Raw genomic sequence first — 57,671 nt, forward strand, 5'->3', positions numbered from 1 at the left:
GCGTGATGGCACCGAGGTTGGGCACCTGGGTCGAGACGAGGCTACCCGCGCCCACCACCGGAATCCGCGTGCCGGTGACCGAGGTGGAGATGATGTTGGTGTTCCAGTCCATGTTGATGGACGTGTCCTTGTACGGACTGAACAGCAACGTGCCCGCGCCCGGCGGCGGGTTGTTGGGCGGCGGGTTGTCCGGCGGGTTGCCCGGGTCGCTGCCGCCGCCAGAGCAGGCGCCCTGCGAGGTCCATGGCTGGCCGCTGCCGGAGGCGCCGCTGTGCGAGGACGGGTCGTCGCCCTGGGTCCACCAGTTGGCAACGTAGTTGTTGCCGTTCTGGCTGGCGACGTTGCCGCCGTTGTAGACCGTCGAAGCGCTCCAGGCCGCCGCGCACGCGGTGGCGGCGTGAGCCGCCTGCGTGGGGACCGTGAGCGACAGGGCCGCCGCGATGGCGAGACCGAGCGTGGCGGAACAGCCGCCGAGTACCTTCAGGGACATCTGACACCTCCCGTATCGAATGATGGAACCCGTACGGGGAATGGCCTGCCACTCCCCGTGACGAGCTGCCTGTGCTGTAGAGCGGGGAGGGGTTTAGTCCCTGAATGACAACGTTGTCTACATTGTCCATGACAATTTGTGACGCGTGCTGTGAACAGGAAATGCTGCCTTGCGGCGAAATTTGCCGTCCGACGTCCATTAGGCAGAAATCGACGTGCTGCTGCGTCGCGACGAGAACTCGATGTCCTGTCTTGATTGAAATGACAACGATGGTCAGGCCATGTCCCTGCCAAGAGAGAGCCACCCCGTCGTCTCTTGCCGAAAACGAGGTGGCTCCCGATGGGTCAGGCGTGGTCCGTGCTGGCGGTGACGCTTTCCCAGGCGTCGATTTCCGCGATCATCGCGTCCAACTTTTCACGGGCGCGGCGCAAGGCGTCGGGACCGAGCAGCAGATGCAGCGGCGGCTCGGCGGCATCGACGGCCTGCACGATCGCCTTCGCACCAAGCACCGGATCGCCGGCCTGGCGACCGGCCATCGCGGCGAGGGCGGCACCGCTGCGACCGGTGCTCTCCGCGTAGGCCTCGTCTTCCTTGTCGCTGCGGCGGATGGAGTGGTCGGAGAGGAAGTCGGTGCGGAATGCGCCCGGCGCGACCGCCATCATCGTGATGCCCACCGGTTCGAGTTCACGCGAGAGCGCGGCCGTCAGCCCTTCCAGGGCGTACTTCGCGGCGGCGTACAGCACGGAACCCGCACCCGGCGCGCGCCCGGCGATGGAGGTGATGTTGACGATCTGGCCGCTGCCCTGGGCCCGCAATCGCGGCAGCGCGGTGCGGATGATGCGCACCGGGGTGAACACGTCCACTTCGAACAGACGGGCCATCTCGGCGTCGGTGGATTGCTCCAGGGCGCCGAGCAGGCCGTAGCCGGCGTTGTTCACGATCACGTCGATGCGGCCGGCATGGTCGAAGGCTTCACGGGTGGCACGCTCGGCCTCGCCGGGGGTGGCGAAATCCGCATGAACGACGTGCAGGCGGCCGGTATCGGTGGGCAGGTCCGGGGTGCCGCTGCGGACGGTGCCGATGACGCGGTCGCCACGCTCCAGCAGGACGCGGGCGAGAGCCAGGCCGAGGCCGCGGGAGATGCCGGTAATGAACCAGGTTTGCATGGATGTCCTCCGGGTGGGTGATGGTGGAGAACGATAAGTCCGATAGTCGGGCTAATGAATATCCAAACTTCTAATCTGGCTTGTAAGAGGAATTGAATAATGCTTTGCTTGGCGGCATGGACTCGCCCCTTTCCAGCGCCGACTACAACCAGTTGCGGGCCTTTGTCGCCGTGGCCGAGGCCCTCAGCTTTTCCCGCGCGGCCGAAACCCTGGGCGTCACCCCGTCCGCTTTGAGCCAGACCCTGCGCGGCCTGGAGACCAGCGTCGGTCTGCGCCTGCTCCATCGCACCACACGCAGCGTGTCGCTCACTTCGGCCGGCGAACGACTGCTCCAGGAAGTCGCGCCGTCGATCCAGGGCCTGCGCGAGGCGATGGACGGCTTGCGCCGCAACGGCGGTCGCCCCTCGGGACGGCTGCGTATCCATACGTTCCGTTCCGCCGCCGAGAACTACATCGAACCCATGCTCGGCACCTTTGCCCGCGAGTGCCCGGACGTGGTGCTCGACATCACGCTGGACGATGAGGTGGTGGATGTCGTCGGCGGGGGATACGACGCGGCGCTACGCCTGGGCGAAGTCATCGAACGCGACATGGTTGCCGTGCCGTTGGGGCCCTCGATGCGGCAGCTCGCCGCCGCCTCGCCGGATTACCTGGCGCGGCATGGCGTGCCGATGCATCCGCGCGACCTGCTGCGACACCGTTGCATCCGCTGGCGCTGGCCGGGGCAGCCGCATCCGTATCCCTGGGAGTTCTTCGAGGACGGCGCCTGGTTCGAGGTCAACGCGGACGGTCCGCTGGTGGTCAGCGACAAGGCCATGGCGATCCGTGCGGCGGCGCAGGGCGTGGGTGTCTGCTTCACGGTGGAATACGCCTTGCTGCCGAGCTTCCGTAGCGGCGAGCTAGTGCCCTTGCTGGAGGACTGGGCGCAGCCCTTTCCGGGCATGTACCTGTGTTATCCGCAACAACGCCAGATGGCGCCCGCGCTGCGCGCCTTCATCGATGCGGTGCGCGAGGTGGCTAGTCGCGTAGATGTCCCAGCAGTTCGCTGACCTCTTCCTCGGTCAGCCCGACACCCTCGACCGAAAGCCACACCGGCAGGCCGGTACGCCGGTTGGTGAGCTGGCACGCGCCTTCGCGCGGCACGCCGCCGATCAGCACGTCTTCGAGCGCGATCGTGCCATCGTAAATGCTGGCGATCGCGAAGCCGTTTTCCTGTTCGAGCACCGCGAACTGCAACTCGGGATGCCACCACACCACGTTTGAAGCCATGCGCGTGCTTCAGTACGTGGTGGCCAGGGAGGCGAGGGCGTGCAGACGATTCGCGTAGTCGCTGAAGCCGAGGCCGCTGGCGGTGGGGTCGTCGCTTTCGTCGAACAAATAGATGCCCTCCATGGCGATGCGCGCTCCGAGCGCCTCCAGCTCGAGCAGCACGGCTTCGTCGAGCTGAAGATGGATGGGCACCGCGATGTCAGTGTCGATGCGGAGTTCGCCGTTCGGCTGGGGAAGGCCTACGGGGTGTCCATCCACATTAAGCACGACAAACCGGTCCTCTGCAATCTGTCTAAGGCAGTAGGGAAAAAAACGGCGGTAGAAAGGACGATGCACGGGGATTGCACTGTGGGGGAGAGCCGGCACCGGTATCGGGGCCGTGACCATCCACTGTAACAGTGGACGGCCATCGCGTGGCGATAACGGTGCCGGCAGGTTCATGCGGACCGACGCAGGCGCCGCCTCATGAGCCAGCGCCAGGCCACCGGCAACACGAACATCGACAATAGCGGCGCGGTGACCATGCCGCCGATCATCGGCGCGGCGATCCGTTGCATCACCTCCGAGCCCGCCCCATGACCGAGCAGGATGGGCAGCAGGCCGGCGAGGATCACCGCCACGGTCATCGCCTTGGGCCTCACGCGTTGCACGGCACCACGGATGATCGCCGCGTCGAGCGCGTGGTCGTCCGGATGCGCTTCGGTCGCCATCGTGTGTTCCCACGACTGGCGCAGGTAAAGCAGCATCACCACGCCGAACTCCGCCGCGACGCCGCCGAGTGCGACGAAGCCGATCACGGTCGCCACCGAGATCGCCTGGCCGAGCCAGAGCACGAGCCAGAGGCCGCCGACCAGGGCCAGCGGGATGCTCGTCATGATCAGCACGGCTTCGCCAATGCGGCGGAACAGTGCATAGATCAGGCCGAAGACGATCAACAGCGCAGCCGGCACCACCCATGCCAGACGGGCGGCGGCACGGGCGAGGTACTCATACTGCCCTGACCAGGCGAGCGTCACGCCGGCAGGCAACGCGATCTGCGTCGCCATCGTCCTTTGCAAGGCGGCTACCGTGCCGCCAAGGTCGCGGCCGTCGGTGTCGACGTACACATAGCTCGCGAGCTGGCCGCCCTCGCTCTTGAGCATCACGGGACCCGCGTGCAGCGCGATGTCCGCCACCTGCGACAGCGTCAGCTGCGCACCACCCGGGGCGACGATGGGCAGGCGGCGAAGTGCGGCGATGGAATCGCGATCGGGTCGCGGATAGCGCACCACGATCGGATAGCGTTCGCGCCCGTCCACCACCTGTCCGACCACGTCGCCACCGACCAGCGTCGCGATCGTCTCCTGTATGTCGCGCTGGGTGAGACCGTAGCGCGCGGCGTCGGCGCGACGGACATCCACATCCACGTAGCGCCCGCTCGCCGAGCGCTCGGCGATGGCCGAGGTGACACCCGGTACGGTGCGAGCGACCGCCTCGATGCGATCGGCCACGTCCTGGAGCGCCGCATTGTCGGTGCCCAGCACCTTGATGCCGATCGGGCTCTTGATGCCGGTCGCCAGCATGTCGATGCGGTTGCGGATCGGCGGGACGAACAGGTTGGTGAGACCGGGTACCTTCACTGCGCGATCCAGTTCGGCCTTGAGCTTCTCCATCGTCATGCCGGGACGCCACTGCGACTTCGGCTTGAATGTGATGGTCGTCTCGAACATCTCCAATGGCGCGGGGTCGGTCGCCGACTCGGCGCGACCGGCCTTGCCGAAGACATGTTCCACCTCGGGGACGGTGCGGATCATGCGATCGGTCAGCTGCAGCAGTTGCGTCGCCTTGCCGGCGGATAGCCCGGGCAGCGCGGTCGGCATATAAAGCAGCGTGCCTTCGTCGATGGGCGGCAGGAACTCGCCACCCAGGCGCGACAACGGCCACGCGGCGCCAAGCACCAGTAGCAACGCCACGCCGAGCGTGATGCCGGGTCGACGCAGTACGGCGTTCAGCGCCGGACGGTACGCCGCGGTGAGCCAGCGGTTGAGTGGGTTGGCCGCCTCGGGGCGGATGCGGCCGCGCACGAGGTAGCCCATCAGCACGGGCACGAGGGTTACCGACAAACCCGCCGCGGTCGCCATCGCGTAGGTCTTGGTAAACGCCAGCGGCTTGAACAGCCGGCCTTCCTGCGCCTCCAGTGCGAACACGGGCACGAAGGACAAGGCGATCACCAACAGGCTGACGAAGAGCGCCGGTCCCACTTCGATGGCCGCGTCGGCGATCAGTCGCCAGCGTTCCTCGCCCATCGGTTCGCGTCCCTCGCGTTCCGTCCAGTGTTCCAGGTGCTTGTGCGCGTTCTCGATCATCACCACCGCGGCGTCCACCATCGCGCCAATGGCGATGGCGATGCCTCCCAGCGACATGAGGTTGGCCGATACGCCCTGCGCGACCATCACCGCGAAGGCGGCCAGCACACCCAGCGGCAGGCTCACTACGGCGACCAGTGTCGAACGCAGGTGGCCCAGGAACAGCGCGCAGACCAGCGCGACGACCAGGAACTCCTCGATGAGCTTGTCGCGCAGGTTGTCCACGGCGGCGTCGATCAGGCCGGCACGGTCGTAGGTGGTGACGATCTCCACGCCAGGCGGCAGGCTGCGACGAAGCTGGTTCAATCGGTCGCGCACGCCTTCGATGGCCGCACGCGCGTTCTTGCCCGAGCGCAGCACCACTACGCCACCGACGACCTCGCCCTGGCCATCCAGCTCGGCGATACCCCGGCGGAACACCGGGCCGCGACGTACCGTGGCGACATCGGCAAGACGGATGGGCACGCCGCTGGCGTCGCGTCCGACCGGCAGTTCCTCGAAGTCCTTCGATTCGCGCAGGTAACCTTCGCTGCGCACCACCATCTCCGCCTCGCCCTGTTCGATCACGGAACCGCCGTTCGCGCCATTGGCGTCGCGCAACGCCACGAGCAGCGTGGCCGTGTCGATCCGGCGCGCGGCCATGCGGGCCGGATCGGGCACGACTTGCCACGCCCGTTCCATGCCGCCGAGGGTGGCGACTTCCGCCACGTCGGGCACGGTCTTCAGCTGGTAGCGCAGGAACCAGTCCTGCAAGGCGCGCAGCTGAGCGATGTCGTGGTGGCCGCTGCGATCGACCAGCGCGTACTCGTAGATCCAGCCCAATCCCGTGGCGTCGGGGCCGAGCGAGGGATTCACGCCCGGCGGCAGGCGGTCGCGTACCTGGCTGAGGTATTCCAGGACACGCGAGCGCGCCCAATACAGGTCCGTGTGTTCGTCGAACAGGATGTAGACGTACGAATCGCCGAAAAACGAATAGCCGCGCACGGTACGCGCGCCGGGCACCGACAGCATCGTGGTGACCAGCGGGTAGGTGACCTGGTCCTCCACCGTCTGCGCGGCCTGTCCGGCCCAGCTTGTGCGCACGATGACCTGGGTGTCGGAGAGGTCCGGCAACGCGTCGAGCGGTGTCCGGCCCACGGCGACGATGCCCGTGATGGCGAGCAGCGCGGCGATCAGCAGCACCGCCATGCGGTGGTCGATCGACCAGCGGATGAGCCGCGCGATCATGGTGTGGCCTCCGTGGTCGCGGCCGGCGTGGCGCCGAGCCGTCGCAGGCTGCCCGAAAGACTGGCTTCCGAATCGAGCAGGAACTGGCCCGACACGACCACGCGCTCGTCGCCCTGCAAGCCGTCGACGATTTCGGTGTAGCCACCCGAAGAGCGGCCCGTGCGGACTTCCTGCGGATGGAAGCGGCCGGCGCCATCGTCCACGATCACGCGCGACTGTTCGCCGGTTTCCACCAGGGCTTCGTCAGGCACGAGCGGAAGCGCTGCCGCGCCGGGGATGTCGATGGCGACGTGCGCGAACATGCCAGGCGCGAGCTGGCCTCCCGGATTGGGCAATACCACGCGAACGCGTCGCGTGCGGGTGTCCGTGTCCAGTTGCGCGATCACGGTGTCGATGCGGCCCTCGAACGTGTCGGCAATGCCATCCACATGGACCGTCACCGGCATGCCTGGCGCGACCTGCGCCGCGGAGGCCTGCGGCACCGAGGCTTCCACCCAGATCTGGTCGAGGCCGGTGAGCGTCATGAGCGTCTGCCCCGCCGATACACGCTGGCCTTCGCGTACGTCTACCGTGGCGAGCGTGCCGGCGCGGGGTGCGACCAGCACGACGCCACCAGCCGTGGTGCGCACGTCGGCATCGGTCAGACCAAGTGTCGCCAGTCGCTGGCGCGACGCGTCGGCGAGGGCATGCGCATCGCTCGATCGCGTATGGCGCAGTGCTTCGTGTTCGGCGAGCGCGGCATCCCAGACCGGAGCGATGAGCGTGGCGAGTGGCTGGCCCTTCACCACGGCGGTGGAAGGCGCTGGCGTGTAAAGCCTGCCGATGACGCCGTCGGCGCGGGCGCTGACGGTGACGCTTTCTGACAGGTCCCAGGCCAACGTCGCGGGCACGTCGATGCGCTCATCGAGACGTCGCCGGGTCACGGGTGCCGTGCGCAGGCCGAGGTTCTGGCGCACGGAGGGATCGATGCGCACGCCCGCTGCGCCACCGCCGTCGTCGGCGTAGCGCGGCACCATCTCCATGCCCATGGGCGACAGGCCGGCCTTGGGGAAGTGCTGGTCGGGGATCATCGGGTCGTACCAGTAGAGGACCTGTTTCGCCGGCGAGGCTGCGCTCATCGCCATGTCGGGCGCGGCGTGGTGGCGGCCGGCGAAGAAGCCTGCCGAAAGGGCGGCGAAGAGTGTCGCTCCCGCGACGAGGACGAGAGGCAGGCGGTTCATGGCGTGGTTCCTTGCGGCAACAGGAAGGCGAGGGAGGCCCAGGCGCGCGCCTGGTCGGCGCGTAGTCGTACATCGTCGAGGCGCGCGGCGAGCTCGTCGCGACGGGCCTGGAGCAGGGGCTGGATGTCGCCGCCGCCTCGCCAGCCCGCGAGTGCGACGGTGCCCCGATCCTCCGCGAGCGGCAGTACGTCGTCGTGTTGCCGGCGTACCTGCTCCCCCAGGGAACGCCAGTCCGCCAACGCGGCCTGGATCATGGCCTTCTGTTCTCGGCGCGCGTCCTCATGCGCGTCGTGGATCGCGTCCACCTCGGCAAGGCGTGCCGCCACGCCGCGGTCCTGGCGATTGCGCGTGAACAGCGGCAGGCTCACGCCGACCTGTAACGACACCATGTCGGACAGGCCGCGTACACGCGAGCCATAGCTGGCACCGATGCTCCAGTCCGGGTGGCGTTCGGCGCGCGCGCCAGCCAGCGCCGCATCGGCGAGTCGTTCGCGCGGCGCCCAGCCCAGCAACGCCGCCTGGTCGTCGAGACGGCCCAACAGCGTGTCGCCATCGATGAGCAGCCGCGTGTAGTCGGGCGCCTCGGCCAGATCGTCGCGAGCGTCGTCGCCCAGCCAGCGGGCCAGTTGGGCGCGCGCCTGCGCGAGTCGGCCGCGCGCAGCTTCCGTGCGGTTGTCGACATCGAGCACGCTCGCGCGTGCCGCCAGCACGTCGCCCGCGCTACCGCCGCCACGAAGCCGGGCGCGGGCCACGTCCACATCCGCCTCGAGCGAACGGTGCATGGCATTGAGCGCGGCGATCTCGTCTTGCGCGGTCGAGACGGCGATCCAGGCCTCCGCGGCCTGCCGACGTACAAGCAGCGCGGTGGCGACCGTATCGGCGTCGGCGACCTCGACGCGGGCGCGCGCCTCCTGGCGTTGTGCACCGCGCTTGGCTGAAGACGGTAGGACCTGGGTAACGCCGACCGTTCGCATGGTCATGTCGTCGCCACCGGCGGTGAAGGCACCCGGGCCCTGGACGGCCAGGTTGTCGATGCCGACGGTGAGCTGCGGATCGGGAAGGGCGCCCGCGCGCCGGACTTCCTGGCGGGCGGATTCCGCCTGTGCGCGACGGGCGTCGAGCAGAGGCGTGCGACGAACCGCGAGATTGGTCGCGGTATCGAGACTGAGCGTGCCTGCCGTGGCGAACGGCACGACAAGGCAGCCCAGCACCGCCGCGCACCATGCGCGACGGGGGGAGGGGGTGTTCATGGAAAACTCCGGTCGAAACGTGACGAAGCCGCGCGCAGGCGCGGCCAGCGGACGAAGACGACCGGTGGCTAGATCAGCAGGCTACAGAAGCGCAGCGTGGGTGGCGGATCGGGACGCAGGAAGGTCGGATCCGGAAGCGGCTGGTGTTCGGGCGCGAGTGCGATGGAGCCCTCCAATACCGGCGGCATCGCCAGGATGGAGGCGGGCAGGGACGGAACCTGCGCCGTGGACGACGACGCGGCGCGATCCGCGCAGTGCTCGGTGCAGCGAGGGTCTTTCGCATGACCCGGCGTGTCGTGCATCTGCGCGCAGTCGCCACGCGTCAGCATGCTGCCGCCCGCGTCAGCGGCACACGCATACGCGGCCATCGCCACCTGCTGGAACAGCAGGCAGAACAACGCCAGCCCGATGCACAGGAAGCGGTGACGGCGGATGAGGCGCAGGCGACGCATAGTGAGATGGTAATGATAGTGATGAAGGGGCGGCAATCCCCCAAAGAGGGGGGCATCCGATAGGGTGCTTATGCCAGGGGCGATATACCGCGTTATTTTTTCAGGACCAAGTGTTCTACAGGGAAGCGCAAGGCACGGGCTTCGTCTGTACCCTTCTCGAAAGCGACCCTCATGTCGATGTCCAGAGGGGCCCCATCGGACAAGCCTTTGAACACGTCGTGATCGATGGGCAGGACCAGGCCATGGGTGAGTTCGTCCTCGGTCACCGGGTGCGCGGTGAGCACGGGCAGCTCGACATCGCGACTGCGTAGCTGTAGCCAGACGGTCTGACCGGCGAGCATGCCGGGCCACGGAGCGACGCGGATTTCTAGCGCTTCATCGATGGTGGACAGAGACAGTACGCCGTCGATCGTGGCGGCGACGCCCTGGGCGTCGACACCGACCAGCCGCGGCAGCGGGCGGGTGGTCATTGGGCCCTCGGTGCCACGGACGGTGAAGCGGGTCACGGTGAAGGGCGTGGCTTTGTCTCGGCCACCCCCATGCGTATCGGCTGCGGCAAGCAGTTGCACGGTGCCGCCGTCGGGGAGCTGGCTCAGCCAGGCGCGAGGAAGCACGGCGTCGGCACCGGTGCGACGCAGGGCATCATCGACGATGACGCCGTCAAGCAACGGGATCGTGCGGGCCGTGCCATCGGGAGCATAGGCGACGACATCCAGCCAGAGTCGCTGGCCGTTGGCGATGGCTTCCCAGGGCGGCACATGCACATGGGGGTCGGTCGCCAGGTCGGGCAGGTAGAGCCAGCCGCCGAGCATGCCGTCGATGACGGGTCGGGGCAGGATGCCGACAGTGACCTCGGGCGAGGGCAAGGTGGTGCCAGCACGGGTGACGGTGTAGTGGATGCGTCCGGGCACGCCGTCGAACCAACTGCCGATGAGGGTGGTGATCGGTCGGACGGTATCGACATGGGTATGGGCGATATGCGGGGACAGGTCCCGACCGTAGTAATAGAGGTACACATCGTCGCCGATGGCCATGTCGGGATAGTCGATGGAGACACGCCGTTGGTCTGCACCGACGACGGGCGGTGGCAAGTGCATCGGGGCATCTTCGATGGACAGGGTGCGGGCGGCGGAGGCGCGTTCGAGTGCACTGGGTGCGGCACTGGTGATGCGGTAGCTGACCTGGACGGTGCGACCGAGGGATGCGAGCAGGGCGCCACGGGGAAGGGCGACGGTCGTGCTGCCGGCGGCGCTCAACGGTTGCTCGGATGAGACCAGGAGATGATCGGGCGATTGCCACAGGACACGGACGGTATCGCCGGGCTGGGCATTGGCGGGGCGCGGCACGACGACGGCCAGGGTATCGTGGGCGAGGAGATCGGCCAGGGCGAGATAGCCGAAGGGGGCGAGCGGGATGGAGGGCGACTGGGTGATCGAGGCAGGCAACGCCGGGGCCTCGATGACCTGGTCGGCGGGGATGGTATCGAAGGATGCCTGACCGGTTCGGTCGGCGGGCAAGGTGACCTTGACGACGGGCATGGCGATGCCGTCGGTGTGCAGCAGGTCGAGCTGGTTGCGCTGGGCGCCGGTGAGGCCTGATTTATCCCCTTCGACGAGATAGAAGAAGAACTGGATCGGCAGGCTTGCGCCGACATCCTGTGGCCAGGTCGCCAGCATGACTTCGTTCTGTGTGTATATATCCTTATCCGCCAAGCGTTGCCGGGCTTTGATGGTCGCGAAAAACGCGGGAGCGGCGTTATCGATATCGATCGTCGTAAAGCCACATTGCAGTTCGTATTTGCTGCCGACTTTGTTTGTGAAGTGGTCTAGCCATTGCACATCGTTGTATACCCCCTGGGTCGTCTGGCAAGGGCCGCTGGTCGTTGCGCCAGTCCGCTGTCCGCATCCCCGGTCAGGGCGATTGAAGGTATCCGCGTCCACGGGATAGGCACACATGACGTCTGGGCGAAGCGTACTGACGTAGGCCTGTCGTGGTGGCGAGAAGATGAGTCCGTCCAGGTCGCTCCAGACGAGACTAGTCAGCTCTACATCGCTTCTCAGATACGAGAACGATACGCCGCCACGTGTAACCGAACCCGGGCTGGGATTCCATACGTGATAGCCGACGCCGTCGCCGGTGATGCGAATCAATACGCCCGAGCAAAGAAAGGCGGGCTCGTCAACGCTACCGCAATCTTCCGGGGTAGCGGCGTAGTCGGCCCGCAGCTGAATCAACTCCCGCGTGCCGAAATCGGCACGGATGGGGACGGTGCGCGCCACCTGTGTCGTTGCCGCAGGCATGGCGTAAGCCGCTGGCTTCGCGGGCGGCGGCATATGAGCTACCTGCGCACAGCCCGCGACCAGAAGCGCTAGAAGGCAGGTCATGCGCCGAAATGAGAGTATCGAAGTAACGTGGTACATCGGATCGGCCTCCAGCCGTTGAAGGGCGCCGACCTTCGTCGTTGCCCGGTCTCCACATCAATCCTTCACTCGCATGGATCGTGAAGGTCCATCGCACGCAAAGGCGATCCGAAAGAGCGCTTATGCCAGGGGCGATGTACCGCGTTATTTTTTCAGGACCAAGTGTTCTACAGGGAAGCGCAAGGCACGGGTTTCGTCTGTGCCCTTCTCGAAAGCGACCCTCATGTCGATGTCCAGGGGCGCCCCGTCGGACAAGCCTTTGAACACGTCGTGATCGATGGGCAGGACCAGGCCATGGGTGAGTTCGTCCTCGGTCACCGGGTGCGCGGTGAGCACGGGCAGCTCGACATCGCGACTGCGTAGCTGTAGCCAGACGGTCTGACCGGCGAGCATGCCGGGCCACGGAGCGACGCGGATTTCTAGCGCTTCATCGATGGTGGACAGAGACAGTACGCCGTCGATCGTGGCGGCGACGCCCTGGGCGTCGACACCGACCAGCCGCGGCAGCGGGCGGGTGGTCATTGGGCCCTCGGTGCCACGGACGGTGAAGCGGGTCACGGTGAAGGGCGTGGCTTTGTCTCGGCCACCCCCATGCGTATCGGCTGCGGCAAGCAGTTGCACGGTGCCGCCGTCGGGGAGCTGGCTCAGCCAGGCGCGAGGAAGCACGGCGTCGGCACCGGTGCGACGCAGGGCATCATCGACGATGACGCCGTCAAGCAACGGGATCGTGCGGGCCGTGCCATCGGGAGCATAGGCGACGACATCCAGCCAGAGTCGCTGGCCGTTGGCGATGGCTTCCCAGGGCGGCACATGCACATGGGGGTCGGTCGCCAGGTCGGGCAGGTAGAGCCAGCCGCCGAGCATGCCGTCGATGACGGGTCGGGGCAGGATGCCGACAGTGACCTCGGGCGAGGGCAAGGTGGTGCCAGCACGGGTGACGGTGTAGTGGATGCGTCCGGGCACGCCGTCGAACCAACTGCCGATGAGGGTGGTGATCGGTCGGACGGTATCGACATGGGTATGGGCGATATGCGGGGACAGGTCCCGACCGTAGTAATAGAGGTACACATCGTCGCCGATGGCCATGTCGGGATAGTCGATGGAGACACGCCGTTGGTCTGCACCGACGACGGGCGGTGGCAAGTGCATCGGGGCATCTTCGATGGACAGGGTGCGGGCGGCGGAGGCGCGTTCGAGTGCACTGGGTGCGGCACTGGTGATGCGGTAGCTGACCTGGACGGTGCGACCGAGGGATGCGAGCAGGGCGCCACGGGGAAGGGCGACGGTCGTGCTGCCGGCGGCGCTCAACGGTTGCTCGGATGAGACCAGGAGATGATCGGGCGATTGCCACAGGACACGGACGGTATCGCCGGGCTGGGCATTGGCGGGGCGCGGCACGACGACGGCCAGGGTATCGTGGGCGAGGAGATCGGCCAGGGCGAGATAGCCGAAGGGGGCGAGCGGGATGGAGGGCGACTGGGTGATCGAGGCAGGCAACGCCGGGGCCTCGATGACCTGGTCGGCGGGGATGGTATCGAAGGATGCCTGACCGGTTCGGTCGGCGGGCAAGGTGACCTTGACGATGGGCACGGCGATGCCGTCGGTGTGCAGCAGGTCGAGCTGGTTGCGCTGGGCGCCGGTGAGGCCTGATTTAGCCCCTTCGACGAGATAGAAGAAGAACTGGATCGGCAGGCTTGCGCCGACATCCTGTGGCCAGGTCGCCAGCATGAGTTCGTTGTGTGTGGATATATCCTTATCCGACAAGCGTTGCCGGGCCTTGATGGTCGCGAAAAACGCGGGAGCGGCGTTATCGATATCGATCGTCGTAAAACCACATTGCTGTGCGTAGCTGCCTTTGGCTTTGTTTGTGAAGTGGTCTAGCCATTGCACATCGTTGTACACCCCCTGAGTCGTCTGGCAAGGGCCGTTGATAGCTGAATTATTGCTCGGCCCACATCCCCGGTCAGGGCGATTGACGGTAGTCGCGTTCAAGGGATAGGCACACATGACGTCTGGGCGAAGCGTACTGACGTAGGCCAGTCGTGGTGGCGAGAAGATGAGGCCGTCCAGGTCGCTCCCGAAGAGATTAAGCAGGGCCGCATCGCTTCTCAGATACGAGAACGATACGCCGCCACGTGTGACCGAACCCGGGCTGGGATTCCATGCGTGATAGCCGACGCCGTCGCCGGTGATGCGAATCAATACGCCCGAGCACAGAAAGGCGGGCTCGTCAGCGCTACCGCAATTTTCCGGGGTAGCGGCGTAGTCGGCCCGCAGCTGGATCAACTCCCGCGTGCCGAAATCGGCACGGATGGGGACGGTGCGCGCCACCTGTGTCGTTGCCGCAGGCATGGCGTAAGCCGCTGGCTTCGCGGGCGGCGGCACATGAGTCACCTGCGCACAGCCCGCGACCAGAAGCGCTACAAGGCAGGTCATGCGCTGGAATGAGAGTATCGACGTAACGTGGTACATCGGATCGGCCTCCAGCCGTTGAAGGGCGCCGACTTTCGTCGGCGCCCGGTCTCCACATCAATCCTTCACTTTGAGGGAGTCCATGCGAATGATGTCGATCGCATGGATCGTGACGCTGGCGATCCTTTGATCCATGGCAGCCTCCGGTGACGTAACGACATATCCTTCCGTTGGTTCGCCACCAGGAACCGTGATGGTGTCTCCTATCGGGTCGCCCGCCACGTCGAGCCAGTTGATTTCAACGTCGTTGTCGACCGACGTGAGGACGAACTGAGCCTTGCTGCATGTTCTGAGAAACACAACGGCGAACGTATTGTCATGAAGCTTGGACTCAGGAGATCCCATCCTCAGGACATCTCCGCCGTAGCCAGGGCCGGAATGTTCGAATGGCTCGATCGCCATGGAGTTGTCTTCGGGAAGCAAGTTTGCCTTGTCGAAGCGAAAACGAATGTTGTGCGGTCCGGAGATGTATTCACCCGGCCCGACCGGACCTTTATCGGTTGCATTCTCGAATCCCCATTCGAAGTCCCATTCGCTCGGCGTCGCTTCGACGATGTACTCCCGAACCGGGAAGGTCACCATGTCGCCCGGTGGATACGGTGTTTGCCCGCCCGTGATATTGACGGTCACCAACAGCTTGATCGTCGAACCCACAGGGAAATCGTCCTGGTTCTTCAGATCGGTCGGATCGAATGGCGCATCCAGGCCGGAGGTCTGTTCATTCTGCGTGATCCTGTGGGCCTCCAAAATTGGGCTGTTCGGCCCGTCTTCATTGATGACTGTAGCCCAGCAGTAGCGGCCAGCGACCAGCACATCGTGAGGAGCGGTTTGCACATGGGACGGATTGAGCAGGCTGCCTGTCTCGAGGCCTGGGTCGGTGATGCCATCGATCGTCGGTACCGGAAGCGGAAGACTAGCCTCAACGACGGTAAGCACGGTCGTACGCTGGTCGTACGCGTCCGACATATCCGCCCCCCCATGGAAAGCCGTCCTTAGCTCGATGCGAAGCTCGGCCTCCGTGGAAAGAAGCAGCAACGAAGCATGCGGAATCGTACCCTGAATACCGTCGCGAACCTGTGCCTGCGTGACCGTCGCGGCCGGCGGATCGTAGATCGTCGTATAGTTTGTGCCACCTTTGGACTTTGCCTTGCACGTGACCTTGTAATACTGCCCGGCGGCGATCCATGGCCACGGACTGATCGTGTATTCCTCCACCTGCTGGCCCTCGACAGGGAGGATCGGCAAGGTGCGGTCCGAGGTGGCATGCTCGGGTATCACTCGAGATAGTTGCTCGTATCCGGGGTCTCCCTCGGAGGGCATCGGCTTGATATCGATAGCGAGGATCGCCGATGACATGGAGCGGCCATCGCGCTCTACCATATAGCGCACATAAGCCTTCTTGCCGATTCGAGACGCAAACGCGTTCACGGGAACGTTGATGGTATCGATGTCGCCCTTTACCTTGTCGCTGGTATACAAGGGAAGATCGTTCTCGTCCATGACGACGGCCCACCATGTATCCGATGGGACTAGACTCGCATCGGTGGCGGGGCGAACGATAGCCTCGTCAGGCACTTCGAGCGGATCCAGGACGCCGTTCTTCACCTGGGGCATGATGGGAGCGCCGAAGTTCAGTCTGGATCCGATGTAGAACTCGATCGAGGTGGAGGTTGATGACTTCGTCGATCCGTCGGGCAACGCAAGCTCGATTGTGTAGTATGCGGTGACCTGCTGGCCGTCTTTTCCTTCCGGGTAACCGCGAACGAAGAAGTCCACGGGGGCCAGGTTCTCCGTGATCTTTTCGACGTAACTACGATCGCTGGGCGGATCCAGTACCAGCGTCACGATCGCACCCTTGACGCTTTCGGCGGAGGCCGGCGCTTCGATATGCAACATGGGGGCAGGCAGCGGCAGGACGCCATCGACCAGATCGTGGGCGATAGGCGGGGGAAGCTCGCCGGGCGCGCCGGCCTTGCCGACGATGAGGTACTTCGATAGGGATTGGCCGGGCCGCGCCTTGCTGCTGGCGTCTATCGTATAAGTGATCTCCAGGCGTACGACGCCCTCGAGATTGGCCTTGGGGAAATAGATCCATTCGCTTTCCCCAGGGATAGGGTTGGCGGGAATCTGGATGTGCTGGGTCCAGGAGTGCGGTTCTCCGGAATCCGTGATGCCGGAAATACTGGCAAGGATCTCGGCGAAGCTTACGAAATACTCCGGATGGTAGGGGATCTCGATCTCGAGGTAACTCCCCACGATGGTCTCCGGGTCAAGCACCCCCAGGTTTTCACCCTTGGCGATGGGCGCATCGAGGATCACATCCGGCTCGATGGCGACGAGGCAACGGCGGCTCTCCGAAACCTCCCGCTTGGCATTGGTGTACCAGTAGCGCAGCGTTGCGCCCTGGTTGGCGAGGATGATCGAGGCGGCGACATCGAACAGCAACTCGGCGGGCGGCGAGGTGCCCCAATCCTTCTTGCCGATGGATTCGACGCGGGATACTCCCTCGTCGGGGATGATTTCGATGAATCCTTCGACCGTACCTCCATCCTTGTATCCATCGTAGCGCGGCACCCGGAAGAGCATCAGGTTGTCGGTCTTGACGCGCTCCAGGTCGATGACCGGCACACTCACGACACCCGAGCCTGCGGGTTGGAAAGCGTTACGGCCAGAGGGTGGTACGACGGGATCGTGGTTTGCGTAAAGCAGGTCGGCCGCCTCGATGGCACTGGGGGGATCCAGCCAGAACGATGCTGCGGCGTAGGGAGCGTATCCGGAAAAGTTCCGGCCGATATCGGTCACGCTCCAGGTCACATCGATATCGCTGCCGCCGACGAATCCCTTGGCGCGCAGATCGGCAGCGGTGAGTTTGAAGGCGTAGGTGGGTAGCCCTGGTTGGCTGATGGGGGGTAGCGGAAAATTCACGCCGCCGATTTTCGCGGTGATCACATCCCCTTCGAAACTATGCAGGTAGGCGGTGAAGGTCAGGTCGAGCGAACTGAGCTGTCCATTGGCATCTTCATTGACCTTGATGGCCACCGGTTTCAGGTTGGTATTCGTGCTACCCGGCGGAACGATGATGTTACCGCCGGGCTTGTTGCATTTGACCAGGACCTCGGTCTCGATGGATTCATGGCGATTGCCATTCTGGAGGATGACGGTGTAGGTGACCTTGCGCTTTCCGTCGAGAGGATATCGTTCGGAACCCGGCGGGTCGGAAGGGTTGGGCGGGGGGATGGGTTGCCCGCTGAAGTAGATACCCTCGACATCGACGACGGCGAAGCCGTTAACGGCGCCGGGTTGGTTGGACGGGACGATGGCACCATCGATGAAGATGACAACGTTGTCCTTCGGGTTGGGGTTGGTCCAGTGTCCACAGCCCAGGGTGACATTCTTGTCCACCAGAAAGTTGTAGTTGAGCACGCCATCGGCGCTGTTGTAGATCACCGGTGCATCGATGATGTCGTTGATGAAGGCATGGACGGGAGCTTGAACGTTCCTATAGCTGGGGGCCAGCGCACCTGCATGTCCTTCGAATAGATTGCTGATGTTCATCGACTTCTCCTTGTGCTTCGATCAGCGAATGGGGGGCTGTCCGAGAAGGTTGATCCGGACAAAGTCCGACTCAGATAGGATTGGGCGTGATGGGTTGTCGCGGGCAGTCACCGAGTACCGCGCATGGAGGTGGTACCTTGGGTGGCCGTTACGATCAAAGAAGATGCGTTCGCGTGGAATGTGATACCGCCATGGAGGCGGCTCGTCGCCGGGCTCGAAGGGCCCCAGCTGAAAGTGTCCCTTGGGGATCGGTATATCCGTCTGCGGATCATGGGTGTAGCCCGGGTCGTCGTTCTCGAAGCACTCGAACATCAGGAGGATGATGTCGTCGGCCTGTCGATTCGCGTAGTCGGGAATCTCGATATCCGTGCCGTCGACCAGGTCCGCGTACAAGATCTGCTTGGCTCGGTTGGCGGAAGGGAAAATCGGTGGGGCGAGTTCGACTGTTTCGATCACCTGCAGGGTGATCCAGGGCGATTCGACGATGGCCAGGATCGCGCGACCGTCCGCACGAGGCCGCGCGTGGGGATAGCGTGGATACCTGAGCAGGCTTGCTGCGTCGACAGGGTCGTTGGCGAAGGTCTCGACCTGGTACTGAATGCGCACCGGTCCGCCGACCAGCTGTCGCATGACGTTGTAGGGGAGCGTGACTTCGGTGTCGTTGGCCCCGTCAGCGTACTCCGGCTTACTCTGCCCCTCGACCTGGCCAACCCAACGGAAAGTGACGATGCTACCCGCCGGAATGCGGTCGGGTTGCCAAGGGGCGGCCATCGTCGCCCCGGTGGGAAAACGTGCGATATCGAGCACGTCGTCGACATCCCTCAGCAGGGGCGGCTTCAAGGACTGCGCCTTGCCTTCGATCAGCAGGGTGAGGCGCTTGGAGGTGACCACCTCCTTACCCGTCGGCTGCAGCTCGTACGTGACCGTGACCCGGCCTTCGCCTAGCACTTCGGCATGCGCATAGGGCACGGTGAACATTTCGAGAGCGTCGCTCGTCGTCAACGTGCGCCAATCGGTGGTGTACGGGGGGACGGGCTGCTCGTCGGCGGCCACGCCCTTCCACAGCACGCGCAGCCTGTCGCCGGCTTGACCGCCATGGCCTTGCTTGACCTCGACCGTGACGTCTCGTGACTGAAGGTCGGCAAGGCGTAGCACCAAGCCAAGGTCGTCGACCGTGTCTCGCACCCAGGGGGCAGGTGGTGCGCCGGGTCGGTCGATAGGCACGTCGACGGTGGCATAAGGGGCCCACAGCGAGGAGTTGCTGACCCTGTCGAGGATGCGATAGCTGACCTGCGCTTCACCTCTCCCGACCGCCTCGATCAGCTCTCGTGGAATGGATACGTTGACCTCGGGTTCGGTGAGATGAGCAGCCGTCAGCGGACCCCAATCCACGTAGCGCCCATGCCAGGAGACGCGCAGCCGATCACCTTCGGTGGCGTTGACCCACGGCCCCGTGGTTGGTGTCTCGGGGCGGGGCCGGACTACGACCTTCGCCTGATCGAGATCGATCAGCCCGGGCGGTATCACGTGCGCCGGTGCGAGGTTTTCGTTGATCGTTTCGGTGTCCGGTTGGGGATCATGGCCGCCGGGTCGGCTGGTCTTGATCCAAATGGCGAGGGGCAGTGAGTAAATGGGTGGCGCGCCCAGGACATTGCTGACTTCAAGCATGAACAGGTAAGCGCCATCGCCCTGGGCGCGAATCGCTGCCACGGGCACCTCGAGGGTGATGATCCGGAAGCGATCCGCAGCGGACATGGGGCGTTCGGCAATCACTGCCTCGCCCATGTAGAGCCGCAAATGGTCACCATCTTCGAACCCGTCCCAAGGCCCGATCGTTACCGCTACATCGTGTTCCACTCCGGGCCCGACGTCACCGATGCCCAAGCCGCCAGGGATTTCCGAGGCGGGGATTCGGGGTGGCGGTAGCGCGCTGGCATGCGGGCGTAGGCCGTGTTCCGACAGGGGCGCCAGACCATTCGATTCACGCAGTCGCGTTTCGAGTTGGCCCAACACGCCGAGCAGTTCGCGGGACAGCGTGCGCAGGGAGGCGAGCAGGGTGGGCAGGCGCAGATGCATGGGAAGGTCCTTTTCCGTATGCGGATCGATGTTCTTTTACGATAGGCCACTAGCTGGCGTGGGGCGATGTGTCGTTGGTTGTAGGTGTGGCTGTGTCGATTCGGCAGGTTTCGACGCCATGCGTTGTCGTAGGAGGGCGTTTGGGCGCGATGAGTGCTCACCGGAACCTTGAATCGCGCGCAAGCGCGCTCCTACGACAGCGGAGGGGGCTAAATTGATCCATCGCAAGGACTTTCGTTTGAAAATGGGAATCGTTATCATTTGGTAACTTTCCCACCGGGGTCGCCCCATGCCTGCCGTTTTCTCCTCCCGTCCGGACGCGATGTCCGGGCGCCGGCTCTTTTTTGTCTTCGCGCTCAATGCCCTGGCGCTGCCCTGTGTCGCGCATGCGGGCGAACAGCCGGCGGCCGACACCGACGACACGGCGCGCAAGGCGAAGCGCGATGCCACTCGCCTGGAAGGCATGGAAGTGACGGCCGACAAGGAAACGACGGAGGGCACCGGCTCGTACACCACGCGCATCACTGCGGCGGCGACCCGGCTGCCGTTGTCGATCCGCGACACGCCGCAGTCGGTCAGTGTCATCACCCGCCAGCGACTCGACGACGGCAACATGCAGTCGCTGTCGGATGTGCTCAACGGCACGACCGGCATTTCGTCGAACACCTTCGACAGCGAGCGCATCAGCTTTTATTCGCGCGGCTTCCTGATCGACAGCTATCAGTACGATGGCATTCCGACGACGATCGATTCCACGTATAACGCTGGCGATGCCGCGTCGGATACGGCGATCTACGATCGTGTCGAAGTGGTGCGTGGTGCCACCGGCTTGCTGACGGGTGCGGGGAATCCTTCCGCGTCGGTGAACCTGGTGCGCAAGCACGCCACCAGTACCGAGCCCACCGCCACGATATCCGCAGCGTACGGTTCGTGGGACAACCGCCGCGTCACCGCCGATGCCTCCACGCCGCTAAACCGCAGCGGCAGTGTGCGTGCCCGCGTGGTCGGCGTATACCAGGATCGGGATTCGTACATGCGCTTCTACAGCAACAAGAAGAAGCTGATGTACGCAACGCTGGATGCGGATCTTGGTCCCGATACGCTGTTGAGCGTGGGCTACAGCTACCAGCGCACGATGCCGCGTGGCGTCACCTGGGGTGGCACGCCGATCTTCTATGCCGATGGCGGGGCCACGGACTTCCGTCGGTCGGTGACCAGCGCGGCGAAGTGGTCGAGCTGGGCGAGTACGGCGAAGACGGCCTTTGCCACGCTGACGCATGCGTTGAGTGACGACTGGACGTTGCGGGCGAACGCGAGCCATTCGACCAATACCTACGATGCCAGGCTGCTGTTCCTCGCCGGCTATCCGGATCGCCAGACCGGTATCGGCCTCACGCCGGTACCCGCGTGGTATGTCGGCTCCCGCCAGCAGAACAGCCTCGATCTCTATGCGAGCGGACCGTTTCAGTTGTGGGGAAGGGACCATGAGGCCGTGGTGGGCTGGAGCGTGAACCAGCAGCAGGGCTATACGGACTCGCACAAGGCAGGTGATCTCGCCGGGGTGGGTAATTACTTCGATTGGGACGGCAACTTTCCCCAGCCGGGCTGGGGCGCGGTGACCCGCACCAACACGATGAAGACACGGCAGACGGGCCTGTATACCGCGCTGCGTTTCTCGCTGGCCGATCCGTTGAAGCTGATCGTCGGCGGTCGATACAGTGGCTGGCGGACGGATCAGTACTCCTACGGCAGCACTTACCGGTTCAACCGCAAGGTATTCACGCCGTACGCTGGGCTGGTGTGGGATATCAACGAAACGTATGCGGCTTACCTGAGCTATACCGACATCTTCAACCCGCAGACTTATCAGGATCGCAACGGGCGTTATCTCGATCCGGTGACTGGCAAGAACTACGAGCTGGGCCTCAAGGCTGCCTGGTTCGGCGGCAAGTTGAACGGTTCGGTGGCCGTGTTCGACGTGAAGCAGGACAACCTGGGGCAGCCCGATCCCAACTACATGGTGCCGGGCACGACCAACCAGGCCTATCGTGCGGCGAAGGGGACGACCACCAAGGGTTACGAAGCGGAGCTGAGCGGGGAGTTGGCGCAGGGTTGGAACGCTACGTTCGGCGTGTCGCACTACACGGCCAAGGATGCCTCAGGTGTGGACGTGAACACGGCACAGCCGCGTACGTCGATCAAGCTGTTTTCTACGTATGACCTGCCCGGTGGGCTGCATGGCCTGACCGTGGGTGGCGGGGTGAACTGGCAGAGTGCCAACTACACGGCGATCACGGGGCCGTTGGGGAACGACGTGCGTGCGCGGCAGCCGGCCTATGCGTTGGTGAGTGCGCTGGCACGGTATCGGTTTAACGATCGTTTTTCAATCCAGGCCAATGCGGACAACCTGCTGAACAAGAAGTACTACCAGCAGATTGGGTTCTATACGCAGGGGATGTATGGGGCGCCGCGTAACTATATGGTTACGGCGACTTATGAGCTTTGATGAGGTGTGGTCGTGATGCTGGCGAGCTAGGGCGCTGGGTTCCTGTTTTCCAGGAACGACGAGGCTGGTAGTCCGTCGTTCCAGCGCACGCTGGAACCCAGCGCGAGGCAATCGGTTGTCGCGTCGCGCTCTCCTACGCAAAAGCCGATGCACCGCCCTCGCCATGCTGGCAAACCGGGGCGCTAGGTTCCTGTTTTCACAGGAACGACGTGAGGTGATGCGTCGTTCCAGCGCACGCAGGAACCCAGCGAGGTGCAGTCGGTTATCGCGTCGCGGCCTCCTACGCAAAAGCCGATGCGACGCCCTCGTGGTGCTGGTGAACCGAGGCGCTGGGTTCCTGTTTTCACAGGAACGACGTGAGGTGGTGCGTCGTTCCTGCGAACGCTGGAACCCAGCGCGAGGCAATCGGTTGTCTCGTCGCGGCCTCCTACGCAAAAGCCGATGTAACGCCATCGCGGTGCTGGTGAACCGAGGCGCTGGGTTCCTGTTTTCACAGGAACGACGGGGCTAGCTATGCATGGCGTGTTTCTGGGCTTGGACGCGCGAACGGCCCGGGCGACCCAGTTCGAAATCCCTGTATTGGCCAGGGTCACCGACATGCCCAGCCTCGGCGGCCTTCGCGATGTTGTACATCTCGCGGGCCGTCACATAGTGCAGTACGTAACGCTGGCCGTCGTTATAGCGTGACTCCAGGTAGGTGTGCATGTCGTCTACCGGATCACCCAGCAAGGTGTCCATGTCACGCTCCTGCGTACCATGCGTGTGGACCTTGATGAACATCCACTCCGGCCGCCCCTCCACATGGATACCCGTGCGGACCCACTGATCCACGCGATCGCGCGTCGGCGGATAGCCTCGGCGGATGTCCGAGTTTTCGATGCGCGGGATGATGCCGAAGCGACGGTTCTTCCAGTTGAGGCCAAGCACACCCTGAATGATGAGCAGGTCGCCACTGGGCTTGCCGCCGACCCGCATCGGCACGCCCTTGTCGTGGGACTTCGGGCAGCAGGGATCGTCTGTCGCGTAATAAATGGCGTTGGACATCGCCGTCTGCGTCTCGCTGGGTGCCGAGGGCAGGGTGAAGTCGGCATAACAGCCCAGCTCGCGCAGCAACACCAGTTCGTTGTTGATCCCGCACCAACGTCCGTCGGCCCGAGAATTGTCCAGGCACCAGTTGCCGTGGATAAAGGCGAAGCGCAGCTGGCCGGTGACCGGATCGCGCGGAAGGGCGTCATGGCGCTCGTGGAGCAGACGGTTGAAGCGGTCGAGGGTGGCGACGAAGTTCTCCGGCGTATCGTTATCGTGATGCAGGTGGATCTCGATCTCGCCATAGCCTTCCGCGCAAAGCGCCTGCAACTTGTCCAGATGCTCGGGTACGTACTCTTCCTCGGGATAGAAAAAGCAATGCTGCGGCATGACGCCGTCCGCATCACGATGGCGCGAAGCTAGCGCGCGGTACTCCTTGCACCAGCGATCCACGCGGTGGCGCTGCGTCGGCATGTCCACGCGTCCCCAATTGGGCTCGAAGTGATCCACAAAGCAAAACATCACGTGGATCGGACCATCAACCTTCGGCGGCTTCGGTCGGGTCAGGTAACCCCACAACCAGTACTGCATATTGCGCGCGCGTATCGCCAGCGTGACCGCGACGGCCAGCAGGGCGAGAAGGACGACGATGGCGGACGCGATCATGCCGTGGCTCCGTGAGGCACCAGGGTCAGCAGCTGTTCGGCGTTGTTGCGCCACTGCCGTTCACTGGCGATGTAGTCGCGGGCGGCGGCGCCGATCCGGCGTCGTTCCTCGGCATGGGCGGCCAGCGCCAGTACCCGTTCCACGCAGGCGCCTGCGTCGCCGCGCGGGAACAGCCAGCCGGTGCGGCCGTCGGCGATCACCTCCGCGACCGGCGCGTAGTCCGGCGCGACCACCGCCACCCCCATGCCCATGAACTCGAACAGTTTCATGGGAGAGCCGTAGTGATTGGAATTCGGCAGGACGGCATAGTCCATGCAGGCGATCCAGCTCGCGACCTCGTCGTGCGGCACGCGGCCCGGTAGCAGCACGCGGTCGGCAAGGCCCCGGCCGGCGACCAGCTCGCGCACGGCAGGCAGCGTCTTGCCGTCGCCCACGAAGACCAGGGCGAGATCCGGGGCCTCGGCAAGCCGATTCGCGATGGCCTCCACGAATGCGTCCATGCCGTGCCAATGCGCAAAGGCGCCGATATGGCCACAGACCGTGCGGCCCTCCAGCCCGCGTTCCCGGCGCAGCCCGTCGCGGTCGAAGCGCGACGGGTCGAAACGGGGAAGGTCCACGGCATTGGGCGAAATTACCGACGGTGCGATGTCGCCATAGGCCTCGACCGCACGATCGCGGAACCAGGTCGAGATGAACACCAGCCCGGTCGCCTGGCGCAGGCACCAGCCTTCGATACGTTTCGCCAAGCCTTTCATGGTCAGCGGGCGCACGCGATCCACCAGCGCCGAATCGTTGATCTCCAGCACGATGGGAATGCCCCGCCGCCGGGCCAGCCAGACGGTGGCGAACAGGAACAGCGAATAGCGCTCGTAGATCAACGCTGGCGTGGCGCGACGCCACGCACGGGTCATCCGGGCCAGGGTCACGAGGTTGTAGAGCAGCTCGAACAGCTCGAAGACGATGCCGGGCAGACGGGTGACGACGCCCGCCAGGCGCCCCTTGCCACCACCCGTCGATTCGGTCTCGTTCTCCGGATCGGCACCGGGAAAGGACATCACGTCCACCCGATGGCCCAGTTCGCGCAGCGCATGCACGATGCCGCGGATATGCACGCCCTCGACATGCCGGCCGCGTGTCCGGTGGTGGTAGAGGATGTTCATGGTGCGTTCCCCGGCAGGGCGGCAAAGCGCATGCCGCGTGCCAGCCATTGCGGCAACACGATGTCCAGTGCGGCGGTCGCCTTGCCGCTGTCGTCGTGCATCAGCACGATGTCGCCCGGCGCGGGCGGCGCGTCGAGCAGGCGGGTCACCAGCATCTCGATCGGTTGTTCCTGGTAGTCGAGGCTGTCGTACGACCAGTAGACCAGGCTGCGCCGCTGCGTCGCGAAGTGCATCAGCAGGCGGGCACCCACATAGCCGTGCGGCGGACGCATGCGGTGATGCGGCCGATCGTCGAAGCGCCGCAGCAGGGCGTCGGTGCGATACACCTCGTCGAGCTGGTGCGTGATGTCCATGTTGCGGAACGACCAGTGGCTGTAGGAATGATTACCCACCATGTGCCCCTCGGCGACGATGCGCTCGACGATCTCCGGATGGGCTTCGATCTTTTCGCCGACGAGGAAGAAGCTCGCTTTCACGCCGTGTCGCGCGAGCGTATCGAGCAACGGCGGCGTGTGCTCCGGGTCCGGACCGTCGTCGAAGCTCAGGTAGCGCAGCGCGGTGTCGCGCGTGCGGGTAAGCACCAGGGTTTCCGGTAGCAGGGCCAGCAGTTCGTGTTTTTTCGGTCGGCGGATCATGCGTTGGCACCCAGGTGGGCGTGAGCACCGGACACGGCCTGCGCCAGGGCCCGGTCGAGCTGGTCGATGTTGTCGTCCCAGCGGAAGGTGGCAGCGTGCGCCACGATGGCGGCGGCGTCGTAGTGGCGGCCCAGCGAGGCCAGCAACGCGGCGCCCAGGTCGTCCGGCCGGTGCGGTGGCACGAGCAGGCCCGCCCACGGCGGCAACACCTCGGGTATGCCACCCACGGAGGTCGCGACGACGGGCGTACCGCAAGCCATGGCTTCCAGCACGACGTTGGGCACGCCTTCGTTGTGGCTGGGCAGGCAGAGCACGTCGGCGGCACGGAACCAGTCGGCCAGCGAGGCATGGTCGGCGGCGCCGGCAAAGCGCACGGCGGGCGCACTGCACACGCTGCCAGTCAGGCGCTCCAGGCTCTCGCGATCCGGACCGCCGCCGACATAGACCAGCCGTGCGTCGTGGTGCCGGGCGGTCACGTGCGGAAAAGCGCGCGCTAGATCGTGGCAGCCCTTGCTGGCCTTCAGGTTGCCGACATAGAGCACGATCGGTGCCTCCGGCGGCAGGTCCAACCGCCGCCGCGCGGCGACGCGGTCGCCCGGTGTAAACAGCCGAGTGTCCACGCCGTTGTAGATGGTCCGCACGCGTTCGGGATCGGCGCCGATGTCCACGGCCTTCGCCGCGAGCGCCTTGCTCACGGCCACCACCATGCCGGCGGAACGCAAGGCCTGGCGGATCTGTGGGCGACGCAGCGTCGCGTCGGCCTGCACGTTGAGGTCGCTGCCGTGCACCTTGACCACATGCGGTATGCCGAGCAGGCGCGCCATCCATGCGCCGGCCACGGCGTCCGGATAGGCCCAGCTGGCCAGCAGCACGTCGTAGCCTTCGCCGCGCAGCCGCTTGCTGTGCTGCCACATCACGCTGGCGAGAAAGCACAGGGCGTTTAGGAAACGACCGATGCCCGGCGGGTGCCAGAAAGTGAACCAGCGCACATCGATGCCGGGCACGCGCACGTCCTCGCGTGCCGGCCCACGGCGTTCGCGGAAATCCACGGCGGTGAGCACATGCACGTCGTGACGATCGCCCAGCTTCTGGAACTGCTGGCGATTGAAGGTTCCACGCCGTGCGTCCCAGGGCGTGGGAAACAGGTTGGTGACGATGAGCACTTTCATGCGAAGGACCCCACGCCGCCGAAGTAAAGCCGGCCATAGCGCTCGGCCATGGCGTCCAGCGATCCGTGCGTTTCCACCCAGAGTCGTGCCGCACGGCCCAGGCTCTGGGCCTGGCGCGTCGTTTGCAGCACCTCAAGCATTGCCTGCGCCAGGGAGGTAGGATCGCCTGCGGGCACGAGGCGCCCCGTGGTGCGATCGTCGACGATCTCGGCATTGCCCCCGACATTCGTGGCGACGATGGGCAGGCCGGTCGCACAGGCTTCCAGCAAGGCCATGGAATACCCCTCGGTCACCGACGACAGCGCGAACAGGTCGAGGCCCTGGAGCAGTTCGCGCACGTCGTCGCGATCGCCAAGGAAATGCACGCTGCCGGCCACGCCTTCGTCGAAGGCGCAGGCGCGCAGCGTCTCGCGCAGTTCGCCATCGCCGATCAGCACCAGCGCGGTATCCGGACGGTTGCGGCGAACGATACGAAAGGCGCGGATGAGCGAGGCCTGGTCCTTGGTCCAGTTGAGGCGGCCCACGGTGCCGATGATGCGCGTGCCCAGCGGTACGTTGATCAGGCGCGCGAGGCGCTCGTGCATGGTGTCGGATGCGATGTCGAAGCGGTCGAGCACGATGCCGTTAGGTACCACGCAGGTCTTCGCCGCCGGCACGATACCGCGCGCGATGGCGTCCTGGCGGGCGGCCTCGCAGACGGCGACCACGGCGTCGGTGGCGCGCAGCGCGCGGCGGAACAACCACTCGCGGCGGCCCGGCTTGCGATGCGCACCCATGCCGTGCCGCGTGTTCACCACCTGGCGGATGCCCATGCCGAGGCTGGCGAGCACGGCCTGGTAATGCGCCACCACGTTATGGGTATGCAGCACCTCGGTGCGGTGAGCGGCGAGGAAGGCACGCGCGCGACCGAGCGCTCGCACATCGAGGCCATCGCGCTTGCCGCAGGCATGCACGGGGATGCCGAGCGTCTCCAGCTCGTGGGCGAGCGCACCGGCCTCGTAGAGGCACACGACCTGCACCCGCTCGCCCTGCGCGTGCTGGGTCTTCACCAGGTCGAGCACCATGCGCTCGAGGCCGCCGCGATTGAGGTTTTCCACGAAGTGGGAGATGTTCACGGTGCCAGTTCCGAAACGGTGACGCGGAGCTTGCCGCTGCGCGTGAGCGGGATGTCGTCGACGAAATGGCAGTGCAGCTGGGCGCTGTCGCCGAGCACCTTCGCCACTTCGCGACGGATATAGTCGAGTGAGGCGTCCTCGAAGCCACGACCACGCACGATGGACAGGTCGAGCCGATCGAGTCGGCGCTGCACGAGCTGGAAGCGGGCCAGGCCCGGCACGTCTTTCAGCATGTGCGGGAAGAATTCCCCCGGAAGCACGTACCCATCCGCCGTGCGAATGGCGTCCAGCTTGCGCCCGTCCACGGAGGCCAGCATCGGCAGGCCGCGACCGCAGGCGCAGCGACGCGGGCCATGCGTGGCCATGTCGCCGTTGACATAGCGGATGAAGGGCATGCCGTAGTTGAACAGGTCGGTGATGGCGATTTCGCCACTGCCGGTGCGAACGGGCGAACCGTGGGCGTCCAGCGTTTCTACGATGAGATGGTCGGCGTTGACGTGCAGGCCGTCGCGGTGCTCGCATTCCGAGGCGATCAGCATGAATTCGCGACAGCCGTAGGTGTTGTAGGCGGGCGCGCCGAAGGCTTCTTCGATCAACGTCCGCTGGAAAGGATGCAGTGCCTCGGCGGCGCCGATGATCGAGGCCGGCCGGGCGATCTTTCGGCCGGTGGCCAGCAGCCATTCGGCGAGACGGACCAGCGGGCCCACGTAGCCGACGATCACCTCGGGACGCCAGTGGTCGATCGCGTCGGCGTAGTCCGCCATGTTCGCTTCGGTCATGGGGAAGCTGTCGAGCAGCTTGCGTGCGAACACGGCGTTGTAGACGCGATCCTTCACGCGGTGGGCCAGCGACGGTTCGCCCACCGGACCACCCCACAGGAACAGCGTCCGCCGCCCCATGCGCGAGCCCGCCCAGCCGTAGCCGCGCCACATCACGGCGACGCGGCGGTCGTTGCTTTCGCGGGTAAAGCCGAAACGCAGGGGCTCCCCGGTGGAACCGCCCGTGTTCTTGTAGCCGAGCGAATCCTTCAGCGATATCGCCTTCAGATCGTCGAAGTTGTCGCGGATGTCGGCCTTGGTCAGCACGGGCAGTCGCGCGATGTCCTCCGGATGACGGATGTCGAACGGCGTGATACCTAGCGCGTCCCAGCGGCGCCGGTAATAAGGCACTTCGCGATGGCACCAGTGGACGAGCCGGCGCAGCCGTTCGAACTGGAGCGCCGCGATTTCCTCGGGCGCGAGCCACTGGTCGCGCTCGTAGCGGCGCATGTGGCTAGGCGTGTCGCGACGACGCAGGCCGCCTTCGTAGGCGGGCCAGATGACACGGCGGAGGGCGGTTTCGTAGGCGCTCATACGGTTCGCAGCAGCACGGCGACAAGAACGAAGATGAAGGCCACGCCGCCGGCGCCGAGGGGAACCCAGCGCCAGCCATGGTCGGCCAGCCGGAAGACGGGAAGGTGCGGCCAGCGCCGCCGGGCGCCGATGTAGTAGCCGGCGACCATGGCGGCGATGAGGTACAGCACCACCATGTAGCTGCGGCTGAGGAAGAACGCGCAGGCAAAGAGGCCGCACAGGGACAGCAGCAGGGTCAGCGCCATCTGTCGTTCGGCGACCCAGGCCGGGCCGACCTCGGCGGGCGGGTGGCGGATCACCGTGAGCATCATCCAGAAGCCGTAGCCGACGAAGGCCAGCCACGCTACGAAGCCGATGAAGCCCGTTTCGGCGAGCACCAGCACGAAGGAGTTGTGCGCCGTGAGTTCGTTGTACTCGGTGAAGTTGCCGGCACCCACGCCGAAGGCCGGATGTTCGCGAAACATCTCCAGGCCGGCGTACCAGGCGTCCACGCGACCGGCGGCGGATTCCTCGCCCGCGTCCAGTTCGTCCATGCGCGAGCTGACCAGCTTCATCGCCGCCAGGCCGAGCACGCCGAGCATGCCGGCGACGACGATGCCGCGGCGGTACCAGACGTAGCAGCCGGCGATGACCAGCACGGCCAGCATGGCGCCGCGCGAGTTGGTCAGGTAGGTGCCGTACAGCAGCAACAGCGCGCAGCCCAGCCAGAAACAACGCATGAGGCCCTTGCCGGGGCGGCCCAGGTACATCGCCATGGGCAGTGTCGCCGCGAAGAGCAGGCCGAGATCGTTCGGGTCATTGAAGATGCCGACGTACTGGATGCGGTTGCCGTCGCCGAGCGGGATGCCCGTCCAGCCCATGCCGGTACGCGCCTGTTCGACGCCGTGCAGCGCGAGCACCGTGGCGCACAGCACGAACACAGCCATGGCGATGCCCACGCGACGTTGCGTGGTGCACGCCGCACCGAAGACGTAGAAGGCGATCACCACGGGGCCGAAACGCGCCAGTTCGTCGAGGGCGCCACCGGTCCAGCCGTTGGTCACCTCCGAGATCATCAGCACCAGCAGGAAGGCCGGCAGGATGATGAACTGCGGCGCTTCGAAGGTCTTGTCGCGCGAGATGGCCCAGGCCAGGAAGGCAAGCAGCAGCACGACGGGAAGCAAGGGCACCGTATCGAGTCCGGCCACGTAGTCCTGTGGCCGGATGATGGTGAGCACGACGTAAAGCAGGATCAGGGGGAACATGGCTGCACCTGCGGGCCGTTCGTCTCATGGGCCGCGGTCGGATAGCTCATCAGCTGGGGCAGGGCCAGCATGGCGGCGAACCAGCCCGGCCCCATGTTGCTCTCGACTGGCAGCCGGTTCAGCGCGTAACGATTCTCCGACGGTTCGGGGTTGGTACCACAGACATAGCTGCATGCCAGCTGGAAGCCGGCATGTCGGGTCGCAGAAATCACCGCATCGTTGTACGCGCGATCGCCGCCGACCGGGTACGACATGAGGATCGACGGCTGCGCCAGCTCGCGGTCGAGCGTGGCCTTGGATTCGCGGACCTCGCGCTCCATCTCGTCCAGCGGCAGACGGGCGAGCATGCGGTGGTGCACGCCATGCGAGCCGATCTCCAGTCCCGCCGCCTCGATCTCGCGAACCTGGTCCCAGGTCATCGGGCGGCACTCGAACGGGCGCGCATAGTCGGACGGCATGTTCCATTCCGCTTCGAGGCGCTCGGTCATGGCCGTCTGTGCCAGTGCGTCGAGCCACTTCATGCGCAGGAGTACCTGTCCGGCAAGACGGCGACGCAGTGCCCGCTCCTTCGGCAGCGGCACGTCGATGCCCAGTTCGGGTAGAACGAGGCGCGGGGCCACCGTCACCAGGATCATGTGGACCAGCCAGTCGTAAGCGTAGGGCCGGCCGGTGTCGATATGTCCTGTGGACACGAAGAACGTGGCGGGCACACCGAGTTCAGCGAGGATCGGCGCGGCAACGTGGTAGTTGTCGTCGTAGCCATCGTCGAAGGTCACCGCCACGGTATCTGGCGGCAACGCCTCGCCCGCGTCCAGCGCCGCCACGACATCGGTGAGGCGGATCGGGCGGAAGTGCCGCTTCAGCCGGATCATCTGCTCACGGAATTCCTCCGGCGGCGTGCTGATCAGCTCCATGTCGAAGGCGTAGGTGTCCGGATCGGGCAACGGCATCACGCGGTGGTAGGCCAGGATACGCAGGTCGCGCTGCCACCACGCGCGCACGCGTTGCAGCGGATGCAGTAGACCGCTGGAGTAGCACAGCTGGCCCAGTCGGCCCCTGATGCCGGATGCGCCTCGTCGGGTCATGTCGATCACCATAGGTGCAGCCTTCGGTTGCGGGCGAAGGCGAGCAGGGCCTGTGCCGCGAAGAGGTTGAGGTAGAAGAACGCCAGTGCGATGCGCAGGGGAAAACGACGGCCCAGCGAAGGGGCCAGCACCGCCAGCCCCACCATGAGCATCGCGGCGACGATGCCGCCGAAGGTGAGGGCGTACATGGGATGCCGCGTGGACAGCGCCGCGCTGGCCAGCGTCATCGACACCATCAGCCAGGGCGCGAGCAGGCGCAGCAGCTTGTGGCTGGCGAAGCGGAACCAGAGCGAATTGTCGGCGGGCGAAGCGAGCCAGGGCGCCAGCTGGATCAACTGATAGTTGCCTGCCAGTGTGCGGATCTTGCGTCGCCGTTCCTGGTCAGGAAGGTGTGACGGCTGGTCCCAGGCGATGGCACGGGGTTCGAAGATCACGCGGTAGCCCTGCGCCGCGACGCGCATCGGCACCAGCACGTCGTCGAGCACCGTGCCTTCGGGAAGGGGGCGGAACAGCCCCCTGCGCATCGCGTAGAGCGCGCCGCTTACGCCGATGGTCGATCCCGATAGGCTTTCCGCGTGGCGGATTGCCTTCTCGTAGCGCCAGTAGAAATCGACGCCCTGGGCGAAACCGCCCTGGACGTTCTCCATCTGCAATTCGCCGCCCACCGCGCCGACCGTCGGGTCGGCGAAGTTGGCAGCTAGTTCGCGTGCCGCGCCGGGAGAGAGGCGTTGGCGCACGTCGGTGAACAGAAGCAGTTCGCCCGTGGCGTGGGCCACGGCGTCGTTGAGGCAGGCGGCCATGCCACGACGCTGCTCGAATACCAGCACGGTAAGGCGTGGGTCGGTATCGCGCTGCGCGAGGGCGACGGTGTCATCGCGGCAGCCATCGCAGGCGAGCACGATGTCGATGCGATCCGCCGGGTAGTCGAGCGCGCGTAAGTGGGCCAGCTTGGCACGCAGGTGGCGGGCGCCATCGTGCACCGCCATCACCACCGTGATCGTCGGCAGGATCGGGCGGCGGGCCACGGGCAGGGGGCGTAGCCGGGCCTGCGCCCACACGATCAGCGGATAACCGATGAACACGTGGACCAGCAGCAGGGCCGGTATCCAGAAGGCGATCCATGCGAGGTGCGTCATGTCGGCGTGTCCCCTGTGACCGTGCCGTCAGCCGCGACCGAACAGGCGGCCCAGCAGGCCGCTTCGCTTCACGGGTGGAGGTGCCGGCCGCGCCAGCGCCAGGTCGGCCGCCAGCGTGCCCAGCGTGCCGTTGGCGATGTCGAGCAGATTCATCTGCACACCGGTCAGCTTCTGTAGACACTGGGCCATTTCCACCGCGAGCAACGAGTGGCCGCCCACGTCGAAGAAGTTGTCGCTGGTACGCACGCGTGGCATGCCGAGCAGTTCCTGCCACACGCTGGCGAGCAGACGTTCGCTGTCGCTGGCCGGAGCATCGTCGACGGTGTTCTCCGTCCGCACGAGGGATGGGGAGGGCAGTGCATCGAGATCGATGTCGCCTTCGGGCAACAGCGGAAACGCGTCCATGCCGGTCAAATGGGTGGGCATGGCCCAGGCGGGCAGGCACCCGGCCAGGGCGGCACGCACGCCGTCCGCGTCATGGCGGACGCCCGGTGCTACGACGAACCACGCGTCCACCGTTTCGTCGCGGGCGACGGCGACGGCACGTACGACGCCGGGCAGCGCGAGTAGCGAGGTCTCGATGGCAGCCAACGGAAAGCTCACACCGTGGCGCCTCAGCACCCGATCGTCGCGTTCGAGCAACTGCACACGCCCGTCCGCGAGCCAGCGGGCAGGTTGGTCGGTACGGTAGCGTTCGGGAAGGGCGCTGGCGCGTGCGCCGAACGGACGAGGCGTCAGATCGCCCTTGAGCATGATCGTGCCGACGGCACCGATCGGGCAGGGTTCGCCGTCCTCGTCCACGATCCACAGTTCCGAACCCGGCATGGGACGCTCGTTGCGTAGAGGCAACGCGGGCAGCAGGCCCGTGTCCACCTCGCCGCCGGCGACCAGTGCGGTGAGCGAACGGATCGCCGCCAGCGGCGATGCGGCGCCGACGGCACCTGCCGGCGAACGGCTTGGCGTGCGGCACAGGTCGTCGACGATGAGGGTCAGGGCGGCATGGGAAAGCGAAGCGCCGGCGGGCCGTCCGTCCGCGTCGATGGCGTAATAGGCGAGCGCCGGTGTCCGCGCAGGCGGCATGTCGAAGCGAGCGTGACCCTCGGGCAGGGAGGTATCTCGCCATACGGCGCAATCGTTCGGCCAGTCGAGCAGGGATTCGAGCGAGCGATCCCCGATTAACAGCGTGGCGTGCGCGTCGGTCAGCACTTCGCGCTGCCAGACGGCGGGGTCGGCGGGATCGAGCATGAGCACCGTGCCGCCGAGCCGGAGCACACCCAGCCAGGCGGCCAGGCGTTCCGTGCCCTCGTCGAGGCAGATGCCCACCACCGAACCGATACCGGCGCCCCGCTCGGCGAGGGCCTGGGCGAAGCGATGGCTGCGCTGGATGAGCGCTGCGTCCGCGTGCTCGTCGATGCGCGGCACGGGATGGCTTGCGTCGATCGCCGTGGTCGCATGCCACTGTCGCACGCGATCCAGTTCGGCGTCGGTGGCCGCGGTAAGGCGGCCCACGACGAGCGACGGATCGCGGATCACGGCCTGGACCATGGCCAGGTAGCGATCGCGCATGAGCTGGGCCGTGTCTGCGCGCAGCAGGTCGGCGTTGTAGGTGACGCCACCGACCATGCCCGCGTGGTTCTCCAGGAACCACAGGCCCATGTCCTCGGTCGCGCCGCTCTGGAACAGCAGGATCTGCTCGTGCGACAGGCCGCCCCAGTCCACGTTGCGCTGGCGTGCGTCCTGGAACGAGAACAGCGCCTGGTACAGCGTGGCGCCCGTGCCGTGGCCGATGCGCAGCTCGCGTTGCAGGTATTCCAGCGGCACGTCCGGCTGGCCGAAGGCCTCGATGGCCACGGCCTTCACCTTACGCACGAATTCCACGAAGGACAGCGCCGGATCGACGTGCACGTGCAGCGGCAGCAGGTTGTTGAAGTACCCCATCACCGATTCCACTTCGGTGTGGTTGCGGCCGCGCACGGGGGTGCCGACCACGAGGTCGCGCTGGCCCGCCGAACTGGAGAGCATCGCGAAGTACAGCGCGAGCAGGGTCATGTTGAGCGTGGCTTCCGCCTGCCGGGCGACCTCGTGCAACGCGTCGGTCGTGGCGCGGTCCACATGAATCCATTCGGTGCGACCCAGGCCGGACATGCCGGGGCGGCGCGGATGGTCGGTCGGCAGCGGACGGATATCGCCCATCGTCGCCAGACGCTCGCGCCAGCGCTCCAGCTGGCAGTGGAAGGCCGGCGTCTGCAACCAGTGGGCATGCCATGCGGCGAAGTCGCCGTAGGTCACCGGCAACGCGGCGAGCGGCGAGGGCTGGCCGTTGGCGAAGGCGCGGTACAGCGCCGACAGTTCGTTATAGAAGATGTCGAACGACCAGCCGTCCCAGATGATGTGGTGCGGCATGAAGAACAGCACGTGTTCGTCGTCGGCCAGACGGAACATGCGGGCGCTGAACAGCGGCGCGGCGCCCAGGTCGAACGGTGTGTCCGTGAGCTGGCGCAGGCGATCCATCAGCCGCGCCTCGCGTTCGGCGGGCGCGAACAGGCTGAGGTCTTCGGCGGGGAACAGGCGATAGTCCAGTTGCGGCCGCACGACCTGGGCCAGTTCGTCGCCGCGGTCCTCGAAGGTCGTCCGCAGGCTGGGCTGGCGCTGGATCAGCGCCTGGAAGGCCATGTCGAAGGCCGCTTCGTCGAGCCGGCCGTGCAAGCGGTGCGCGGACGGCGCGTTGTAGGTGACCCGGCCGGGATGCATTTTTTCCAGCGCCCAGAGGCGGCGCTGCATCAGCGACAGCGGTGCGCGGTCCTGGGTGTCGCGATGGCCAATCGGGTCGGGTGCGGTCGCGCCACTGCCGGCTTGGGCATCGATGGTCGCCGCCAGTCGCTCGATGCTGGGCGCGTCGAACAGGGTGCGGAAGGACAGCGCGATGTTGAATTCGCGGTTGAGTCGGGCCGTCAGTTGTGAGGCCAGCAGCGAATGGCCGCCCAGTGCGAAGAAGTCGTCGCGCACGTCGAGGCCAGGCAGGCTGAGCACCGCTTCCATGGCTGCGGCTACGCGCCGTTCCGTGTCGTTGCGCGGCGCGATGCGCTCGTCGGCCGTCGCGGCCGAATGGCCCATCGGCGCCGGAAGCGCCTTGCGGTCGGTCTTGCCGTTAGGCAGCAGCGGCAGCGCATCGAGCACGACCAGGTGCTGCGGCAGCATGTAGTCCGGCAGGCGGGTGCGAAGGTGTGCGCGCAGGGCGTCCTCATCCAGCGTCGCACCGTCGTGCGTCACCAGATACGCGACCAGACGCACATCGCCTGGACGGTCTTCACGCGCCATGACCACGGCGCGGGCTACCTCCGGTGCGTCGGTGAGCACGCATTCGATTTCGCCGGGCTCGATGCGGTAGCCGCGTACCTTCACCTGGAAGTCGAGTCGGCCGAGGTGTTCGATGAGACCGTTCGCCAGCCAGCGCCCACGATCGCCCGTGCGGTACATGCGGCTGTCGGGCGTTTCCGACCAGGGGTCGACGACGAAGCGCTCGGCCGTCAGTTCGGGGCGTTCAAGGTAACCCAGCGTCACGCCTGCGCCGCCGATATGGATCTCACCTGCCACGCCCAGCGGGCAATGGTTGCCGTGTTCGTCGAGGATGTGGACGGTGGTGTTGGCGACGGGACGGCCGATGTAGATGCCTTCGCGCGGATCGGACACGCGCCAGTAGGTGGAATACACCGTCGTCTCGGTGGGGCCGTAGCCGTTCCACACTTCACCGCAACGATCGAGCAACGCTTCGGCGAGATCCACCGGCAGCGGCTCGCCGCCGGAGATTGCGCGGAACGCGGGACGGCCATGCCAGCCCGCTTCGACGAGCAGGCGCCAGCCGGCCGGCGTGGCCTGCATCACGGTGGCGTCGCTGTTCTCGACGAGGCGACGCAACTGGGCGCCGTCGCGTACGTCGTCGCGGCCGGCGATCACCACTTCCGCACCGCTGGTGAGCGGCAGCAGCATTTCCATGAAGGCGATATCGAACGACAGCGTGGTCACCGCGACGAGGCGATCGTCCGGCGCGATGCCCGGGATGCGCTGCATGGCGGTAAGGAAGTTGGCGGCGGCGCGATGCGGCACGCGCACGCCCTTGGGCCGACCCGTGGAGCCGGAGGTGAAGATCACATAGGCGACGGAGTCCGGCGTGCCGGCACGCCGGTCGCGTTCGGGGCGGGCGTCCGGTGCGGTGGCGACCTCGGTGCTGTCGAGTGCGAGCGTCCGCGCGCTGTCGAATGCGAAGGGCAACGGCGACGCGTCGTCGGTGACCAGGGCGGCCAGGTTGGCGTCGCTCGCCATGAAGGCGAGACGGTCCGCGGGAAACGACGGGTCGAGCGGCACGTAGCCGGCACCGGATTTGAGCGTTCCCAGCACAGCGGCGAGCATGTCGGTGCCGCGCGCGAGGCACAGACCGACCAGCGAGCCATGGCCGACGCCACGCGCACGCAGTGCGTTACCGATGCGGTTCGCCCGCGATTCCAGTTGCGCATAGCTGAGCGACGCGTCGGCGTGGCGCACGGCGGCACGTTGCGGCGCGCGGTCGACCTGTTGTTCGAAGAATTCGTGGGCGAGGCGCAGCTCGGGGAAGGGCGTGGGCGCGGGCTGCATCGCCGCCAGTTCGCGGTAGACGGCGTCGGAGACGACGGGCAGCGTCACCGCCGGCATCGCCGCGTCGCGAGCGGCGTGGCGCAGCAGGGTGACATAGGCGTCGAGCCAGCCCTGCACCGTGGCGCCTTCGAAGATGTCCGCGTTGTACTGGCACTCCAGGCGCAGGCCATCGCCGAGTTGTACCGCGTTGACAAACAGTTCGAAATTCTCGTGTTCGCGGGGAATGGCTTCCACGTCGAAGGCGAGCCCCGGGAAACGCGCGGTGCTCTCGTCAAGCTTCGCATCGAGGTTGAACAGCACGCAGACCAGCGGCAGGCGCGACGGATCGCGCGGCAGCGACAGCTTGCCGAGCAGTTCGCCCAGGGTGACGCGCTGGTGATCGAAGGCATCCAGCAGGTCGCGACGTACCTGGCCGAGCAGGCTGGCGAAGCTGGCCGCATCGGTCACCCCGGCACGCAGTGGCAGCACGTTCACGGCGTGGCCCACGAGGGTGTCCTCGCCTTCCGCCGCCTGGCCGGCGGTGGGGATGCCGATGACGATGTCGTCCTGCCCGGTCAGTCGACGCAGCAGCACCGCGAAGCCGGTAAGCAGCGTGGCATAGAGGCTGGCGCCCTGCGAGGCGCCGAGCTGGCGGATGGCCGCCAGCTCGGCCGCGTCGATGGTGCGGTCTTCGCGCCGTGAGGCGAACGTGCGCCGCCGCGGGCGCGAGCGGTCGGTGGGAAGGTCCAGTACGGGCGCCGCGCCGGCATAGCGGTCGAGCCAGTACCTTTCGTCCTCCCGTGCCGCTTCCGTGCCGACGTACGTCGCCTCGGCCAACGCGAAGTTCGAGAACGCGCCGGCGGGGGCAGGGCCCGTGCCCTGGCCCAGCCGCTGCGCGTAAAGGGCGGCGAGATCGCGCACGATCACGCCAAAGGACCAGCCGTCGCACACGATGTGGTGTGCGGCGATGGTCAGGATGTGGTGGTCGTCGCCCAGGTGGAACAGCTCGGCGCGGACCATCGGGCCGTGTTCCAGGTCGAACGGCGTGGTGACGATGCGCGACCACGCCTGGCGCAGCCTCGTTTCGCACTCGAACGGGGCCAGCAGCGACAGGTCGTGGCGTGCGAGCGGCAGGCCGCCGTGGCCCGCGACGAACATGCCCTCGCCGTCGCTGGCGAAAGTCGCCCGCAGTGCTTCGTGGCGCTCGACGAGTCCGTGCAGCGCCATTTCCAGCGCGCCGATGTCGAGGTGGCCCTTGAACGTGATCGCGATGGCTTCGTTATAGGCCAGCGAGGCCTCCGGCTCCAGTCGCGATGCCAGCCACACCTCGCGCTGTGCGGCCGTCGTCGGCGTGAGTCGTGCCAGCGGCGAGCCGGCGAACGGGTCGTAGTCGACCGCCGTGGCGGCGGCCAGCTCTTGCGGCGTCATGCGCTCACCCTCAGGTACTTGCCCGGTGTATCGGGATGCGGAACGAACCATGCCGGCTGGCCGTCCGGGTCCTTGCCCAGGCGGGCGCCCGGCATCGGCGGCGCGGCCGCGTCGAAGCGTGGCGCTTCCAGGCGGCGCGGCAGGAAGCCGGCTTCCTGCAGTTCCAGCACCGAGTCGCGGAACGCGGCGACGATGGCCGCGAAGTCCGCGGCATCGTGTGCGGTGGTGAAGAAGCAGGGAAAGTTGTCCAGGATGTGGATGCCGCGGCTGCGCATCATCGCGAACAGCAGGTCCTGCAACGGATGGTCTTCGGTGAACTGGGTCTTCCATACCGACGCGAAGTGGACGATCCGGATCGGTGCACCCACCTCGGCGCAGAACGCGTTGAGTTCGGCGGCCATGGCCGTCACGCGGTCGCCCAGCGCTTCCTGCAAGGCGGGGCCCTGCGCCTGGAGATGGCTCAGCACGGCATGCGCCGCAGCCAGGGCCAGCGGATGGCGAACGAAGGTGCCAGCGAAATAGGTCACGCCCACCGTGGGCGTGGAATCGTCACCGAAGCGCCAGTCGCCGCCGTCGAGGGCGTCCATGAAACGACGCTTGCCCGCGATCACGCCGATGGGGAAGCCGCCGCCGACCACCTTGCCGTACGAGGCCATGTCCACGTCGATGCCGAGCACGGCCTGGGCGCCGCGCGGATGCGCGCGGAAACCGGTGACCACCTCGTCGAAGATCAGTAGCGAGCCGGCTTCCTCGGTGATGGCACGCAGTTCACGCAGGAATTCCACGAGCTGGAAATCCGGGCGACGGCTCTGCACCGGCTCGACCAGCACGGCGGCGATCTCGTGGGCGCGTTCGCGGATGATCGCCAGCGATTCGGGTGTGCCGTATTCCAGCACCAGCACATGTTCGGCGGTGTTGCGCAGGATGCCGGGTGCGGCGGGCACGGAGGTGAGCTTCTTCGTGCCACGCACGATCACCTCGTCGAAGATGCCGTGGTAGGAGCCGGTGAAGATCACCAGCGTCTCGCGGCCCGTCACGGTGCGCGCGACGCGCACGCAGCCCATCACGGCTTCGGAGCCGGTGTTGCATAGTGCAGCACGGTCGAAGCCGGTGAGATCGCACACCTGCTTCGCGACGATGCCGGCCAGCGGATGCTGCGGGCCGATCTCGTAGCCGGCATCGAGTTGCGAGCGCACCGCATCGAGGATGAAATCCGGCTGCCAGCCAAACAGATTCATGCCGAAGCCGTTGAGCGCGTCGACGTATTCGTTGCCGTCGATGTCCCAGACTTTCGAGCCTTTGGAGCGTTCGACGACGATCTGGTAGACGATTTCCTTCAGCAACGGACGGAAGCCGTTGACCACGCGAGGATCGGCGAGGTGGTCGCGATGCTCGGTGGTGTACGCCTTGGAGGCCTTCGTGCGCTCGATGTAGCGACGCATGAAGGCGTCGAGCCGCGTGCGCTGGCGCGCGGTGAGCTCGGTGCCGCCGGTGTGGATGCGGGCGATGGCGCCGAAGGCCTTCTTGACGTCGTAGGTGGTGTGGGCGAGGGAGGTTTCCTCCGTGGCCGTGTCGTCGCGAGCACCCATCGCGGACACGGTCCGCTCCCACCCCTCCGGTAGGGGTGGTGTAGGAGCCGACCGTGTCGGCGACCCGGTGGCGGAGCCGCCGGCCAAAAGGGCCAACTGCGCCTGCATGATCTGCATCTGTTGCGCGATCACATCCTGCACCAGGCTGCCAGTGGGCAGTGCCACCGGCGTGGGGGCCGTCGGTACGGGAGCCTGCTCGGCCGGCAGCAGCCGGTCGATATGCCCAGCCAACGCGTCGAACGAACCGCAGCCATCCATCAGCTCACGAAAGGCGATCTTCAGCCCATAGGTCTTCTGCAACTGCAACGCCACCTGGGTCAACGCCAACGAATCCAGTCCGAGTTCCACGAAGCTGGCCGCGGCGTTCGCGCCGGCCAGGTCGTTGCCGGACACGTCCTCGAACAGGGCGACCAGCTCGCCGACGAGACGGCGGGAGCGTGGGGAGGTTTCGTTGGGCATGGGGTACTCCGGTACGTCGGGTGCTACGGAAGGCGGTGCCGGCAGGGCGCTGGCGATGGCGGTGACCGAGGCCGGCGGGCGGGCGTCGATCCAGTGCCGCTTGCGTTCGAACGGATAGGTGGGCAGACGCACGCGACGGCGGTTCCCACGCTGATTCAGGGCGGCGAGGTCTAGGTCGACGCCGGCGCTCCATAGCGCACCGGCCGCGTCGAGCCACGCGGCGCGCTCGCCTGCCGCATCGGCGGACAACGAGGCGACCACGCCCCGGCCACGGCTCTGCGCGTGCTGGCGGGCCAGCTGCATGAGCGCCGTACGTGGACCCACTTCCAGGAAGGCATGCGAGCCTTCCTCCAGCGCGTGCAGCAAGGCCGGCGAGAAGCGCACGGTGTGGCGCAGATGCGATGTCCAGTAATCGGGCGATGTCGCCTTGTCGGCGGTGAGCGGGCGTCCCGTCGCCGTCGAGACGATGGCGATGGCCGGTGCCGAGAGCGCGACACGAGCGACCTCGGCGCGGAAAGCGTCCAGTACCGGTTCCATCATCGACGAATGGAAGGCGTGCGAGGTGTGCAGTTCACGGCAGGCGACGCCGTCCGCTTCCAGCGTGGCCCGGAACGCGTCGATGGCGTCGTGCGTGCCGGCGACCACGCTCGCATTGGGTGCGTTCTCGGCGGCGAGCGACAGCGATTCGGGAAGGCGGGCGCGCAGTTCGGCGGCGCCGAGGCGTACGGACAGCATCGCGCCCGACGGCAAGCCCTGCATCAGGCGACCGCGGCGGGCGACCAACCGGGCGGCGTCCGCGACGGACATCGTGCCGGCGATCGCCGCCGCGGCGAACTCGCCGATGCTGTGCCCGATCATCGCCACCGGGCGCACGCCCAGGGCCATCCAGAGACGGGCCAGTGCGTATTCCATCGCGAAGGTGGCGGGCTGGGTGAGCGCGGTGGCGCGAAGGGCCTCCTCGTCGCCGTCGAACATCCGCTGACGCAGGTCGAAACCCAGTTCGTCATGCAGCGCGTTCGCCACCTCATCGAGCGCGGCACGGAACACCGGCTCGGTGGCGTGCAATTCGCGGCCCATGCCGGCGTACTGCGAACCCTGGCCAGGAAAGAGGAACACCACACCCGGCTGCGGATCGCGGCAGGCATGGCAGATCGCGGCGGCGGCGATATCGCGCAGCTTCGCGACGGCGTACGTCGTGTCGGTGGCGACCACATGGCAGCGCTGCATGAAAGCCTTACGCCCGACGGCAAGGGTCCATGCGGCGTCCGCGAGGTTGGCTTCCGGATGCGCGGCGAGGTGGTCGGCCAGTCGGCCCGCGCTGGCGGCGAGCGCCGAGGGCGAGCGCGCGGACAAGGCCAGGAGTTGGCTGCCGGTCGCCGCGTCCGACGGTGTGCGGCGCGGCGCCTCTTCAAGGATGACGTGGGCGTTCGTGCCGCCCACCCCGAAGGAGCTGACGCCGGCCAGCAAGGGCGTGCCGGCGGTCTGCCAGGGCCGCAAGGTGTCGTTCACCACGAAGGGCGACGTGGCGAGGTCGAGGCGAGGATTCGCGGCGGTGTAGTGCAGCGACGGCGGTAGCCGGCGCTCGGTCATCGCCATGGCGGTCTTGATGACACCGGCCGCACCGGCCGCCATCACCAGGTGGCCGACATTGCTCTTGAGCGAGCCGATGGCACAGAAGCCGGTGTCGCCCGTGTATTGGCGGAACGCCTGGGTGAGCCCTTGCATCTCGATGGGGTCGCCGAGCGGCGTGGCCGTGCCGTGCGCCTCCACATAGGAGATGTCACGCGCATCCACGCCCGCGTCGCGCAGGGCCATGGTCACCACGGCGGCCTGGCCGGCGGCGTTGGGGGCGGTGAAACTGGCCTTATCGGCGCCGTCGTTGTTCACGGCCACGCCACGGATCACCGCGTGGATCGTGTCGCCGTCGCGCTCCGCATCGGTCAGGCGCTTGAGCAGTACCACGGCGCCGCCGTCGCTGAAGACGGTACCGCGTGCATCGATGTCGAAGCTGCGCGTGTGTCCGTCGGGCGATAGCATCGAGCCTTCCTGCGCGACATAGCCGCTGCGCGTCGGGCAGGCGATGGACACGCCACCCGCGAGCGCCATGTCGCAGCGCCCCGCGCGCAGCGCGTCGAAGGCCTGTGCGATGGCGACCAGCGAAGTGGAGCAGGCCGTGTTGACACTGACCGCGGGGCCAGTGAGGTTGAGCTTGTGCGCCACGCGGGTGGCGAGGTAGTCCTTCTCGTTGGCGAGCATCACCGGGAACGCGCCCAGGCGATCGATCAGCTCTTGCCGGCCGGCGAGATGGCGCTGGAAATACGTGGCGTTGTGCATGCCGCCGAACACGCCGACGGGCGCGTCGTGGCGGTCGGGCACATAGCCGCCGCGCTCCATGCACTCCCAGCACAGTTCGAGAAACAGGCGTTGCTGCGGGTCGGTGAGTTCCGCCTCGCGCGGCGACATGCCGAAGAAGGGCGCGTCGAAATCCTCCACGCCATCAAGGATGCCTCGTGCGGCGACGTAGCCGGGGTCGTCGCGTTCGCCACCGATGGCCGGATCGAGTTCGTCGGGCGAGAAGAAGCGGATCGACTCGCGCCCGGCGCAGAGGTTGTCCCAGAACGCTTCCACGTCCGATGCGCCCGGGAAACGACCGGCCATCGCGACGATGGCGACCGGTTCGGCGGTATCGGTCCGGCGGCTAATGACACGCCCGGCGAAACGGGACGCATCGTCGCGCCCGTCGATGGATGCCGTGACCTGGGCCGGCGTGGCGCCGGCGAAGAAGGCGACGAGCGTGGGGCGAGGGGAGAGCGTGGCATGAACCTGGGCGATGACGCGTGCCGCCAGCAGCGAATGGCCGCCGAGGTCGAAGAAATTGTCGTCCCGACCGACGCGGTCGAGATCGAGCACCTCGGCGAAGATCGCGCAGAGCGCCGTCTCGGTATCGCCCCGCGGCGCGATATAGGGCGCCGCCAGTTCCGGACGTTCGCCGCAGGGATCGGGCAGGGCCTGGCGATCGAGCTTGCCGTTGGCGTTGAGCGGCAGGCGCTCCATACGTTTCCACGCCGTGGGCAGCATGTAGTCCGGCAGGCGGCTGGCGAGCGCGTCGCGCAACGCGCGGGCATCGCGATCGGCGACGTACCAGGCGACGAGGCGCTTGCTGCCGGCGCGATCCTCGCGGGCCGCCACGGCGGCGTCGGTGACACCTTCCAGTGCGCGCAGGGCGAGTTCCACCTCGCCGGTTTCGATGCGGTAGCCACGGATCTTCACCTGACCGTCGATGCGTCCGATGAAATCGAGGTTGCCGTCGTCGCGAAGGCGTACCAGGTCGCCCGTACGGTAGAGCGTGCCGAGCTTGGACGCCACGAAACGTTCGGCGGTAAGCTCGGGGCGGTTGAGGTAGCCGCGTGCCACACCCTGGCCGCCGATATACAGCTCGCCCTGCATGGCCGGGTCGCCGTTCGCGTCGAGCACGTGCAGGGAGGTTTCGCCAATGGCCTTGCCGATGGGAATCGCGTCGTCGCGATCCCAGTGGGTGGGAATCGCGAACGTCGTCGCGAAGGTCGTGCATTCGGTGGGGCCGTAGCCGTTGATGAGCCGCGTGCTGGGAAGCGCAGCCAGGGCCTTGCGCACGTGCGGGACCGATAGTGCTTCCCCGCCGGTCAGCACGCAGCGCAATCCGGCGAGATGCATCGGGTCGTCGTCGACGATGGCGTTGAACAGCGCGGCGGTGAGCCAGGCGTAGTCCGCGCCATGGCGCGCGACCGTGACGGCGATGCCGGCCCCGGTCGGCACGCGTTCGGCGTGGATCACGCAGGTGCCACCGTTGAGCATTGGCGCGAAGAGCTCGAGCGTAGAGGCATCGAAGCCGAGCGGCGCGGCATGAAGGAAACGCGGCGCGTCGAAGTCGATGAAGTCCGAATGCAGGACAAGGCGAAGGATCGAGCGATGACGAATCTCGACCCCCTTGGGCACGCCCGTGGAACCGGAGGTATACATCGCATACGCGATCGCATCCCCATGCGATTCGACCACACCCCTACCGTCGTTCCTGCGCACGCAGGAACCCAGTGCGATGCGATCGGTTATCGCGACCACGCCCCCTACAAAAAGCCGATGAGACGCTATCGCCCCTTCGAACACTGGGGCGCTGGGTTCCTGCGTACGCAGGAACGACGGGGTGGTGAGGGCGATCGGCACCCCCGCATCCTGCAGTGCGAAAGCGATACGTTCGTCGGGCCAACTCACGTCCAGCGGCAGGTAGGCCGCCCCCGCCTTCAGTGTGCCGAGGATCGCGACCACGGCGTCCACCGAGCGGTCCATCAGCAAGCCGACGTAGTCGCCAGGCTTGACGCCGTGGGCGAGCAGGGCACCCGCCAGGGCATCGCTGCGGGCGTCCAGCTCGGCATACGTAAGCGACGCATCGTCATCGACCAGGGCGACCTGATGGGCACACGCGGCGGCAACACGCGAAAATCGCGCATGTACCGACACATCCGCCAGGGGATCGAACGCGATTCGCCTTGTCATGACGACACTCCCCAGACCCGCGTGAGACGAAACGGCGGCATAGGCCATATGGCCAGTGGGGTGTCGCGGGGCGCCTCTAGCTCGCCTACCGGAACCCGATTCCTTTCGTGCTGCGTCATCCCGTCGATCACCAGGCGATCCCCCGTCACGCGCCGGGGCATCCAGAACGCCCCGCGCCGCATGGATCCTTTATAGACGGGGGCACCTTCTCGGCATATACGACAGGCGCGCTAGCCGACCTGGGCGGAGGGACTATCCTGCATCGGGGGGCTTGCGGCGTCCGATGTCCGATCACTCGCTTTCGTAGGAGCGCGCTTAAGCGCCGCGTGCTTTCATTCGAAGCCGATATCGTCGTACATCACAGCGACGAGCGTATTGCCGGTGTTGTGGATGACCCTCAGATGCGAGAGGTACTCGGTGTCCTTGGGAAGCGTATTGCCCTCGAAGGCGACTACCGTTGCGGCAGGGCCGATATTCAGTTGCTTCGAGACGGTGCGCACGGTGAGGTCGATCGTGTTGATGTACGTCAACTCGACCGTCGCTGTATGTGCGGACATTCCCGTACTACGCATGCGCATCGAGATCCGGCTTCGCGGACGAACGCCTGCACGCGGGGTCAGGTAGTGGGTGCGCCCCTCGGGGGTCATGCGTATCGAAAGGCAGGCGCCGCGGGAGGTTTCGGGATCCACGATCACGGCGATGTCGCCACCCGGTGCGGAGATGCTCCAGCGTTCGAATTCGAAGGTTTCGCCATGCTCGCCCGGTGGCAAGTCGTTGAACGTTTCGACGGTGCGTTCGGTGATATCACGCCATGGTAGCCCTGTCTCGCAAATGAGATTGTCGAACTTCGCCGCCCGATTCCCCGACGTCGAGAGCTCAATCGCTGCGATGAAACGGCCTTGTTCGGCGTCTTCGAGACGTACCTGGCTGATCTTCTCCACGTGCTTGTCGATAATGACGTTGTCAAATCGATCGTATGCCTTGATCTGGGCTGGAAAGGCCGTACTGTCGGGGCCAACGGCAAGTCGTACCCGCACAGCCGGCCGATCCAGGCTGAGCCGTGTCTTCGCACCCGATGCCGCTGCAATGGAGGCGAAGGAACCGGTGAAGTAAGGTGCATCCGTACTGGCAGCGGTGGCAAGGGTGAGTTGCCCCGCCTCCTGCACAACATTCATGAAGCGTAGGCGCAACGAGGCCCCGGGACGAAGACTGGTGAGCCCGTCGAACGTTTCGAACTCGACCGCGCGCCCCAGGCCCACCGTATCTGCCACAAAGGTATAGATTCGCTCGGGGAAGGTTGCCGCGTCGGTTTTTCCTGTCCCCGTCAGATCCACATGGCAGGATAGTTTCAGCACGCCGCCATCCCGCCAGGAGGGCAGGGCGGACAGTGGGATTGCCGTGGTAAAGCCCGTTGCGAGCATGGGGGATGTCACTTCGATGCCATCGGCTATCGTTACGGTGGCGTCGCCCTCGTCAACGGGCCCGGATAGCGAAGCCCACACCATTTGGCCTGCTGCGATGCCGGGCCATGGTGGAATATGCAACGGCAGCTCATGTTCGAAGTCCGTCTTGCGAATCACACCTGCCATGGCACCGGGTATGTCCGGCGTCGGCATGAATGCAGAGCCACCCAGCACAGGAAAGCTGCGCCAGGACGATTCGATGCGTTTCAGCAGCAGTCCTTCTGACGCATATATGTCCACGGCGTACTTGAGGTGGAGCGATCGCCCTTGCAGGCGAAGCAAGGCGGCCAGGGGGATCATACCCGTTGCTGGAAGGTCGGCACTGGCGTAGGTTTCGTCCCAGCCCCGGCAGCGATCGTCCGCCGAATCGCTGCTCTCCCAAAAGAAAGTTACTCGGCTGGCTGGCGGCATCAGATCGGGTTGGCGGGGGGCTTTGATGTCAATGCCGCGTCGTGAAATATCTAAATGAATACCATCGTCATCGGCGTCAGGTATCTCGGGCGACAGGAGCGTCGTGCACGTATTCACCTCGAGTTGGCGCCACGGCGAGCTTTTCCACAGCGCATCGGGCGACAGGGTGTCGAAACCAACCTGCACCTTCCCTGTGCGCAGGTTGGCTTCGACGAGCGGAACAATGAAATTCATCGTTTCGTTGTCGCGCTCCACTCTTTGCCATGCTGTCTGGTAAGGCGGCGTGGGTGATGTGCCATCACCCACGCCGAGCCAGACGATTTGGACCAGCGTGCCTCGTGGCCGGCCCTCGCCTTCCACTAGCACGGGGATGTCCTGTCCCTCCAGTGTATCGAGCTGGAGCCGGGTACCGTCGTCGTCGACGGTACCCGAGACCCATGGCGAAACGTACTGGTCGATCGCTTGATTCATGAAGAATGCCCGAGTCACTCAAAGGTGATGTCATCGTAGAACACGGTGGTGATTAGCGCGGCATTGTTGTTGACGACCCGGATGTGCGATACATACTCCGTATCTTTCGCGACATCGTTCACAGCGTCGAAGACCACACGCTGGGCAGATTGGCTCAGGGTGATATTTTTCTGCACGGTGCGATCGGTCTGGTCCTGATGGTTGATGTAGGTGAGGTACACAACGGCAGTGTGGGTGGTCGTGGAACTGCTTCGCATGTACAGGGATGTGCGAATTCGAGGGCAAACCGCATATTGTGGAGTGAGGTAGTGACTGCGACCGTCTGGGCTCATGTGGATAGCGAGCACTTGACGACTCATGCCGCCAGGAGCCAATTCAATCGCGATCTCGCCGCCGCTGGCGGTGATATGCCAGTTGTCGAACTCGTAATGGGTGCCCTTGAACCCGAGGGGAAGTTCATCGAATGTTTCCGTGAACGGCGTCCGTCTTACATCCCAAGGGTTGCCGGTAGTGATCAACATATTGTCGAAACGCGCCTGCTGGGATGCCTGTGAAACGACCTCGAGTGACTTGATTCGACGCGCGCCGATAGCATTGAACGTCGCGAATTTGGCCTGTCCGACGGAGTCGCGGCCAATGACCTCCCTTTGGCTATCGTATGCGATGACGTTTACCGGGAAATTGGCATTGCCTGCCATAACACCCAGCCGAACACGTTCGGCTGAGTGGTCGAGTTCGATTTCTGCAGTGACACTGGCGCCATTTTCGTTGAGCAGGGCATATCGACCGGTTAGATATGGTCGCTGAGGCGATGGATTGCCTGACGAGGCACTCTGAAGGCGACCGCCCATCGCCCTGATCGTGGCGAAACGCATCCGGTAGATCTCGCCGTTCGGAATGACGGCCGTCGGATCTTCGAACTCCTCCAGCTCGTACATGCGCCCCGTGATGGCGTCACTGCCGACGAGCAGCTTGTAGGTGGTCGTCGGGAAGATCAACGCGCCCGCTTCCGCACCACCGCTGAAGTTCACCTTGCAAGTGATGGTGATGTTCGTCGCATTGTCCCAACCCGTCAGCGTATCGCGTGGAATGGCGACTTGCGGTCCCGTGCCCATCATCGGGTCGGTCACCTTCTCGCCGCTCCATATGATCAACTGCGCGGGCTGGCCGTCCTTGGTACCGTCGATACGTAGCCATACTGTCTGGTTGGTGCCCATCAGGCTCCAGGGATCGACCAGAAGGACGGGGTCGCCTGCGAAGCTGCCCAGATCCAGCACCTTCGTGTCCATGTCGGCGCGGTCGATGCGCGGCTGGGGCAACTCTTGCTCGCTCAACATCTGGACCTTGATCTCGAGCCACTCGGAGGCCTCGAGGAGGCTGCTGCGGCGGCTGCCACGCTGGACGGTGTAGCCAACCTGCACCGTTTGGCCCATATGGGCACCGACCATCCCGGCAGGGATCACCACGTCAAGCGGGCGCTTGCCGCTGACCGGCGCGCTGGTGTAGTCGCCGAACGTGACCGTGACTTGGTCCGTGGCGACGAGGTCGGCGTCGATCCGCACGGTGGCGCCATTCCGCGCCTGGATCGGATGCAGGTTGCCTTGGCCGTCGGCTTCCAGCACTCGTGGCTTGGGAAACACCGCTTCGGCAACGATGGCGAAATCCACCCAGTCGGATTCATAGTGTTCCTCCGGGCGGCCCCGGGCCGACGTATCGACGGTGTACCGGATGGCGACCTGGCCGACAATGCGCTGCAGGTCGGCCTTCGGCAGTTTGACCTCGGTAGCCGTATGGCCGTTGTCGTAGCCGGTCTCCCAACCTCGCACGGGAGAATTATTGGTATCGCGACCCTCCCATTCGAAGCGGATCGTGGAGCCGGCGGGGATGAGGGTCTGGTGCGGCGCCGAAAGGGTTGCACCGGCGGCGGGTACGTCGGACAGGCGGATCTGGCCGTCGACGGCTTCCTTGACCTGGACGGCCTGCGGTTTGAGCGAGGCTTCGAATTGCAGTTCGTAGACAGGGGAGCGCTCCCCTGCGTCGGCCAGCTCATAATCGATCAAGACAGTGCCGGCGCGATCGTTGGCTTCGTTGTTGGGAATGTCGAAGACCAGCGTCTGGCCCGCGCGGGTGACTTCCTTCCACGCGGTTTCGTACGGCGGGGTGGCCAGCGTGGACCGGCTGCGCAGTCGTACACGGATATGCTCGCCGACCGCACCCTGATGCGCATAGACCTCGACTTCGACGGGTTGGCCCTTCAGGTCGCCGATGCGCAGCACCTTTCCTGCGTCGTCCACGGTCCCCCTGACCCACGGTGGCTCGCGGTCGGCCAACGGTGCTTCGCCCGAGCCCTCTTGGATGCTTGCTCCCGCCTGGCCGTGCCGGCGATGCCGGTGGGGATGCGCTCGACGCCCGTCGAGCAGCGCTTCGCAGCAACGGGTGAGCCGATCCAGGGCTCCGCCATGCTCGCTGTCACGGTGCGATGAGTCCGGATGTGCATGACGGGTTTCGCCGCCATAGCAGCCGTCGTGGGAAGTGTCGCGGTGTTCCTTGCTCATGGTGATTCTCCTTGGCGATCAGACGAGGGACAGGTCGTCGTAGAACACGGTGACAGGCTGGCTACCGTTGGCATGAACGACGCTGATGTGCGAGACGATTTCGTTCTCGCGAGGCAAGTCGGTAGGACGGTTGAAGGTGACCAGCTGCGTACCCTGTTGCACGCTGATGGTTCGCGTGACGGCTCGAAGCGTGCGGTCGTCGCGGTTGAAGTAGGCCACCCGTACCACGGCGGAATGGGGCGTGGCGGCGCTGCCGCGGATCTTCAGCTGTATGGACTGGTTTGGGTGGATCGCAAAGCGGGGCGTAAACTGGTGGACATGCCCCTCCGGGTCCATATGGATGGCGATGGCGTGGCCGACCATGCCGCCGGGCGCGGTGGCTACTTCGATATCGACGCGATCAGCGTTGATCGACCACGTGGCGAACTCGAGCCGCGGACCGTAGTTGCCCCGCTCAAGGTGATCGAAATCCTCGAATACCGGCTCGGGTTCGAGCGACCAGTTTTCTCCGGTCTCGACCAGGATGTTGTCGAACCAGGCGATACCATGACCGAGGCTCCACAGTTCGATGCGGCTGACCGTCCGGCCGTTGGCCTGGGCCTTGAATTCCACCCAGCCCGGGGTGTCACGTTCGACGATGTCGATACGTGCTCCGGATTCGTCGTAGGCAACCAGATGTGTCGGGATACCGGGACCTACGGGACCCACGCCGATGCGCACGTAAGGTGCCGGGGTATCGAGAACGATCTTGGTCTTCGCGCCACCCTCGAAGCTGTACGCCGCATTGCCTTCGATATAGGGTGCGAGACCGGCGTTGGCGCGGTTCGCGTAGAGATCCCCGCTCAGCTGGCGGATTGTCATGAAGCGAAGGCGGACACCGGTTGTATCCCAGCGCCAGCCTTTCAGGGCGTGCCACCAGCGATTGGCCAGCGGGCCCACGAAGTCCTCCAGGTCGTCCGCTTCCCAGGCCCGCCCCGGCGCCACCCCCGAACCCGTGCGCAAGGTGTAGGTGCGCCGACGGAAAATGACGGCATCGGCGTGGTCGCCGCCGCGGAAGTTCACTTCGCAGGTCACCACGATGGAGGAACGGTCGCGTAGCGCCTGCATTTTTTCGTGCGGTACCGCCACGTCGATACCCGTGCCGAGCCAGGCGTCGCGCACCGGTTCGCCGACGAGCAGGCGAATGCTGACCAGCTCGCCGTTCTTGTCGAGGCCATCGATCGACAGCCACACGGTCTGGCGCGTAGCCATGAGGATCCATGGCGCGACCACCACGTGAGGATCCTGGTCGTGGTGGCGCAGGTCGATGAGGTCGCCTTCCTCGATATCGATGCGCGGTTGCGGTAGCTGTGGATCGTCCTGCTGGAAGCCTCCGACATGGATAGGCAACGGTGCCGATTCTCCCTCTCGTCCTTGCCGGATCACGCTGTACTGAACGACGACGGAGCTATTGAGATGTCGGGCCACTTCGCCCGGGGGCACGACATGACGCAGAGGACGACTGCCATTCAGCGGTGGCGACGTGTAGTCGCCGAACACGATGCGTACCTCATCCGAGGCCACGAGGTCGGCGAGAATCTCGACGGTGGCGCCGTCGCGAGCGGCTACCGGTACGAGCGTGTCGCCAGTCAGTTCGATGACGCCGGGTGCCGGCCAGGTTATGGCCCTGGGCACGACGCGATAGAAACGCCAGTCCGTCTCCATGCGCGTCGCCCGGCGCGTCGCTGGCACACGCGCCTGGGTCGTATCCACCCTGTAACGAACGGCGATGTCCTCGACCCGCTCGAGATCGCCATAGGGTAGCGGTTTGTCCGTTGGGTCGTGACCGTTGGTATAGCCGGTCACCGAACCGGTGACCGGCGCCCCCTGAGCATCGCGGCCTTCCCACTCGAAAACGATGGCGCTACCGGGCGGCATCAACTCGGGCTGGTTTTCGGCGCGAAGGGTGGCATCACCCGTCAGGTCCGCCAGGTAAAGGGTATCGTCGGCCTCCGCCTCGACAAGAATCGCGGGTGCCAGGCGGGTCGCTGAGCGCACTTCGAGCCGAAGCGGATCCGATAGATCGTCGTCGTTGACGGTGTATTCGAACACGCCCTCGCCAGGACGGTCCTTCAACGCAGCGGCCGGCACGGCGAAGGTCATCGGATAGCGATTGCGGGGCACCGTCTGGGGCTCGGTGTCGTAGGGTGTCCACGTCGGCGGCGAGGCGATGGACCGCCAACGAACGATCATGTGGTCGTCTTTCAGGGCCTCGTGGCCTTCGCAGACGACGTCGATATCCGTTGATCCGACGATGAGCACTCCATCGCTGGCAGCGTCCACGATGGGTGGAGGATTGGTGGCGAACAGGTATGGCCTGCGCATGATGGCGTCCTTGTCATTCGATGACGATGTCGTCGTAGAACACGGTGGTGATCAAGGTATCGTTGGTGGTGTTGACGACGCGGAAATGGGAGATGTATTCGCTGTCGCGGGCGAGCTCGTTGACGGCGTTGAAAAGCACGCGTTGCGTGGATTGGCTGAGCGTGATGTTTTTCCGGACCGTTCGGGTTGTCAGTCTGTCGCTATGGTTCAGGTAGACCAGTTCGACAGTCGCGCCGTGATTGGTCGTTGCGCTGCTGCGCACGGATAGTTCGACGCGTACGCGCGGGGAGATCGCAAACTGGGGCGTGAGGTGATGGATGCGCCCCTGCGGGTTCAGATGGACCGCCAACGCGTGTCCGCTCATGCCAGCGGGAGCCTGCGTGATTTCGATGTCTCCGCCGTTGGCGGTGACCTGCCACCGATCAAACTCATAGTGAGTCCCCTTGTAGCCGAGCGACAGGTCGTTGAACGTTTCCCTCACCTCTCCCCTGCGGACATCCCAGGGATCGCCCGTCGTCACGAGAAGGTTGTCGAAGCGCGCGGCATATGACGGTGGCGATATCACTTCCAGAGCAAGGATCGTGTCGCTGTCGGAGCCCGAGAACTGGACCCATCCCGCTGTGGTCGCAGAGCGTCGTCCCAGCTCTCGCTCGTCGCGCCCGTACGCGACCACGGTGACGGGAAAGTTGACGTTGCTCGACATCACGCCCAACTGAACCGCGGCCGCGGGATGGTCGAAGGCGATCCTCGCCGTCACCGGCACCCCGGTTTCCTGGAGTAGAATCTGACGACCGACGAGGTAAGGCGCGGTGCCGCCGCTGGTGGCCTGGATGCGCCCTCCTACCGCACGGATCGTGGCGAAGCGCAAGCGATAGGCCTGGCCGTTGGCGACGACGGCCGGAGGATCGTCGAACTCTTCCAGTTCGACCAGCCGGCCACCGATGGCAGCTTGCCCGACCAGTAGGCGATAGGTGATCGCCCGGAACACGATGGCGCCCGCCTCGTCGCCCCCGGCGAAGTTGACTTTGCAGACGCCGGTGATATCGGAGTTGTTGTCCCAACGGGACAGCTGCGCGCGGGCGGCGGCGATGTCCAGGCCGCGGGCCAGCATATCGGTGGTGACAAGCTCCCGACTGTAGAGAGGCAGGCTGGTTGGCTGCCCCGCCTTCACACCGTCGATCCGTACCCACATGGTCTGGCCAACACCCATGAGCATCCAGGGATCGACCAGCACCCGTGGATCATCCGTGAAGGCACCGAGGTCGACCGTGCCCTGGATGGCTCGGTCGATGCGAGGGATCGGGAGCAAAGGGTCACCTTGCTCGAAGGAAACGATCGTGATTCGTGTCGTCGCCGAGCCGTCCTGATCGCCATTGCGTTCGACGGTGTAACGGACATCGATGGTCCTGCCCATGTGTGCGCCGACGACATCCGCCGGTATCACCACATCCAATGGGCGCGAGCCACTGACCGTAGGCGCCACATGGTCGCCGAAATAGACCGTGAGGCGGTCGCTGGCTATGAGATCGGCGTCGATGCGCACGGTAGCGCCATACTTGGCTTGAATCGGATGGAGCATGCCCTGGCTGTCGGCTTCCCTGACAGTGGGCGCGGGATAGCTCGTCATCGCGATGACGTCGAAGTTCACCCAATCCGAAACCAGGTCGGCCAGCGGCTGTGCCCCCGAGCCGTTCCGGTTATCGGGCGCCGCGACGTAACGGATAGCGATCTGGCCGGCGATGCGTTGAAGGTCGGTGCGTGGCAGCTTGACCTGTGTCGGTTGGTTTGCGTTGTCGTAACCGATCGCATCGCCTTCCACGATGGCACCGCTGGCGTCGCGTCCTTCCCAGGAGAACGTGATCGTGCTTCCCGCGGGAATTGCCGGCTGGCGTGCGGCGATCAGCGTAGCGCCTTCGCCAGGCACATCCGATAGACGGATCTGATTCCCGCGGGCTTCGCGTACCTCGACAGGTAACAACTGTACGGCCGCTTCGACGCGGATGTTGCGTGGAAACGATGTCACCATGCGGATTCCGTCGTCCCTGACATAGGTCACGGAGACCTCGCCTGCGCGCGTGCTGGCTTCCGACACCGGCATGTTGAATGTGAGCGTCTGGTTGTATCGATTGACGGCTTGCCATTCCGACAGCCATTCTCCACCCCGGCCCGGCACCCAATGCACGCGAATACGGCTTCCGGGTCGTCCTTCGTGCATTTCAGCCAGAATAACGACGTTGTCCTTGACCGTATTCAGGTGCAGCACGCCTTCGGCGTCGACGTTCTCGACCCAGGGTGACGGCATCGTGCGGTCGATGCGTACCGAGACGGTGTTCGCCTCGATGAGATCGAAGCCCGGTGTCGTCATGATGTCGAACCTGACATCGTGACGCCCATCGGGTAGTCGGTTGAGAACTTCAGGCGGAATGTAGAGCTTGATGGGGTCCGGTAGAAGTTCGGTCAGAACGACATCGTCAACTTCCTCGGAAAGACCCCCTGCGGGCGTCACCATCAGCAGGTAGGTGTCGCCTGTTTTTGCTTCATCCCAGAGCGGTGCGTTTACTAATAGCGGTTCGTTCAACTTAGTGGTGGGAATGGTGCCGTCGTCAAGCGTATCGGGTATATCCGGTGTCAGGTCGACCGGCAACGCCGAGGGAATGCCAAGACCCTCCGGCGTTGGCAATGGCGAGGCGAATGGGCGAAACGTACTGCTCAACGAGCCATGCATGACCGGCGGGCTGGCCGGGGCGCCCCGCTGGGACTTCACCTGGTCGAGCAGATCGAGCAGTTCGCGGCACAACACGCGCAGGGAGGCGAGCAGGGTGGGGTGATGCGACTGCATGGAAAAGTCCTTTTCCGTGGGTGACGCGATGTCCTTTGACATTAAGCCGCCGCCCTATGGATCGGTATCCGTCGTTCGTTGTAGGGGTGGCTGCGTTGATTCGGCAGATTCGAGGGAATGACATTGATGTAGGAGCGCGCTTGCGCGCGATGGGGGCTCGCGGCAGCCGTGCATCGCGCGCAAGCGCGCTCCTACAACAGCCGGGGGGCGTGGGTTACCACCGTTCAGGGGTGCCAGCGGGAGAGGATCCAGAAGGCCACCGCGCCTGCTGTGGTGAGGCCCATGCCGATCATCGCCATGCGGAACCACAGGAAGGTGGTGTCGTCGGAGGGGTGGATCCATACCTGGATCATGAGGTGGTCTAGTGCCATCAGGGCGACGAGGGCGCTGGCGAAGGCCGCCACCGCGAAGCCGCGGGCGCCGCGCGTGGCGATGGTCATGCCGTGGCGGCGGTCGACGAAGATCATCACGTTGACCACGATCAGGCCGATGGCCATCGTCGCCTGTAGCAGTTCGATGCCCATGCCGTATTCAACCCCCAACATGCGGCACCTCGTGGGTGGTCGGGTGATCGAAGATGACCTGGGTATGGGCGCGTTGGATGCAATGCGTGCCTACGGCGACCAAAGCCGCGATGCCGCCCAGGGCAAGTGATAGTTCATGCGGGTCGACATCGACCTGATCGTTGCCCAGGCATTCGGCGAGCAGGCTCGCGGTGCCGCGGGCGTAGGCAAACCATTCGGTCGCTTCGTTGAGTAACGCTTCGGTGGATGCGTCGTCGTCGTCCAGAATCCAGTGTTGGTTCGTGTCCTTCATGTCAGGCTCCTTGCGTCGGTGCCGCTCCCGTCTGTCCAGGTGTGGCACGCCATGCAGGCATGGACGTGCCACGGGTAAAGCAACTTCACGTTGACGCGTTGAAACGCATCGCTCCGGGACGAGGGGGTTCTCCGGCGTGTCCGTGACCGGACGCCGGGCGGCGTGATATCGAAAGTGGTGCGGACTCAGGGCCCCGTGAACCGACGCGCGGTAACGCGCCGGGTGCTTACGGCTAGAGAAAACTCACGGGGGCGGCCGAGGCCGCCGTTCGTCAACCGCGTTCGGGATAGGCCAGAACGGCCCGGGCACCGGAGGGTGGGCCACCGCGGGGAAGCGGCGGGCGGGTGAGTGACGTACAATGGTGGGTAACCATGCGGACGTTTTTCCTTGCTAGCTAGGTCTAGTTGAGGAGGACTCGGTGGCTAGCGCGCTGTGTTGGGACTGCAATCCCCACAGCGCGCGACTCCCACCGGCCGGGAGCGAAGGCTGCCTGCGGACATAGGAAAATGACGACGCAGGCAGCAGCGTTACCCTAGCAAACCAACTCGGAATTGTCTGTAGGCGGCGCCCGTGTTGTCGATACTCGGTGGATAATTTATTGATCCCGCCTGCCTCGGGTGAGCCTCGCCACCCTTTACGTTCCTTGTTCTCGTTCGGCCTCGATGGATTCGAGCAATCGCAACCGTTCGCGCAGCCATGTACGCAGGTGGTGCCGTGCGGCGTGTCGCCGCCGTGCGTCGGCGTACCCCTGCGGCAGGTAGCTGATGGACTAAGGCTGCCTGAGACGCCAGGGTTCGCGAATCGCGACGTAGATGTAGTACTTGCGAATATCGTCCCGTTCCGAGAATCCGGTGCCTGCATCGTTTGTGACTTCGTACAGGAATGTGGCCGACCCGAAATGCTCGAAAGGGTAAAAGTGTTCGATGGGTACATGCATGTCGATGTAGACGGCCTTGACCGGCGGTTGCTCGCTGTCATCGTCCTTCTCGACGAGATCGGTTTCCGTGACGATGTAGGTTTGCTCGTGTTGGGTGCCCGGTAACACGGGGTTCGATGGGTTTAGGCCATCATGCCCTTCGAACAGCATGTCCACGCGATCGCC

General features: G+C 65.5%; 32 protein-coding genes (2 of these 32 running past the window's edge). 2 read left to right on the top strand and 30 right to left on the bottom strand.

Annotated features, from left to right (window positions below; translation table 11 throughout):
* Together GAK28_RS09730 and GAK28_RS09735 are read right to left on the bottom strand one after the other, a co-directional pair.
* Nucleotides 1-490: the start of a carbohydrate-binding protein gene (locus GAK28_RS09730; RefSeq protein WP_291777826.1), read on the bottom strand. It extends 791 nt beyond the left edge of the window; only the first 490 of its 1,281 coding nucleotides appear in the window; its start codon is at nt 488-490; its stop codon lies off the left edge, out of view.
* Nucleotides 491-834: 344 nt separating this feature from the next.
* A complete protein-coding gene (locus tag GAK28_RS09735) occupies nt 835-1,656 on the bottom strand; it encodes an SDR family NAD(P)-dependent oxidoreductase (RefSeq protein WP_291777829.1) in 822 nt (273 codons plus the stop codon).
* Nucleotides 1,657-1,772: 116 nt separating this feature from the next.
* Here GAK28_RS09735 and GAK28_RS09740 point away from each other — a divergent pair, with 116 nt between their 5' ends.
* Entirely contained in the window at nt 1,773-2,705 is a 933-nt protein-coding gene (locus tag GAK28_RS09740; RefSeq protein ID WP_291777832.1) for a LysR family transcriptional regulator, read from the top strand.
* On the opposite strand, the gene GAK28_RS09745 is transcribed toward GAK28_RS09740, so the two are convergent.
* The 10 genes from GAK28_RS09745 to GAK28_RS09790 form a co-directional block, all read right to left on the bottom strand.
* Nucleotides 2,674-2,925, bottom strand: coding sequence for a hypothetical protein (locus GAK28_RS09745; RefSeq protein WP_291777835.1), 252 nt, complete (start codon nt 2,923-2,925; stop codon nt 2,674-2,676). The two genes, GAK28_RS09740 and GAK28_RS09745, sit on opposite strands and share 32 nt — an antisense overlap.
* Nucleotides 2,926-2,934: 9 nt before the next feature.
* Entirely contained in the window at nt 2,935-3,192 is a 258-nt protein-coding gene (locus GAK28_RS09750; RefSeq protein WP_291777838.1) for a hypothetical protein, read from the bottom strand.
* Between the two features lie 170 nt (nt 3,193-3,362).
* A complete protein-coding gene (locus tag GAK28_RS09755) occupies nt 3,363-6,497 on the bottom strand; it encodes a CusA/CzcA family heavy metal efflux RND transporter (RefSeq protein WP_291777841.1) in 3,135 nt (1,044 codons plus the stop codon).
* Entirely contained in the window at nt 6,494-7,717 is a 1,224-nt protein-coding gene (locus GAK28_RS09760) for an efflux RND transporter periplasmic adaptor subunit (RefSeq protein WP_291777844.1), read from the bottom strand. Before GAK28_RS09760 ends, GAK28_RS09755 begins: the two co-directional genes overlap by 4 nt.
* Nucleotides 7,714-8,967 carry a TolC family protein gene (locus GAK28_RS09765; RefSeq protein ID WP_291777847.1) on the bottom strand — a complete coding sequence of 418 codons (1,254 nt, stop codon included), beginning with the start codon at nt 8,965-8,967 and terminating at the stop codon, nt 7,714-7,716. The genes GAK28_RS09760 and GAK28_RS09765 overlap by 4 nt, the downstream gene beginning before the upstream one ends.
* A 68-nt stretch (nt 8,968-9,035) precedes the next feature.
* On the bottom strand, nt 9,036-9,419 hold the full coding sequence (locus tag GAK28_RS09770) for a hypothetical protein (protein WP_291777850.1): 384 nt from the start codon (nt 9,417-9,419) through the stop codon (nt 9,036-9,038).
* 92 nt (nt 9,420-9,511) lie between these two features.
* The gene (locus GAK28_RS09775; protein ID WP_291777853.1) at nt 9,512-11,752 is read right to left on the bottom strand and encodes a hypothetical protein; all 2,241 of its coding nucleotides are present in this window, start codon (nt 11,750-11,752) and stop codon (nt 9,512-9,514) included.
* A gap of 231 nt (nt 11,753-11,983) precedes the next feature.
* Complete coding sequence (locus GAK28_RS09780) at nt 11,984-14,311, bottom strand: hypothetical protein (protein WP_291777856.1); 2,328 nt, start codon at nt 14,309-14,311, stop codon at nt 11,984-11,986.
* A gap of 57 nt (nt 14,312-14,368) precedes the next feature.
* Entirely contained in the window at nt 14,369-17,866 is a 3,498-nt protein-coding gene (locus GAK28_RS09785; RefSeq protein ID WP_291777859.1) for a hypothetical protein, read from the bottom strand.
* A gap of 21 nt (nt 17,867-17,887) precedes the next feature.
* Entirely contained in the window at nt 17,888-19,942 is a 2,055-nt protein-coding gene (locus GAK28_RS09790) for a hypothetical protein (RefSeq protein ID WP_291777862.1), read from the bottom strand.
* Nucleotides 19,943-20,231: 289 nt separating this feature from the next.
* Here GAK28_RS09790 and fhuE point away from each other — a divergent pair, with 289 nt between their 5' ends.
* Nucleotides 20,232-22,448, top strand: coding sequence for a ferric-rhodotorulic acid/ferric-coprogen receptor FhuE (fhuE, locus tag GAK28_RS09795; RefSeq protein ID WP_291777865.1), 2,217 nt, complete (start codon nt 20,232-20,234; stop codon nt 22,446-22,448).
* A gap of 507 nt (nt 22,449-22,955) precedes the next feature.
* Here the strand turns inward: fhuE and GAK28_RS09800 are convergent.
* The 18 genes from GAK28_RS09800 to GAK28_RS09885 all read right to left on the bottom strand — a co-directional run.
* Nucleotides 22,956-24,140, bottom strand: coding sequence for a hypothetical protein (locus tag GAK28_RS09800; protein ID WP_291777867.1), 1,185 nt, complete (start codon nt 24,138-24,140; stop codon nt 22,956-22,958).
* Nucleotides 24,137-25,300, bottom strand: a complete 1,164-nt coding sequence (locus GAK28_RS09805; protein ID WP_291777870.1) for a glycosyltransferase family 4 protein — start codon at nt 25,298-25,300, stop codon at nt 24,137-24,139. Before GAK28_RS09805 ends, GAK28_RS09800 begins: the two co-directional genes overlap by 4 nt.
* On the bottom strand, nt 25,297-25,935 hold the full coding sequence (locus tag GAK28_RS09810; RefSeq protein ID WP_291777872.1) for a polysaccharide deacetylase family protein: 639 nt from the start codon (nt 25,933-25,935) through the stop codon (nt 25,297-25,299). Before GAK28_RS09810 ends, GAK28_RS09805 begins: the two co-directional genes overlap by 4 nt.
* Nucleotides 25,932-27,104, bottom strand: coding sequence for a glycosyltransferase family 4 protein (locus tag GAK28_RS09815; RefSeq protein WP_291777876.1), 1,173 nt, complete (start codon nt 27,102-27,104; stop codon nt 25,932-25,934). Before GAK28_RS09815 ends, GAK28_RS09810 begins: the two co-directional genes overlap by 4 nt.
* Entirely contained in the window at nt 27,101-28,219 is a 1,119-nt protein-coding gene (locus GAK28_RS09820) for a glycosyltransferase (RefSeq protein ID WP_291777879.1), read from the bottom strand. Before GAK28_RS09820 ends, GAK28_RS09815 begins: the two co-directional genes overlap by 4 nt.
* Entirely contained in the window at nt 28,216-29,571 is a 1,356-nt protein-coding gene (locus GAK28_RS09825; protein WP_291777882.1) for a phenylacetate--CoA ligase family protein, read from the bottom strand. Before GAK28_RS09825 ends, GAK28_RS09820 begins: the two co-directional genes overlap by 4 nt.
* On the bottom strand, nt 29,568-30,815 hold the full coding sequence (locus tag GAK28_RS09830) for an O-antigen ligase family protein (RefSeq protein ID WP_291777885.1): 1,248 nt from the start codon (nt 30,813-30,815) through the stop codon (nt 29,568-29,570). The genes GAK28_RS09825 and GAK28_RS09830 overlap by 4 nt, the downstream gene beginning before the upstream one ends.
* The gene (locus GAK28_RS09835; RefSeq protein WP_291777888.1) at nt 30,803-31,900 is read right to left on the bottom strand and encodes a polysaccharide deacetylase family protein; all 1,098 of its coding nucleotides are present in this window, start codon (nt 31,898-31,900) and stop codon (nt 30,803-30,805) included. The genes GAK28_RS09830 and GAK28_RS09835 overlap by 13 nt, the downstream gene beginning before the upstream one ends.
* Nucleotides 31,901-31,905: 5 nt before the next feature.
* The gene (locus GAK28_RS09840; RefSeq protein WP_291777891.1) at nt 31,906-33,036 is read right to left on the bottom strand and encodes a glycosyltransferase family 2 protein; all 1,131 of its coding nucleotides are present in this window, start codon (nt 33,034-33,036) and stop codon (nt 31,906-31,908) included.
* 27 nt (nt 33,037-33,063) lie between these two features.
* Entirely contained in the window at nt 33,064-39,072 is a 6,009-nt protein-coding gene (locus GAK28_RS09845; protein ID WP_291777894.1) for a non-ribosomal peptide synthetase, read from the bottom strand.
* Nucleotides 39,069-45,650: a polyketide synthase gene (locus GAK28_RS09850; protein ID WP_291777897.1), complete on the bottom strand. Its 6,582-nt coding sequence runs from the start codon at nt 45,648-45,650 to the stop codon at nt 39,069-39,071. Before GAK28_RS09850 ends, GAK28_RS09845 begins: the two co-directional genes overlap by 4 nt.
* 332 nt (nt 45,651-45,982) lie before the next feature.
* Nucleotides 45,983-47,995, bottom strand: a complete 2,013-nt coding sequence (locus tag GAK28_RS09855; protein WP_291777900.1) for a hypothetical protein — start codon at nt 47,993-47,995, stop codon at nt 45,983-45,985.
* Between the two features lie 14 nt (nt 47,996-48,009).
* Nucleotides 48,010-50,550, bottom strand: coding sequence for a hypothetical protein (locus GAK28_RS09860; protein WP_291777903.1), 2,541 nt, complete (start codon nt 50,548-50,550; stop codon nt 48,010-48,012).
* Between the two features lie 18 nt (nt 50,551-50,568).
* Complete coding sequence (locus GAK28_RS09865) at nt 50,569-52,914, bottom strand: hypothetical protein (RefSeq protein WP_291777906.1); 2,346 nt, start codon at nt 52,912-52,914, stop codon at nt 50,569-50,571.
* A gap of 13 nt (nt 52,915-52,927) precedes the next feature.
* Nucleotides 52,928-55,711 (bottom strand): hypothetical protein, encoded by a 2,784-nt coding sequence (locus GAK28_RS09870; RefSeq protein WP_291777908.1) that lies wholly within the window; start codon nt 55,709-55,711, stop codon nt 52,928-52,930.
* A 266-nt stretch (nt 55,712-55,977) separates the two neighbouring features.
* On the bottom strand, nt 55,978-56,298 hold the full coding sequence (locus tag GAK28_RS09875; RefSeq protein ID WP_291777015.1) for a hypothetical protein: 321 nt from the start codon (nt 56,296-56,298) through the stop codon (nt 55,978-55,980).
* The gene (locus tag GAK28_RS09880) at nt 56,285-56,569 is read right to left on the bottom strand and encodes a hypothetical protein (RefSeq protein WP_291777012.1); all 285 of its coding nucleotides are present in this window, start codon (nt 56,567-56,569) and stop codon (nt 56,285-56,287) included. Before GAK28_RS09880 ends, GAK28_RS09875 begins: the two co-directional genes overlap by 14 nt.
* A gap of 769 nt (nt 56,570-57,338) precedes the next feature.
* Nucleotides 57,339-57,671, bottom strand: the 3' portion of a protein-coding gene (locus tag GAK28_RS09885) for a hypothetical protein (protein WP_291777911.1). Its footprint extends 1,701 nt past the window's final position; 333 of the gene's 2,034 nt are visible here — the last part of the coding sequence; the start codon falls outside the window, past its right edge; the stop codon is at nt 57,339-57,341.

It is taken from the genome of Luteibacter sp. (genome assembly GCF_009912395.1).
Classification (GTDB): Bacteria; Pseudomonadota; Gammaproteobacteria; order Xanthomonadales; family Rhodanobacteraceae; genus Luteibacter.

What these genes read in the sequence shown, in the direction of transcription:
- GAK28_RS09735 (WP_291777829.1), bottom strand. Translation starts at nt 1,656, where the DNA reads ATGCAAACCTGGTTCATTACCGGCATCTCCCGCGGCCTCGGCCTGGCT.
- GAK28_RS09740 (WP_291777832.1), top strand. Translation starts at nt 1,773, where the DNA reads ATGGACTCGCCCCTTTCCAGCGCCGACTACAACCAGTTGCGGGCCTTT.
- GAK28_RS09745 (WP_291777835.1), bottom strand. Translation starts at nt 2,925, where the DNA reads ATGGCTTCAAACGTGGTGTGGTGGCATCCCGAGTTGCAGTTCGCGGTG.
- GAK28_RS09755 (WP_291777841.1), bottom strand. Translation starts at nt 6,497, where the DNA reads ATGATCGCGCGGCTCATCCGCTGGTCGATCGACCACCGCATGGCGGTG.
- GAK28_RS09760 (WP_291777844.1), bottom strand. Translation starts at nt 7,717, where the DNA reads ATGAACCGCCTGCCTCTCGTCCTCGTCGCGGGAGCGACACTCTTCGCC.
- GAK28_RS09765 (WP_291777847.1), bottom strand. Translation starts at nt 8,967, where the DNA reads ATGAACACCCCCTCCCCCCGTCGCGCATGGTGCGCGGCGGTGCTGGGC.
- GAK28_RS09770 (WP_291777850.1), bottom strand. Translation starts at nt 9,419, where the DNA reads ATGCGTCGCCTGCGCCTCATCCGCCGTCACCGCTTCCTGTGCATCGGG.
- GAK28_RS09775 (WP_291777853.1), bottom strand. Translation starts at nt 11,752, where the DNA reads ATGCCGCCGCCCGCGAAGCCAGCGGCTTACGCCATGCCTGCGGCAACG.
- GAK28_RS09780 (WP_291777856.1), bottom strand. Translation starts at nt 14,311, where the DNA reads ATGTACCACGTTACGTCGATACTCTCATTCCAGCGCATGACCTGCCTT.
- GAK28_RS09785 (WP_291777859.1), bottom strand. Translation starts at nt 17,866, where the DNA reads ATGAACATCAGCAATCTATTCGAAGGACATGCAGGTGCGCTGGCCCCC.
- GAK28_RS09790 (WP_291777862.1), bottom strand. Translation starts at nt 19,942, where the DNA reads ATGCATCTGCGCCTGCCCACCCTGCTCGCCTCCCTGCGCACGCTGTCC.
- fhuE (WP_291777865.1), top strand. Translation starts at nt 20,232, where the DNA reads ATGCCTGCCGTTTTCTCCTCCCGTCCGGACGCGATGTCCGGGCGCCGG.
- GAK28_RS09800 (WP_291777867.1), bottom strand. Translation starts at nt 24,140, where the DNA reads ATGATCGCGTCCGCCATCGTCGTCCTTCTCGCCCTGCTGGCCGTCGCG.
- GAK28_RS09805 (WP_291777870.1), bottom strand. Translation starts at nt 25,300, where the DNA reads ATGAACATCCTCTACCACCACCGGACACGCGGCCGGCATGTCGAGGGC.
- GAK28_RS09810 (WP_291777872.1), bottom strand. Translation starts at nt 25,935, where the DNA reads ATGATCCGCCGACCGAAAAAACACGAACTGCTGGCCCTGCTACCGGAA.
- GAK28_RS09815 (WP_291777876.1), bottom strand. Translation starts at nt 27,104, where the DNA reads ATGAAAGTGCTCATCGTCACCAACCTGTTTCCCACGCCCTGGGACGCA.
- GAK28_RS09825 (WP_291777882.1), bottom strand. Translation starts at nt 29,571, where the DNA reads ATGAGCGCCTACGAAACCGCCCTCCGCCGTGTCATCTGGCCCGCCTAC.
- GAK28_RS09830 (WP_291777885.1), bottom strand. Translation starts at nt 30,815, where the DNA reads ATGTTCCCCCTGATCCTGCTTTACGTCGTGCTCACCATCATCCGGCCA.
- GAK28_RS09835 (WP_291777888.1), bottom strand. Translation starts at nt 31,900, where the DNA reads ATGACCCGACGAGGCGCATCCGGCATCAGGGGCCGACTGGGCCAGCTG.
- GAK28_RS09840 (WP_291777891.1), bottom strand. Translation starts at nt 33,036, where the DNA reads ATGACGCACCTCGCATGGATCGCCTTCTGGATACCGGCCCTGCTGCTG.
- GAK28_RS09845 (WP_291777894.1), bottom strand. Translation starts at nt 39,072, where the DNA reads ATGACGCCGCAAGAGCTGGCCGCCGCCACGGCGGTCGACTACGACCCG.
- GAK28_RS09850 (WP_291777897.1), bottom strand. Translation starts at nt 45,650, where the DNA reads ATGACAAGGCGAATCGCGTTCGATCCCCTGGCGGATGTGTCGGTACAT.
- GAK28_RS09855 (WP_291777900.1), bottom strand. Translation starts at nt 47,995, where the DNA reads ATGAATCAAGCGATCGACCAGTACGTTTCGCCATGGGTCTCGGGTACC.
- GAK28_RS09860 (WP_291777903.1), bottom strand. Translation starts at nt 50,550, where the DNA reads ATGAGCAAGGAACACCGCGACACTTCCCACGACGGCTGCTATGGCGGC.
- GAK28_RS09865 (WP_291777906.1), bottom strand. Translation starts at nt 52,914, where the DNA reads ATGCGCAGGCCATACCTGTTCGCCACCAATCCTCCACCCATCGTGGAC.
- GAK28_RS09875 (WP_291777015.1), bottom strand. Translation starts at nt 56,298, where the DNA reads ATGTTGGGGGTTGAATACGGCATGGGCATCGAACTGCTACAGGCGACG.
- GAK28_RS09880 (WP_291777012.1), bottom strand. Translation starts at nt 56,569, where the DNA reads ATGAAGGACACGAACCAACACTGGATTCTGGACGACGACGACGCATCC.